The sequence below is a fragment of the Pseudomonas sp. DW-iso3 genome (genome assembly GCF_058725305.1).
Genome location: NZ_JBZXDZ010000002.1, coordinates 113,489 through 171,159 on the forward strand (window position 1 = coordinate 113,489; position 57,671 = coordinate 171,159).

Below are 57,671 nucleotides of genomic sequence, written 5' to 3' on the forward strand. Positions count from 1 at the left end.
TCGCGCAGTTCCTTGAGCCAGGTGTGCTGCAACTCCAGCTGCTTGAGCTGGGCTTGCTGGGTCTTGAGGTGTTGTTGCGCCGCGTCGAATTGCTGATCCAGTTCGGCACGGGCTTCGGCGGCCAGCGGCACCACACCGGTCGCCTGGTCCTGTAGCTGTTTATGCGCTTCCCTGGCCTCTTTGGCCTTGTCGAACGCGCGCCGACCGAGCTGGGTGTAAAGGGCTGTGTCGGTGAGTTTTTCCAGCAGTTCGCTGCGCTCATTGTCGTTGGCCTTGAGAAAGGCGCTGAACTCACTTTGAGCGAGCAACACGGCACGGGTGAACTGTTCGAAGTTCAGGCCCAGGGCCAGTTCCAGTTGGGTCTTGTATTCGGTTTTCTGGCTGGCCAGCAGTTGGTCGCTGTCCAGGTCGATCAGGCTTTGGCGGCTGTTCTGCAATTTGCCGCTGGCTTTGTCCCGTGCGCGGTTGGCTTCCCAGCGTGCGCGGTAGCGACGGCCACTGACGCCGACGAAGTCCACCTCGGCATAACCGCCACCGGTGCCACGCCGCAGCAAGGTGCGCGGGTCACCAATGGAAATGTCGCTGTCGGCATCCGGCATCTTCGCCTGGCCGGTATCGCCCAGGCGCGGCACCGCGCCAAACAGCGCCAGGCACAAGGCATCGAGCAGGGTACTTTTACCGGCGCCGGTCGGCCCGGTAATCGCGAACAAACCGGCACTGGCCAGCGGCTCGGCGGTGAAGTCGATCTCAAACGGGCCCGCCAGGGAGGCGAGGTTTTTCAGGCGGATGGCGAGGATCTTCATGGCTGTTCGCCCTCCTGTTGCACTTCCTGGAGCAGCACGGCGAAGTCCTTCAAGGTCTGTTCATCCACGTCACTGCCATAACTGTCCTGCCAGGCGCGGCTGAACAATTCCTGGGGCGTGAGCTGGTCGAGATCGATCAGGCGGTCGTCGCCTTCGTCCTCACGGCTGCCGGTACCGGCGTATTCGGCGGCGATGCGCACCAGGCGCACGGCCTTGCCTTGCAGGGCGCTTTCGATCTGCTGACGCAGATCGGGTTGTGGTTCATCCAGGCGTACGCGAACTTCGAGCCAGGGGTGGCGCTGGGTTTCGGCAAGCAGGTCGATATCCGGCAACTCGGCCAAGGCCTTGAGGATATCGGCCAGGGGCGCGGCTTCCAGGCGTTGCAGGTCGACCGAGCGGGGGATCAGCAGCGGTTCGACACTCACCAGGCATTGGCCCTGAAACGTCACGTCGAGAATCTGGTGTTTATAGCCGATTTCGGAAAACGACAGCGGAATCGGCGAGCCGCTGTAGCGAATGCGTTCTTCGCCATTGACCTTTTGCGGCTTGTGCAAATGGCCGAGGGCAACGTAGGCGACACTTCTATCGAACAGGCTGGCCGGCAGCGCCTCGGCATTGCCGATGATCAGGCTGCGCTCGGAGTCTTCCGACACCGAACCACCGGCCATGTGCGCGTGGCTGATGGCAATCAGCGCCTGGCCTTTTTTGCGCTTGGCGTTGGCGGCGGCGATCAGCCATTCATGCACCTGGCCGATGCCGCGCAGGTAGTCGTCACCCAAGTGCGCACCGGTGACTTCCGCCGGACGCAGGAACGGCAACGCCAGGCACCAGGCGGCAATCTTGCCTTTGGCATCCGGCAGCGGAATCAGCAGGCGTTCGGCGTCGAGTTGGCCGTCATCCAGCCACAGCACGCGGCCCAGCGCATGGGTACGCAGGCGCCGCATCAACGGCGCGGGCAGCTCGATACGCGAGCCGGAATCGTGGTTGCCGGCGATCATCACGATGGTCAGCTTGGGGTTCTGTTCATGGGCGCTGATGATGAAGTCATACAGCCGCTCCTGGGCCTTGAGGGGCGGGTTGACCGTGTCGAAGATATCACCGGCGATCAGCAGCACATCCGGGAGATGGGTTTTCAGTTGGCCCAGCAGCCACTCAAGGAAACAGGCGTGTTCGAAGTCGCGTTCCTGGCCATGGAGGTTTTGGCCCAGGTGCCAGTCGGAGGTGTGAAACAGACGCAAGGCGAACTCCGTGGAGAATATGAAAAGGAAGGGAGTTTACCTGCAAAAACACATTCGGTGCCCGCGGGAGGCCAAGATCCAGTGTGGGAGGAAGCAGGCTATTTGGGATACAACGGCGGCAAACTGGTGGTATCCGCCGCCGGATCCAGTTCACGTTCAGCTATAGGAATCGCTTTCACGGCACGCCACAAGTCCTCACCCAGCCAGAAATGCCCACTCTCGCTGTACAGCGCGCCATTCAAGCCATCCAATGCATCCGACAATGGCACAAATCGCGCTGCCATGTCCGCGAGCGTTTCCGGCTGCTGCCGCGCCCAGGCGTCGAGGGCCTGGCGGGTGGCTTGCGGGTCGTTGGCCTGGGTGGCGCGTTTAAGGTCATCGAGCAGGGTGCGCGGGCTCGGGCCCGTTTGCGCGGCACGTTGCACGGCCGGTTGCCGGCGTGCGCGCCACCACAGGCCAAAACCCAGCAGGGTGGTGCAGGCGAAGAGCAACGTGCTCAGTTGCCACAGCCACAGGCGTTCATCATCCGGCGCGGTGATCACCGTGGGCGTGGCGGGAGTGTCGACGGCCAGGCTCGGGTTGATCGCCACTTGCAGGGTGCGCGCGGGCAGGCTGGTACGCTCCAGATGATCTTCGTGGGTGTTCCACCACACTACGTCCACGGCGGGCAGGTCCATGCTGCCTGCGAGGGTGGGCACCAGGGCTTCGCGGTCTTCACGGCTGCCGATCAGGCCACGGTCGTTGGTCTGGTTGCCGAGCACCGGTTGGTCCGGGTAGCGGCGCAGGCCGTTGACGTCGGTGCTGGGCAGGGCCGGCAGTTGTGCGCTGGACAGGCCTTCGGCCTTGACCGTGAGGCTGCGGGTCAGGGAGTCGCCGACCTGCACATGCTCAGGCGCCGGGTTCCAGTTTTCGCTCAGGGTCAGGCTGCGTGCCGGTAGCCATGGGGCGTCGGCGGGATACAGCGCGGGCTTGGGTTTGACCACCAGCGGTAACTCCGCAGAGCTGACGTGAATCAGCTTGCCCGGCTTGGTGCCTTGCAGGGTGTTTTCCTGCGGTGGGCGCGACTCCACCAGCGTGGCGCTGAAGGTCTGCGCCGGAATCGCCAGGGTGCCGCTGTGCTGCGGATAGATCGCGTAGCGGGTCTCGATCACGCCATGGCGGATACTGTTGATGACCTTTTCGTAGGTGCGGGACTCGCCCAACTGCTCCACGCGCGCATCGGCAATCTGCAGGGGGGTGAGGCTGCTGTCATCGTACAGCGACACCGAGTGGTAGACGCGTACGGTCAACAGTGCCTGGGCCTGGACGTAGACACTGGTCTGGTCGAGGTTGGCCTCGACAAACACCGGCGCCAGCTCGGCGGCGGTGTTCTGGCTGGCGGTTTCGACCACTTGCAGGCTGATGGGCTGGGTCTTGTAATCGCCCACTTGCAGGGGCGGGATGACCACTGTGCCGTTTTCCTTGGGCAGCAGGGTGATGATCCAGCGCGTGGTGGCGTGGTTATCGCCGCCCAAGGTGGTGAGCTGGTTGATCTGGCGGGTGCCGCTGACTTCGAACTGCGCATCCAGCGGCGACAGGTCCGGCTTGCCGAACTGCGTGACATCGCTGGACTCCACCGTCAATTCCACCGTTTCCCCGGAGTTGACGCGGCTGCGGTCGACGCTGGCGGTCAGGTTCGCCGCCTGGGCGTGGCCTGCCGAGAGGGCGAGCAGGAGCAGTAGGGTGGTGCGGCGGCTCATCGAGTCTTGTCCTGATGTTGTTGCTGTTCGTACCAGAATTTGCGGCGCAGCAGTTCACCGGGATTGTCCGGGATCTCCTGCAGCCATTGCTCCAGGGCCTGACGGTGTTCACCGTCGAGGCTCGCGTTGTCGGGGCGCAGCGGCGGGGTGGTGGTCTGTTCGTCGCCCAGTTCGCTGCCGGGCACTTCGTTGCCTGGGGTTGGCGATGGACTGCCGGCCTGGGTGTCGTCAGTACCGGATTCGCCCTGGCCCTGGGACGACGGCTCGCCCCCCGTGGCGTTTTGCCCACTGGCGCCCGGTTGCGCAGTTTGGCCGGGTTGAGTGGTTTCGTCATCTTCGTTTTTTGCCGGCTGGGTCGGTTCCGGTTCGTCGCGTTCCTGCACCAGTGCTTCCACCAACGCCTTGTTTTTCAGGGCGGGCTGCAGGTCGGGCTGGGCTTCGAGGGCCTGTTCGTAGGCATCGATGGCGGCTTCCAGCTCACCGGACCTGGCCAGGGCGTTACCCCGATTGTAGTGGGAGTAGGCGTCATTGCCTTCGGCAAACAGCTTGATAGCCTCGGCGTAGTTGCCGGCTTCGTAAAGCGCCACGCCTTTCCACTGCGGGTCTTCGAAGTGTTCGGCGGCTTCGGCGGGGCGTTTTTTCTTCAGCAGGTATTGGCCTTGCTGGTCGGGACGCAGCCACAGGTCCTGCAAGCTGAATGCGTAGCTGGGCTGTGGTGCGCTCAACAGCAGCAGGGGCAGGCAGAACAACCAGCCACGCCGCCCGGCACAGGCAGCGAGTAGCAACAGGGGCAGGAGCAGCCAGTAACCCTGGTCGGCCCAGGTGTCCAGGCGCAGCAGTTGGCCATCGTTGCGCAGGGTCTGCGGCGGGTCGAGCACGCCGAGTTGGCGCAGGTCTTTGTCGTCCAGGCGTGCCGCGCGGTAGCGCCCACCCATTTCACTGGCGAAGGCCTTGAGCGTCGGGCTGTCGAGGCGCGGCACCAGGATCGCGCCTTGTTCGTCCTTGAGAAATTCACCGCTTTCCTGGGTCACCGGCGTGCCTTCACGGCTGCCGATGCCGAGGATCGACAGGGTGGGCGATTGTGCGTTTTGCAGCAGCAGGCGAATGCCCTGGCGTTCCTGTTTGGACAGCGAAGAACCAATCAGCAGTAGGCGTCCCTGGCCGAGGCCACCTTGCTTGAGCAGGCCGAGGGCTTTCTCGACGGCCAGGTCGGCGCGATGGCCGGCCTCAGGCATGATCGAGGGGCGCAGGGCGTCCAGCAGGTTGCGGCTGGTGGCCAGGTCATCCGACAGCGGCACCAGGGTGTGGGCGCTACCGGCGTAGACGACGATGGCGGTTTGTGCGTCGGTACGCGCCTGCAACACGTCATATAGCTTGCGCCGTGCCTGCTCCAGGCGGTTAGGCGGGCTGTCGGTGGCGAGCATTTCCGGGGTCAGTTCCAGCAACACCACCAACGGATCGGAAGGCTTCTGGCTCGACTGCTCAACACGCTGCCAGCTTGGGCCGAGCAACGCCAGCACGGCCAACAGCCAGGCAATGCCCAGCAGCACCCACGGCGATTTGCTCTCGCGGCCGTTTCCACCCCTGAGCAACACGGCATGGAAGGCCGCAGGCAAGATCATCTGCCAGCGCCCGGCGCGCTTTTGCCGGTGCCACAGGTGCCACAGCAACCAGCCGAGCAACGGCAGCAGCAACAACCAGCCGGGGCGGAACCAGTGCGGCCACAGGTCGATCATCGACGCCTCCGCAAACGCAGGCGTTTGAGGCGTTGGCGCCATTCCGGGTGTTGTTGCAGGAAAATCCCCTTGCTCGACAATTTGTTGAACAACCGTTGCAGGGCGTTGTTCGGCCAGCGTTCTTGAATCACCAGCAGCATGCTCAGCACCAGCGCCAGGGCCAGCGGTGCGCTGTACAGCGCCAGGGCCGGGCGTGCCTGCGTCGGTTGCTGTTCGACCGGTTCCAGTTTGTCGAGGGTCTCCTTGATCGCTTGCAATTGCTCACCGTCACGGGCGCGGAAGTATTGGCCGCTGGTGACGTCGGCGATGGCCTTGAGCGCTGGCTCGTCGAGGTCCAGGCTCGGGTTGACGCCGAGGATGCCCAGGGAGCCGGTTTGTTCCGGGTCGGCGCCGATGCCGATCGGATAGATTTTTACCCCTTCTTCAGCGGCGAGGCGCGCGGCAGTCAGCGGGTCGATCTGCCCGGCGTTGTTGGCGCCGTCAGTGACCAGGATCAGCACGCGGCTCTGCGCCGGGCGCTGGCGCAGGCGTTTCAGGGCCAGGCCGATGGCGTCGCCAATCGCGGTGTTCTTGCCGGCAATGCCGATGCGCGCTTCATCCAGCCAGGTGCGCACGGTGCGGCGGTCAAAGGTCAGTGGAGCTTGCAGGTAGGCTTGGCTGCCGAACAGGATCAGGCCAACCCGATCACCTTCGCGGCCCTCAAGAAAATCGCCAAGCAGGTGCTTGACCAGGCTCAAGCGACTCACGTCTTCGCCCTGCCAATGCATATCGGGGAAGTCCATGGAGCCGGACACGTCCACCGCCACCAGCAGGTCGCGGCCACTGGCGGCGATCGGCAGCGGTTCGCCGAGCCATTCCGGGCGTGCGGCGGCGGTCAGCAGCAGCAACCACAGCATCACGAACGGTGCTTGTTGGCGCCAACCGGGCAAGTTGATGCGGGCGCGACGACGGGCCAGGCCTTCGAGGTCGCTGAGGTAGCTGACTTTCAAGGCGGGCTCACCGCTGTCGGCGGCCGGCAGCACAAGGCGCATCAACCACGGCAAGGGCAACAGGGCGAAGATCCACGGCCAGGCGAACTCAAACATGTTTGCGAATCCAGGTGTCGACGGCTTGGGTCAGGCCGGCGATAGCCTTGTCGTCCAGTTTGCATTCGGGTTTGTAGGCGCCCTCTACCAATACCATCCAGCGTGTGAGGCCGGCGGCGGGGCAGCGGTTATCGAGGAACGCCAGCCATTTGCGGCCGTTGAGGGTGTGGCTCTGGCTATAGGGATAATCGTTGCGACACAGCCGTTTGAGCAGACCGTTGAGCTGTTGCAGCCAGGCGCCGGCGGGCGCGCCATCGTAAGGCTTGGGCATTAGCGCAAGCTCTGCCAGGGCGGCGATGCGCAGCGGGTCCAGCGGCTGTTCGGCGCGGGCGATGGGGCGGCGGGCCGGCAAAAAGCGGCGCAGTGACCACAGGCCCCAGCCGAGCAGCGGAAGCACCAGCAGCAACAGCCACCAACCCGGCGCGGGCGGCCAGAAGCCGACGGCGGGCGGGGCGATCAACGGCTGCAGTTGGTCAAGGCTGCTCATTGTTTTTTAACCGGGCGTTGCGGGTTGAGGTATTCGCGCAGTTGCTCGACCATTTCGCTCTGGGTGCTCAGGGGCATCAGTAGCACACGCAGTTTCTGGGCGAGCAGCTCCCAGCGCGCGATGCGGGCTTCGGCCTGGGCCTTGTAGGCCTGGCGCAGATCGAAATTCAGCGTATCCAGTTCCAGTTGAGCACCGCGCTCCGCGAAGCGCAGCAGCCCGGCGGCGGGCAGGGCGTGGTCGAGTGGGTCGGAGATCGGCAACAGCAGCAGGTCGCAATGCCGCGACAATAGGCTGAGTTGTTGCTCGGCGCCTTCGGTCAGCGCGCGTTCATCGCAGATCACAATCACCAGGCTACCGGGGCGCAACACTTCGCGGCCACGGCGCAAGGCCATGCCGAGGGCGTCGGCTTCGGGGCGGCTTTCGGTGCTCAGGCTCTGGTTGACGCGCACCAGGCGGTTGAGCAGTTGCAGCAGGCTTTGCTTGCTGCGGCGCGGCTTGATTTCGTAGTGCTCGTTGTCGCCGAACACCAGGCCGCCCACACGGTCGTTATGCCCCAGTGCGGCCCAGCCAATCAGACTGGCGGCCTGTGCGGCCAGCACCGACTTGAACATCTGCCCGGAGCCGAAAAACAGCCGGCAGCTTTGTTCCACCATGATGAAGATCGGTCGCTCGCGTTCTTCATGGAACAACTTGGTGTGCGGCTCTTGGGTGCGCGCCGTCACACGCCAGTCGATGGTGCGCACGTCGTCCCCGGCCTGGTACACGCGCACCTGGTCGAAGTCCACACCACGCCCGCGTAGCTTGGAGTGATGCAGGCCGATCAGCGGGCTGCGCTGGCTTGGCGTGGAAAACAGTTGCACTTCGCGCACGCGATGGCGCATCTCGATCAACTCGCTGAGCGTGACGCGGATCCCATCGCTTGCGTTCATGGGTTTCAAGCGACGGCAACGACGTCGAGAATGCGCTGCACCACACGGTCCTGGTCAATGCCGGCGGCTTCCGCTTCGAACGACAGGATGATGCGATGGCGCAACACGTCGAACAGCACCGCCTGGATATCTTCCGGGCTGACGAAGTCGCGACCGGCCAGCCAGGCATGGGCGCGGGCACAGCGGTCGAGGGCGATGGAGCCGCGTGGGCTGGCGCCGTAGGCAATCCATTCGGCCATTTCCAGGTCGAACTTGGCGGGGGTGCGGGTGGCCATCACCAGTTGCACCAGGTATTCCTCTACGGCATCAGCCATGTACAGGCCGAGGATTTCCTTGCGCGCGGCGAAGATCGCCTGCTGGCTGACGCGGCGCTCAGGCTTGGTTTCGCCGTTGAGGGCTTCGCCGCGGGCCTGTTGCAGGATACGTCGCTCGACGGCGGCGTCCGGGAAGCCGATTTTTACATGCATCAAGAAGCGGTCGAGCTGGGCCTCGGGCAACGGGTAGGTGCCTTCCTGCTCGATGGGGTTTTGCGTGGCCATCACCAGGAACAGCGGCGACAAGTCATACGTGCTGCGCCCGACGCTGACCTGGCGCTCGGCCATGGCCTCCAGCAGGGCCGACTGCACCTTGGCCGGCGCGCGGTTGATTTCGTCCGCCAGCACCAGGTTGTGGAAGATCGGCCCTTGCTGGAACACGAAGCTGCCGGTTTCCGGACGATAGATCTCGGTGCCGGTGATGTCGGCGGGCAACAGGTCGGGGGTGAACTGGATTCGATGGAACTGCGCTTCGATGCCTTCCGCCAACTCTTTGATGGCCTTGGTCTTGGCCAGGCCCGGCGCGCCTTCCACCAGCATATGGCCGTCGGCGAGCAAGGCGATCAACAGGCGATCGATGAGTTTTTCCTGGCCGAGAATCTGCGTAGAAAGAAAGGTTCGCAGCGCAAGCAGCGCTTCACGATGTTCCATCGATGACGGTTCCTGGAGAGATGAGCCCGGCGGTCGAGCAAAAACGCCGGGCTTGGGAGGCTTACTTTAATGCATCGAGGGGGCTGGCGACTAACGGCGTAACGGGTATTTTTGGCAAAACTTGTAGGATTTTTGTGTGGGAGGCATCACGCGCGGACGTAGGTGCCAGTGCCTTTGAGGATGTTTTGCAGGGTTTCTTCGACTTCGGCCAGATCCGACGCGGCTGTGGCGTGGGTGATCTCAAGGTGATCCTTGCCGCCCAGTGCATCGGCGTCACCCGCCGCCAGCTCGACCCGTAGCGTGGTGTCACTCAGCGTGATCTTCAGCCCATCCAGGGTCGATGGCTCGTAGTCCCAGGTCAGCTCCACTTCGTCTTCATCCGGGTAGCGGGTCAGCATGAACATTTCGCCGTTCTTGCCGTGACAGCAGAGCATCGCCATGTTGTCCTCTTCGTCATCGCACGGGGTGACCATCAGGGCGTCGGTTTTCAGCTGCAGCATGGGGAATCCTGGTAGGGGGTAGGGCGTAATAGGGGCAATTGTGCCATTGCGGCGAATTTTGTGCTGCATCCTGTGTCAGACCCAGTGCATGACCTGACGGGCAATATCAGTCATTTCTGGTACTCGCACGCCTTGAAATAGCCGGTTTTTTTGCCGGATGTTGCGGGTTGCCCAAGTCGCAACCCTACGCCTGCTTACCGATGACCGAATATGTCGCAGCGTCGCAAGCAGCTGGCTTCCCACACTCGTTAAGCTGCGCAACGGATGTGCCCTGTGCCGGGAGTCTGACCTGCCCGTCGTACCGTCGCCTGGCAAGGCGCATGTCCAATGGAAGTTGTATGTGACCTGACTGTCTTGTCCAGCTTCACTCACCTGTCACGCTGAATTCGCTATGGTTAACCTGCGAACAGCGCTGACGGTCTCCCCGCAAGGGGATAACACGCGACGCTTCCATCAATAACAAGCCCAAGCGGAGTACCACAGATGGCGTTCTTCACCGCAGCCAGCAAGGCCGACTTCCAGCATCAACTGCAAGCGGCACTGGCGCAGCACATCAGTGAACAGGCACTGCCACAAGTGGCGCTGTTTGCTGAACAATTCTTCGGCATCATTTCCCTGGACGAACTGACCCAGCGTCGCCTTTCCGACCTGGCCGGTTGCACCCTCTCTGCGTGGCGCCTGCTTGAGCGCTTTGACCATACCCAACCGCAAGTGCGGGTCTACAACCCCGATTACGAACGTCATGGCTGGCAGTCGACCCATACCGCGGTTGAAGTGCTGCACCATGACCTGCCATTCCTGGTGGACTCGGTCCGTACCGAGCTGAACCGCCGCGGCTACAGCATCCACACCTTGCAGACCACCGTGCTCAGCGTACGCCGTGGCGCCAAGGGCGAGTTGCTGGAAATCCTGCCTAAAGGCACCCAGGGCGAAGGCATCCAGCAAGAATCGCTGATGTACCTGGAAATCGACCGCTGCGCCAACGCCGCCGAACTGAACGTGCTGAGCAAAGAGCTTGAGCAGGTGCTGGGCGAAGTGCGCGTGGCCGTGGCCGATTTCGAGCCGATGAAAGCCAAGGTCCAGGACCTGCTGGCCGGTATCGACGCCAGCCAGTTCAGCATCGACGGCGAAGAAAAAGCCGAGATCAAGAACTTCCTGGAATGGCTGGTGGGCAACCACTTTACCTTCCTGGGATATGAAGAATTCGTGGTACGTGACGAGGCGGATGGCGGTCATATCGAATATGACGCCGATTCCTTCCTCGGCCTGACCAAGCTGCTGCGCGCCGGCCTCACCGCCGACGACCTGCGCATCGAAGACTACGCCGTGGCCTACCTGCGTGAGCCGACCGTGCTGTCGTTCGCCAAGGCCGCGCACCCGAGCCGTGTACACCGTCCGGCGTACCCGGACTACGTGTCGATCCGTGAGATCAGCGCCGACGGCAAAGTGATCAAGGAACACCGCTTCATGGGCCTGTACACCTCCTCGGTGTATGGCGAAAGCGTGCGGGTTATTCCGTACATCCGTCGCAAGGTCGCGGAAATCGAACGCCGCTCCGGCTTCCAGCCCAAGGCTCACCTGGGCAAGGAGCTGGCTCAAGTCGTTGAAGTGCTGCCACGCGACGACCTGTTCCAGACCCCGGTCGACGAATTGTTCAGCACTGTGATGTCCATCGTGCAGATCCAGGAACGCAACAAGATCCGCGTGTTCCTGCGCAAGGACCCGTACGGTCGTTTCTGCTACTGCCTGGCCTACGTGCCGCGCGACATCTATTCCACCGAAGTGCGCCAGAAGATCCAGCAAGTGCTGATGGATCGCCTGAAGGCCTCGGACTGCGAATTCTGGACCTTCTTCTCCGAATCCGTGCTGGCCCGTGTGCAGCTGATTCTGCGGGTTGACCCGAAGAACCGTCTGGACATCGACCCGCTGCAACTGGAAAAAGAAGTGGTGCAGGCCTGCCGCAGCTGGCAGGACGACTACTCCAGCCTTGTCGTCGAAAGCTTCGGCGAAGCCCACGGCACCAACGTGCTGGCTGACTTCCCGAAAGGCTTCCCGGCCGGCTACCGCGAGCGCTTCGCCGCGCATTCCGCCGTGGTCGACATGCAGCACCTGCTGAGCCTGACCGAAGCCAACCCGCTGGTGATGAGCTTCTACCAGCCGCTGGGCCAGGTTTCCGGCCAGCGCGAGCTGCATTGCAAGCTCTACCACGCCGACACCCCGCTGGCGCTGTCCGACGTGTTGCCGATCCTGGAAAACCTCGGCCTGCGCGTGCTGGGCGAGTTCCCGTACCGTCTACGCCATGCCAATGGCCGTGAGTTCTGGATCCATGACTTCGCGTTCATCGCCGCCGAAGGCGTGAACCTGGACATCCAGCAACTGAACGACACCCTGCAGGATGCGTTCGTGCACATCGTGCATGGCGACGCCGAGAACGATGCGTTCAACCGCCTGGTACTGACCGCGGGCCTGCCTTGGCGCGATGTGGCGCTGCTGCGTGCCTATGCCCGTTACCTGAAGCAGATCCGCCTGGGCTTCGACCTGGGTTACATCGCCAGCACCCTGAACAACCACACCGACATCGCCCGCGAGTTGACCCGGTTGTTCAAGACCCGCTTCTACCTGGCGCGCAAGCTGACCGCCGACGACCTGGAAGACAAGCAGCAACGCCTGGAACAAGCGATTCTCAGCGCGCTGGACGATGTTCAGGTGCTCAACGAAGACCGCATCCTGCGTCGCTACCTGGACCTGATCAAGGCCACGCTGCGCACCAACTTCTACCAGACTGACGCCAACGGCCAGAACAAGTCGTACTTCAGCTTCAAGTTCGACCCACGCGCCATTCCTGAACTGCCGAAGCCCGTGCCGAAGTTTGAAATCTTCGTGTACTCGCCACGCGTGGAAGGCGTGCATCTGCGTTTCGGCAACGTCGCTCGCGGCGGCCTGCGCTGGTCCGACCGTGAAGAAGACTTCCGGACCGAAGTGCTCGGCCTGGTAAAAGCCCAGCAAGTGAAGAACTCGGTCATCGTGCCAGTGGGTGCGAAGGGCGGCTTCCTGCCGCGTCGCCTGCCATTGGGCGGCAGCCGCGACGAGATCGCGGCCGAGGGCATCGCCTGCTACCGCATCTTCATTTCGGGCCTGTTGGACATCACCGACAACCTGAAGGATGGCGCCCTGGTGCCGCCGGCCAACGTCGTGCGCCATGACGACGATGACCCGTACCTGGTCGTCGCAGCGGACAAGGGCACCGCGACCTTCTCCGACATCGCCAACGGTATCGCCATCGACTACGGCTTCTGGCTGGGTGACGCGTTCGCGTCCGGTGGTTCCGCCGGTTACGACCACAAGAAAATGGGCATCACCGCCAAAGGCGCGTGGGTTGGCGTGCAGCGTCACTTCCGTGAGCGCGGCATCAATGTGCAGGAAGACAGCATCACCGTGGTCGGCGTCGGTGACATGGCCGGTGACGTATTCGGTAACGGCCTGTTGATGTCCGACAAGCTGCAACTGGTCGCGGCGTTCAACCACCTGCATATCTTCATCGATCCAAACCCGAACCCGGCCACCAGCTTCGTCGAGCGTCAGCGCATGTTCGAGCTGCCGCGTTCGGCCTGGACCGACTACGACACCAGCATCATGTCCGAAGGCGGCGGTATCTTCTCGCGCAGCGCGAAGAGCATTGCCATCTCGCCACAGATGAAAGAACGCTTCGACATTTCCGCCGACAAGCTGACCCCGACCGAACTGCTGAACGCCTTGCTCAAGGCGCCGGTGGACCTGTTGTGGAACGGCGGTATCGGGACCTACGTCAAGGCCAGCACCGAAAGCCATGCCGATGTAGGCGACAAGGCCAACGACGCGCTGCGCGTCAACGGCAACGAGTTGCGCTGCAAGGTCGTGGGCGAGGGCGGTAACCTCGGCATGACCCAACTGGGTCGTGTGGAATTCGGCCTCAATGGCGGCGGTTCCAACACCGACTTCATTGACAACGCCGGTGGCGTGGACTGCTCCGACCACGAAGTGAACATCAAGATCCTGCTCAACGAAGTGGTGCAGGCAGGTGACATGACCGACAAGCAACGCAACCAGTTGCTGGCGAGCATGACGGACGAAGTCGGCAACCTGGTGTTGGGCAACAACTACAAGCAGACCCAGGCCCTGTCCCTGGCTGCGCGCCGTGCCTATGAGCGTGCCGCCGAGTACAAACGCCTGATGAGCGACTTGGAAGGCCGTGGCAAGCTGGACCGTGCCATCGAGTACCTGCCGACCGAGGAGCAGCTCACCGAGCGCGCCGCGACTGGCAAGGGCCTGACCCGTCCGGAACTGTCGGTGCTGATCTCGTACAGCAAGATCGACCTCAAGGAAGCGCTGCTCAAGTCCCTGGTGCCGGATGACGAGTACCTGACCCGTGACATGGAAACCGCGTTCCCTCCGAGCCTGGTCGCCAAGTTCTCCGAGGCCATGCGTCGCCACCGTCTGAAGCGTGAGATCGTCAGCACCCAGATCGCCAACGACCTGGTCAACCACATGGGCATCACCTTCGTTCAGCGGCTCAAAGAGTCCACCGGCATGAGCCCGGCGAACGTGGCCGGCGCCTATGTGATCGTGCGTGACATCTTCCACCTCCCGCACTGGTTCCGCCAGATCGAAGCCCTGGACCACCAGGTTTCCGCTGATGTGCAACTGGAGCTGATGGATGAGCTGATGCGCCTGGGCCGCCGCGCTACGCGCTGGTTCCTGCGCAGTCGTCGCAACGAGCAGGACGCTGGCCGCGACACCGCGCATTTCGGTCCGCACCTGGCGGCGTTGGGCCTCAAGCTCGACGAACTGCTGGAAGGCCCGACCCGTGAAGGCTGGCAGAACCGCTACGGCAAATACACCGAAGCCGGTGTGCCGGAGTTGTTGGCGCGTATGGTTGCCGGTACGACGCACCTGTACACCTTGCTGCCAATCATCGAAGCGGCTGACGTGACCGGGCATGATGCCGCCGAAGTGGCCAAGGCCTACTTCGCCGTCGGCAGCGCCCTGGACCTGCCATGGTACCTGCAGCAGATCAGTGATCTGCCGGTGGCCAACAACTGGCAAGCCCAGGCCCGCGAGGCCTTCCGCGACGACGTGGACTGGCAGCAGCGCGCGATCACTATCTCCGTCCTGCAAATGGCCGATGCGCCGCAAGACATGGAAGCCCGCGTGGCCCTGTGGCTTGAGCAGCACAAGGACATGGCCGATCGTTGGGTGGCGATGATGGTTGAGATTCGTGCCGCTGTGGGTACGGACTACGCCATGTACGCGGTGGCCAACCGTGAGTTGCTGGACCTGGCGTTGAGCGGCCAGTCGGCGTTGCAAGCGGTTTGATTTAACTGCAAGACAGAAAGCCCCGTATCTTGAGATACGGGGCTTTTTTTTGACTTAAAAACTGGCATGACCCAGGCAAGGCTGGATGACTCTTTTCAAGCCGTTGTTATTGGCTGGTAATAAGAAGGTCGCGGTCAGCGGCTTGTCGCCTTCGTTGGCAGGCGCTATTGAGAGTTTTAGTGTTTGACCGCGTGAGGCATCGCTGGCCCAGTAGGCTAATTCGTCAGGCGCAACGGCAGTACTGAGCGCAAATACCGTTCCGATCTGGAACGCCCCGCCGTAGGTCCAGACACCGTTTACCGGGTGATCGATGGCGGTGCGTGTTGCCGTGGTGATGCGCAATGGCCCATTTGCGCTGGCGTCTGGACCTTCGAATGGCGCCGCGTCAAAGCCCAGCGAGGCCGGCGTGATCTGCAGTGCAACGCTGGCCGTCGGGCTTTGCGGGGAGCAACTGATCTCAAGGCTGGCCTTGACGTGATAGTCGCCGTAAGCGCTGCCGCCGAAAGTGCGGGCGGTTAGCATCGGGCTATCGGCGTAGGGTTGTTCAAGCAGCCAGACGGGGGCTGCCGGGGTGATGATGTAAGTCCCGGCCGTTAACGCGTCGCCCGCCCATACATAGGCATTGAACTGCGGAATGAAGAGGGCGGTGACCAGTGCGAAAGTGAGGGCTTGCATAACGCTATTCATCCGAGTTCAAGGCTGTAGGGATGAATACAATTGTGCAGTGCCATGACCCTCCGGGCTGTCGGCGATTTCGGAGATCACCGCTGTATTCGTAGTCAGTCAGGGTGGGCTTTATGGCACAGCCTGGCTCAGCAATTTGGCTTCCAGGTGATCCAGGTGTTGGGTCATCAGCGTCACCGCGGTGGTTGAGTCGCGCCGCTCCACCGCATCCACAATCGCCGCATGCTCCTGCCACGCGCAATACGTGCAGGCTTTGGCTTCAAATTGCGCAATGATCAACGAGGTCAGTGGCACCAGGCTGTTGAGAAACTGTGCCAGCGGTGCATTGCCCGCCACGCCCGCCAGTTGCAGATGGAATTCCCCGGATAACCGAATCGCCGGTCCACGCTGATCACGCTCAATGTACTCGCGTTCCCGTGCGATCAGCTCGCGCAACTGGCGGATCTGTAGGGGTGTTGCTTGCGCACAGGCCAATTGCACCACGGTGATTTCTGTCAGTCGCCGCGCTTCCAGAATCTGCCGCGCCTGCTGCGTGTCCGGCGCTGCCACCTGGGCGCGCTGGTTGGGGCGCAGGAGGATCACTTGCTGATGGGAAAGCTTTGCCAGGACGCGGCGAATCACACTGCGGCTCACGCCAAAGATCTCGCCCAGGCCTTCTTCGGTAAAGCGGCTGGCCGGGGCGATACGCTGTTCCAGGATGGCGTCGAACAATCGCGGATAGATGTCGTCCACCGAAGGCTTTTTACCGGCGACCAGACGCAGGGTTGGGAGGATAGGGTCGTAGTGCAAGGCGCGAGCGGTCATGGCCTGTCTCCAAAAAGTCAGCTGCCCAGATGGTCGTCCGGGATGTTCAAGCGAATGCCCATGCGCAGGCCTTCCTGAAGGATGTGGCGACGCATTTCGGCGCTGGCCAGGGCGCTGTTCTTGTTGCGGATGGCGCGCACAACGGCTTCATTTTCCTGCAGGCGTTCGGCCAGGTGCTCTGGCGAGTTGCGCAGCACCTGGGCGCTTTGCTTGAGTGCGTTGCTGGTCTGTTGCACCACGTTCTGGAAGATCGGGTTGGAAGTGAGGGCAAACAGCTCTTCGTGAAAACCGATGTAGGCGTTCATTCCGGCCTCTGCGTCGCCGGCGTCGAGGGCCTCGCGCATGTCCATCAAGGTCAGGCGCAGTTGGCCCACCTCTTTGCTGCTGATGGACTGGGCCACCAGGCCGACAATGAAGGGCTCGAGGGTGTAGCGCAGTTGCAGGATGTCTTCCAGGCTGGCGTCGGCCACCGCGTCGCTGGCGTGCGGTTCGCTGATATTGGTCTCCAATACCACCACGCCCTTGCCGGGCATGGAGCGCACCAGGCCGAGCGTTTCCAGCACGATCACCGCCTCACGCAGGCTGGGGCGGCTGATACCCATTTGTTCGGCCAGTTCGCGTTGGCCGGGCAGCATTTCGCCGCGACGCCACTGCCCGCGGGCCAGCGCGGCGCGGAGTTTTTCTACGACTGAATTGACGACGGTTGAGGTGCTGATCACGCCGTTACCTCCTTGATGTTGCGAACAGGGTTGTCAAATTGACGACGGTTAAAATGTGGGAGCGGGCTTGCTCGCGAAAGCAGTGTGTCAGTCACCCCATTTGCAGGCTGAACTACCGCATTCGCGAGCAAGCCCGCTCCCACATCTTGGCCTGTGTCGCTCATGAAATGGATCAAAACTCCTGATGCGCCGGCACGACCGGCTTCTTGGCCTGGAAGGCATAGCCTTGCTGGCCGTCCAGCACCTTGTTGGCGCGCTGGATATCGATGTCTTTTTCCCAGCGGGCGATGGCGACGGTGGCGACGCAGTTGCCGATCAAGTTAGTCAACGCGCGACCGATGCCCATGAACCAATCCACCGCCAGCACCAGCACCAGGCCCACCACCGGGATCGCAGGGATCGCCGTGAGGGTCGCCGCCAGGATCACCAGCGCCGAGCCGGGAATCCCGTGGGCGCCTTTGGAGGTGATCAACGACACCAGCAGAATGGTCAGCAGATCCGTCATCGATAGCGGTGTGCCGGTGGCATTGGCGATAAACACGATGGCCAGCGTCAGGTAGATGGAAAAGCCGTCGAGGTTGAACGAGTACCCCGTCGGAATCACCAGGCCCACGGTAGAACTGCCGATGCCCAGGTGTTCGAGTTTACGCATGATCTGTGGCAGCACGGCGTCGGAGGAGGCGGTGCCCATCACAATCAGCAGTTCTTCACGCAGGTACTTGAGCAGCGGCAACATGCGCAGCCCCGACAGGCGCATCACCAGACCGAGGATCAGCCCGACGAAGGCAAAGCACGTCAAGTAGAACAGGCCCACCAAACTGCCCAGGTGTTGCAGGGAGTCCAGCCCGTAGGTGCTGGTGGTGAAGGCGATTGCGCCGAACACACCGATTGGCGCCAGGCGCACAATCATGCCCATGATGCGAAAGATGATGTGGCTCAGTTCGTTGATCAGTCGCGAGATGCCCGAGGCTGCTTCGCCGACCAGGTTCAACGCACTGCCGAACAGCACCGAGAACAGCAGCACTTGCAGCACGTTGTTGTCGGCAAAGGCGCCGATCACCGAGTTGGGGATCAGGTCCATGAGGAACTGGCTGGTGCCACGGATGTGCTGACCCTTGTCTGCCAGTTCATTCAAGCCGGCCGACGACAGTTGTTCCAGATGGATATTGGCGCCGGTGCCGATACCGGTGCTGAAGGCCATCACCAGGCCGATCACCAGAGCGACGGTGGTGAGGATTTCAAAGTAGATCACGGACTTGAGGCCGATGCGCCCGACTTTCTTCAGGTCGCCGGCGCCGGAAATGCCGCTGACCACCACGCAGAACACGATCAGGCCGATCAGCATCTTGATCAGCTTGATAAAACCGTCACCCAGGGGTTTGAGTTGCGAGGAGAATTCGGGAAGGGTCAGGCCGCAGATTATGCCGAGCATCAGGCCAATCACGACTTGCAGGAAAATCGAACGCGAGCACCATCTGAGCATGGGAGGGATCTCTATTCGGTGCCCTGGTGGTTCCAGGGCTTAATTGTTGTGGTCTTACCGGTAAGTCCAGTGCGGGGCCAGTCTACGCCCGGTATTTTTGAAATCACAAGCAATTATTTGGCGGTTGACAGGTCCCGGTCTGACCAGTTGGACGGTAAGGTCGAGGCTTGAGCGGTTGGCGCGGTGGAAATTTTTTCGCTTATCATCCACCGCTCGGCACGTGAGGTGATGGATGGACACACCAGGACTGACCACTGACGACACCGGGCAGACCCACTGCACCTGGCGCATGGCCGCGCCGGAATACCCGCGTTATCACGACCAGGAGTGGGGCGTGCCGGTGGCGGATGATATTCAGCTGTACGAGAAGATCTGCCTGGAGGGCTTTCAGGCTGGCATGGCGTGGATCACCATCCTGCGTAAGCGTGAGCAGTTCCGCGTGGCGTTCGAGGGTTTTGATTTTCGCCGTGTGGCGCACTATGGAGAGGCGGATATTGCGCGGCTTATGCAGGACCCGGGCATTGTGCGCAATCGGGCCAAAATCGTTTCCACCATCAACAACGCACGCAGGGCCTGTGAGCTGGTGGATGAGACCGGTTCCCTGGCGCGCTGGTTGTGGGCGTTTGAGCCCGGTGAAGATGAGCGCCCGACCGTGGTGGACATGGCTTATTGGACGGGCAACCCCACTTCACCGGCTTCGGTGCGTTTGTCGAAGGCCTTGAAGAAGCGCGGTTGGACGTATGTGGGCCCGACCACGATGTATGCGTTGATGCAGGCGATGGGCATGGTCAATGATCACTTGGAAGGCTGTGTGTGCCGGCCACGGATCGAAGACCTGCGCCGGCAGTTCCAGCGACCTTGAGGCTTACTGCTGGAGCGGCGTCAGCACTTCAGCGTTGTCATCCAGCACCATCACCACCAGCAATCTGGCCGGTTTTGTCTGGCTGGCATTGCTCGACTCAAAGTGTCGCGAACCCGCAGGTTCGTAGAACGATTCGCCGACCTGGTAGGTTCTCGCTTTCTCATCATTCACCCGCGAAGTGATCGCGCCTTCCAGCACATAAGCCACGGCAGTGCCGGTGTGGCTGTGGGGCATGGTGGCCTGGCCTGGGGCGTAATCGACGGTGAGCATAATGGTTTTCTTGCCGGGCACATTGGTCAAGGCATGGGTTTGAAGCACCTTGATCGACTCCTGGTTGTAAACCGGTTCGTGGGCAAAGGCGCCGAGCGAGGCGAGCATCAGCGAGGCAGCGAGCAATCGTTTCATGGTGAGGTTTCCGAGTCATTCGAGACCTCTTCACCCTACGCCGCCGTGCCTGGGGGACCAATGACCAATCCGGAGGAAAATCCACTAGCCAATCTGCAGCAGGATATCGCGTACCTTATCCAGCGCCGGGTCGATGTCCAGGGTCTCGATGGCGCCGAAACCGATGATCAGGCCAGGACGTATGGGCGCATCGTGGAAGAACACGTCCAGGGGGTACACGCCCACTTCTACCCGGCGTGCCAGTTCCATCAGCAACGGGATGTTCACCGGCACCTTGCACAACGCCGCCATGTGGAACCCGGCCACAGTAGGCACCGCCTCGAACCAGGGCGACAAGTCGCCCGCCAGGCGTTGCAGGATGCGTTCACGGCGCCCGGCGTAAACCGTGTGGCAGCGGCGGATATGCTTGAGCAAGTAGCCTTCACTGATGAATTTGGCCAAGGCCCATTGCGGCAGCGTCGAGCTGTGCTGATCGGTCAATTGCTTGGCCTTGAGGACCGCGCCGTAAATGGCCGGCGGCAGCACCGCGTAACCCAGGCGCAACTCCGGCAGCAAGGTTTTCGAGAAGGTGCCGACGTAGGCCACCACGCCACGGGTGTCCAGGCTTTGCAGGGAGTCGGTGGGCCGCCCCTCGTAGCGAAATTCGCTGTCGTAGTCGTCTTCGATAATGATCGCACCCAGCTCGAACGCTCGCGCCAGCAAGGCTTCACGGCGCGCTGGGCTCATCGGCATGCCGAGGGGAAATTGGTGGGAGGGCGTCACGTAGATCAGCCGTGTGCCGTCGGGAATTCGGTCGACGCGAATGCCCTGTTCATCCACCGGCACGCTGACGACGCTGGCGCCCATCGCCATGAACATCTGGCGTGCGGGGCTGTAGCCGGGGTCTTCCATGGCAACGAGGCTGCCCGGTTCCAGCACCACGCGGGCGATCAGGTCCAGCGCCTGCTGTGCACCGTTCGTGACCACGATGTCGCTGTCACGGCAGTTGACCCCGCGGGAGAACGCGATGTGTCCGGCGATGGCGCTGCGCAGCGCCGGCAAGCCTTCGGGCTGGCTGTAGAAACCGCTGTTCTGGGCGATGCGCCGTAAGGCGTCCTGGGTACAGCGACGCCACTCATCCTGGGGGAACTGGTTGCGGCTGGTGGCACCGCCGATAAATTCGTAACGCAGCGTGCTGTCACGGGTGGGGTGACGCATCGGGGAGGGCAGTGACTGCCACTTCGCGAGGTTGGCGGCGCAGGCCAGGTCGGTGGCGCCTTGCTGGCGTTCAGTCTGTGGCGCTCGGGCATTGACGAAGGTGCCACGGCCGGTCTTGCCGATCAGTAATCCTTCGTAGGTCAGGGTGGCGTAGGTGTCCGACACGGTCTTGCGCGACACCCCCAGCTGTTGGGCGAGCAAGCGGCTGGGCGGCAACTGCGCACCGGCGGCCAGGCGCCCGGAGCCGATGGCTTCACGCAACTGTTGATACAACTGTTCGGCCAGATCCTTGCGACCGTTAATGACAACGTGCAATTCCATGTCTTACCCCGTGCATTCACTCGGGCCAAGAGTACGCGCGCATGCCGCAGGTGCAAAATGGTCTCTGCATAAACCGGCTGATTGGCTATAGGGCTTATGTCGTGTGGGCTCTAAGCTGGATTGTGATTGCACCCACTGACAGAGAACCATCGCCATGGAACCCCGCCTGGATTACTACACCGCTTCGCCACAAGCGCTCAAAGGCATGCTCATGCTGGAGGCGACGACCTTCGGCTTGTCCATCGAAAAGCACTTGCTGGAGCTGATCAAGATCCGGGTCTCGCAGCTCAACCACTGTGGTTTCTGTACGGATATGCACTCGATGGCGGCACGTCAGCGCGGCGAGACCGAGCGGCGCTTGTTCGCGGTGTGCGTATGGCGTGATTCGCCGTTCTTCACGGCACGGGAAAAGGCCGCGTTGGCTTGGAGTGAAACAGTCGCGACGTTGCCGACCTCGACGGTATCGGATGAACTGTTCGCCGCCGTGCGGTTGGAGTTCAGCGAGCAGGAACTGGTGGACCTGACCATGGCGGTGTCCAGCATCAGTGGCTGGAACCGCCTGGCAGTGAGTTTTCGGCAGCCGCCGCCAAATGCCTGATCAGGATAGGAAGCCACCGTCCACATTCAGTGACACGCCGGTGGTGTAGCTCGATGCATCGCTGGCCAGGAACAGCACCGCGCCGGCCATCTCGCTCGGGTCGGCCACGCGCTTGAGCGGGATCTGCGCCAGGGCCATTTTCAGGATCGCATCGTTCTTCACCAGCGCCGAGGCGAACTTGGTGTCAGTCAGGCCCGGCAGCAGGGCGTTGCAGCGAATGCCGAATGCCGCGCATTCCTTGGCGAACACCTTCGTCATGTTGATCACGGCGGCCTTGGTCACCGAGTAGATGCCCTGGAACACGCCCGGGGAGATTCCGTTGATCGACGCGACGTTGATGATGCTGCCGCCACCGTTCTCGCGCATCAGCTTGCCGGCTTCCACGGACATGAAGAAGTAGCCACGGATATTCACGTCAACGGTCTTCTGGAATGCACCGAGATCAGTGTCCAGCACGTTGCAGAACTGCGGGTTGGTCGCTGCGTTGTTGACCAGGATATCCAGGCGGCCGAACTGCTCGCGAATGCCGGCGAATACCTGGGTAATCTGCTCCATTTCACCGATATGGCAGGCCACCGCAGTGGCCTTGCCGCCGTCGGCGATGATCGCATCAGCCACGTGCTGGCAGCCTTCCAGCTTGCGACTGGACACGATCACGTGGGCGCCTTGCTGGGCCAGCAACTTGGCGATGGCCTCGCCGATGCCACGGCTGGCACCGGAAACAAAAGCGATTTTGCCGTCGAGGTCGAACAGGTGGGTCTTGGACATAGCGGTTCCTTAAAGGGACGATTTGCTGATGACGTTCAGGCTCATCTGCTCCAGCAGCTTGTTCATGTGAATGAACTGCGCAAAGCGTTTGTCCTGGGTCTGGCCATGGAAGAAGCGGTAGTAGATCTGCTGCACGATGCCGGCCAGGCGGAACAGGCCGTAGGTGTAATAGAAATCGAAGTTGTCGATCTGGATGCCCGCGCGCTCGGCGTAATAGTCGACGAATTGACGGCGGGTGAGCATGCCGGGCGCGTTGCTCGGCTGGCGACGCATAAGTTGCACCGGCGCTGGGTCGGCCGCTTCGATCCAGTAGGCGAGGGTGTTGCCCAGGTCCATCAGCGGGTCGCCGAGGGTGGTCAGCTCCCAGTCCAGCACGCCGATGATCTGCATCGGGTTGTGCGGGTCAAGAATCACGTTATCGAAGCGGTAGTCGTTGTGCACGATGCTTGAGGTCGGGTGGTCGGCCGGCATCTTGTCATTGAGCCAGGTGCGTACGGTTTCCCAGCTTGGCGCGTCGGGGGTCAGGGCCTTTTCGTAGCGGTCGCTCCAGCCACGGATCTGGCGCGCCACATAGCCTTCGGGTTTGCCCAGGTCGCCCAGCCCGCAGGCGCTGTAGTCGACCTGATGCAGCTCGACGAACTTGTCGATAAAACTCTTGCAGAGTGCCTCGGTCTTGGTTGCGTCCAGGCCCAGTTCGGCTGGGAGGTCGGAGCGCAGGATGATGCCGTTGACGCGCTCCATCACGTAGAACTCGGCGCCGATCACCGACTCGTCGGTGCAATGCACGTAGGCTTTGGGGCAATACGGGAAGCCGTCTTTGAGCTGGTTGAGAATGCGGTATTCACGGCCCATGTCATGGGCGGACTTGGCTTTGTGGCCAAAGGGTGGGCGTCGCAGCACGAATTCCTGACCGGGGTATTCCAGCAGGTAGGTCAGGTTCGACGCACCGCCCGGAAACTGGCTGATCGTGGGCGTGCCGCTCAGGCCCGGGATATGGGCCTTGAGGTAGGGATCGATCAGGCTGGCATCAAGTTCTTCGCCTGGGCGAATCTGGGTCGATTGGTCGTTCAGCGCCATGCTTATCCCTTCTGCTTATTCTAAAGGCCTCGGACTATTTCCTAATCTAATGCGCACCACCGCCCAGCGACAAGGTCGGGGCGGCTTAATAGGTTAGCGTGTTGGACGATGATCAGCGTGCCTGATCGGTCATTTAGTGGGCGGGGGCAGGGCGACCGGCGTGAGCACCGGGCGGCCGGCGAAGTATTCCACCAGGTTGTCGGCCACGCGCTGCACAGTGTCGTGGGCGGCCTCTGGCGACAAGCCGGCCACATGCGAAGTGAGCACGGTATTGCTGAGCTTCTTGAGAGCATCGGGCACTTGGGGTTCGTCGTCGAACACATCCAGTGCTGCGCCACCGATGCGGCGTTGTTCAAGGGCGGCGACCAGGTCGGCGGTCACCACTACGCTGCCACGGCCGATGTTGACCAGGTAGCCGTTCGGGCCAAGCGCATCCAAGGCGTGGCGATCGATCAGGTGGCGCGTGCTGGCGCCACCGGGCGTGGCCAGGATCAGGAAATCCGAGGTGCGCGCCAGTTCCACCGCCGTGGCGCAGTAGGTGTAGTCGACGTCGTCACGTGGCTGGCGGTTGTGATAACTCACTTCCATGCCGAAGCCCTGGGACGCACGCTTGGCGATTTCCAGGCCCACCGCACCCAGGCCGAGGATGCCCAGTTGCTTGCCGCCCAGGGACGGGCGCATCACCTTGGGCCATTCACCGCGGCGTACGGCGGCGTCGGTCTGCGGGATGCCGCGCACCAGCGAGAGCAGTAATGCCATGGCGTGATCGGCCACCGATGGCGCGTTCACCCCTGCGCCATTGGTCACGACGATCCCGCGATTGCTGGCGGCTTGCAGGTCTACGTGTTCGTAGCCGGCACCTATCACGCAGATGATTTCCAGCTGGGGCAGGGCGGCGATTTCCTCGGCGTACAAACCCAGCGGGCCACGGGTCAGCACGGCCTTGATCTGGCTGCCGTGGGCCTTGATGGCCTCGGCGCGTTCGGCGGGTGTCGGTGCCAGAATCACATGAAAGTCGTTGCCCTCGATGATGGGCAGGTATTCATTGATGGTTTCAACCAGGACCAGAACAGTGGCGGTCATCGGAAGGCTCTTCCTGAAGGGTTTGAGGGGCTGAGTATGCCGTATTTGAGCGCTCAGAAGCTGATCTCGAAGGCGCTTGCACGCGTCACAAACGCGCCGGCCAGGGTGGCATTGTGGTGTTCGATAATCGCCTCGGCCTTCAGCGCCGGCGTGTCCATGCAGGTATGGCCGTCTTCTGGCAGTACCACCGAAAACCCCAGTTCCACAGCGACCCGGCAGGTGGTGTCGATGCAGAACTGGGTTTTCATGCCTGCAATCACCAGCTCATTGACCCGCGCAGCTCTCAATTGCTGTTCCAGGTCCGTGCCCAGGAAGCAACTGGGGCGGGTCTTGTTGAACAGGTGATCGCGGGATTCGTCTACCTCCAGTTCATGCCACAGCTGCCAGAGCGGGCTGCCGGCTTCAATCGGTGAGCCGGCCGGGCCGGTGTGGCGAGCCACGAAGATCGGGGCGCCGGCATCGCGCGCGCGTGCTATCAATTGGTTGAGGGTGGCGAGTACGCGTTCGCGCTCGAAGGGTTTTTCCGGACCGTCGTATAAACCGGTTTGCATGTCGATGATCAGCAGGGCGTCAGCCATGGTGTTGCTCCTTGTGATTGCCACATGGGCGGAGCAATAAAAAGGCCCCGTCCATTGCTGGCGGGGCCTTGGGTTGAATCTGTGAAGTGTCTAGCTCAAGCACTCACAGCCACCGCGCGACCCGCCGGAAGCGGTCGTGGTGGTGGTACGGGTGAGGGCGAGCTGGATAAGGTTCATGGGCCGATCATGCTGGGACGGGTGAAGGGCTGTCAACGGGTAACAGGGCCTTTCGTGCAGCAATCAGGAATTCATCCGACAGGTCATTGCCACGTGTCGCACGTGCCAGTGTCACTGCTCCGATCATCATTGCGTACTTTGCGAGCAGGCCCAGGCGGTCTTCATCGTGCAACTGCGCGAATATATCCAGCGACTTTTCGACGCCTTCGATAAACGTATGTTGCAAGGCCGTGTCGGCCGGCTCATGGCACATGTCCGGGGCGAATGCCGACACTGGGCAGCCGTCTCCGGGGTTATCGCGATGGGTGGCGGTCAAATAAGGCCCCATCACGGCCTCACGGGCCGCCTGCTGATCTACGCTGCGATCGATTTTTGCCTGCCAGCCCAAGTTCGCTTGCTCGAATGCCTGCTGGCAAGCTTCGGTGGCGAGGGCTTCCTTGGAGGCGAAGTGCCCGTAGAAACCGCCGTGGGTCAGGCCGGCTGCAGCCATGACGTCCGACAGGCTGATACCGTGCAAGCCGCGTTCGCGAAACAGGTGCGTGGCGGCCTCGACGATGATTTCGCGGTTGAGTTCGGCTTGTTTGCGTGAAACGCGAGGCATGGCAGGGCTCACAGGAAGAAGGGCGGGTGCTGTATGAAAACTACAGGAATGGGTGCCATTCTTAAATAGATTTATGCGGGCATGTATTATTCCCGAGAGGCCGCTCCGTTGCGCCCCTTTTGCGCATTGGGGCGCAACCGCTGTCAGGCGATCACTGTTGGGCGCTGCGTCGCGCCTTGTCTTGCTCTGCCTGTGCAATAGGCATGAAATTGTAGGTAGGAAAAAATTCCGTGGTGTACACCCCCCACGCGCTGTTTTCGATTGCCAGGTTGACCTCTGCCAGGCGCGAGGCCGGGAGACGGAGCACGACGACCTGTCCAATGCCCATGGTGATGTTCCAACTCAGTACTTCCACCCCGGGCGGTGGAAATACCGCGTGGAACGCTTGCCTGGCCAGTTGCGTTTTTAACTCGCCCAAGGGGCGGGATTGATCATGTTTAAGAAACACGGTCAACATGACGGCGTTATCGGCAGTGATGGGCGTAGTCTTTTCATTCAGCGCAACAGCGGTTTGTGCAGTTGCTGAAACTGGCAATAGCGCGGCGGCCAGTAGTGCAGGTAATAACAATAAATGGAGAGGGTTACTTTTATTCATGATTGGGCACCTTGCTCATTGTTGTTTGTATTGGCGATGTTTGATTAATTCGACATGGCGGTCTTGATTGGGCCTTTATAGGGGGCGTGCACGACATAGATGCGTACGGGCGGTTGCGTGGGGATCATGTTGTGCGGTACTTCGCGAGAGTAAGTGAATTCACGGTTATCAAGTTTCTCCAGGCGCCTGACGATTGTTCTATTCGGGCCGAGATCAGGGAACAGGATATGGGTCTTGCGGTCTCCCGTGACCATGAAATACCCGCCGCCGCCATCGGCATGCTTTGAACGGCCGGTGTCGGTGTAGAAGAATTCATAGCGATTGCGCAGTGGATCCCACATTGATATGCCAACGACGCCGGGGTAGTTGGCCTTGACGTCTTTGTCCGGTTCCCCCTCAACATAGACTTTGGTGGTCAACCATTGCGCAGAAGAGGCCAGCGCTTGAATGTCCGCTTCAGGTTCCAGCTGTTCTGCACTATTGGCGTGCGCGCTGAACATGCATGAGAGTAACAGACTGATGAGCACACATTTAAATCTTCGCATTGTCGAATTCCTGTTGTTTTCAATAAGCGACGTTGTTTTTTGTGGGGTCTGCTGCGGGTGATATTAGTTTCAACGTGGGTGGTTGCTCAATGACTATGTAGGGTTGTGTAACAATTAACGCCGCACTTTGCTTATTATTTTAGTTGGATAGCTATTTGCGTCTGATTGGGTTGTAGGCCGATTCTCTAAATAGGCCAAGTTCAGTTTAAACGCGACGACTTGGGTGCAGCCGTGAAGAGCACTTTCCGCTCGCGCCAAATGATGTTGGCATGCCCGCAACCTTCGCTTATGGCGGCCCTCGAGCGCCTGCACCGGTACACCGTTCCTCAGCTAAGTCTTTGCTTATTCAAGAGAATCCCGGACAATCACGGCCCTTCTATGGTCGGGGCGCTGCCTGTCAGGTTTTTCTGACTCGTCCCGGCTATGTAAATGCGGAGATCCGACCGGATGAATGATCAGGCCAATAGCGTCGACGAACGCTATGCAACGACACCTGCAACCCTCACGAGCTGGAGCCGCCAGGACACCACCTGGATGCTTGGCCTGTTCGGCACCGCTATTGGCGCCGGTACCTTGTTCCTGCCGATCAACGCCGGCCTGGGCGGCTTCTGGCCCCTGGTAATCCTTGCGTTGCTGGCGTTCCCGATGACCTTCTTCGCCCACCGTGGCCTGACCCGTTTCGTGCTGTCTGGCCGTGAAGGCTCGGACATCACTGACGTTGTCGAAGAACATTTCGGCATCAAGGCCGGCGCGCTGATCACGTTGCTGTACTTCTTCGCGATCTTCCCAATCCTGCTGATCTACAGCGTCGCGTTGACCAACACGGTCGCCAGCTTCATGGAGCATCAACTGCACATCATGCCGCCGCCACGGGCGATCCTGTCGTTCGTGCTGATCCTCGGCCTGCTGGCCGTGGTGCGTTGCGGCGAGCAAGTGATCGTCAAGGCCATGAGCTTGATGGTGTACCCGTTTATCGTCGCCTTGCTGTTCCTGGCGGTTTACCTGATCCCGCACTGGAATGGCGGCATCCTCAGCACCGCCACTCAGGTCCCGACGCCGTCCGCCCTGCTTAACACCTTGTGGCTGGCGATCCCGGTGATGGTGTTCTCATTCAACCACTCGCCGATCATCTCGGCCTTCGCGGTGGACCAGAAGCGCCAGTACGGCATCCATGCCGATGAGCGCAGCTCGCAGATCCTGTCCCGCGCGCATCTGTTGATGGTGGTGATGGTGCTGTTCTTCGTGTTCAGCTGCGTGCTGACCCTGTCGCCGGCGCAACTGGCCGAGGCGAAGGCACAGAACCTGTCGATCCTGTCGTACCTGGCCAACCACTTCAATAACCCGACCATCGAGTTCGCAGCCCCCTTGATCGCGTTTGTGGCGATTACCAAGTCGTTCCTGGGGCATTACATCGGTGCCAGTGAAGGCCTCAAGGGCCTGGTGTTGAAGACGGGTCGTCGTCCGGGTGCGAAGCGCCTGGATCGCATGACCGCCGCCTTCATGCTGGTGGTGTGCTGGATTGTGGCGACATTGAACCCAAGCATTCTCGGCATGATTGAGGCGCTGGGCGGTCCGATCATTGCTTCGATCCTGTTCCTGATGCCGATGTATGCCATCCGCAAGGTGCCGGCCATGGCCAAGTACCGTGGGCAGGCGTCCAATGTGTTTGTCACGGCGGTTGGTCTGGTGGCGATCACTGCAGTGGTTTATTCGCTTTTTGCTTGAGCCTGATGCGGTCTATCCGACTGCGCAGGGTTAAAATGTGGGAGCGGGCTTGCTCGCGAATGCGATGTATCAGTCACATCATCCGGGACTGATACACCGCATTCGCGAGCAAGCCCGCTCCCACAGTTGGTTTAGGGTGTTGCCGATGCTGTTTTGCAGGCATAAAAAAACGCCGCGTACCTTGCGATACGCGGCGTTTTTTATGTCAACACACCCTTAGGCTTGAATCACCGGGATGTTGGCGCTTGCTGCGATCTTGCGGAACTCAGCGATCTGATCGAAGTTCAGGTAGCGGTAGACGTCACTGGCCATGGTGTCCAGTTTCGCTGCGTAGCCCATGTACTCTTCGACGGTCGGCAGGCGACCCAGGGTAGAAGCTACTGCCGCCAGCTCGGCCGAAGCCAGGTAGACGTTAGCGCCGTCACCCAGACGGTTCGGGAAGTTACGGGTCGACGTCGACACAACGGTCGAGTTCGGTTCTACACGTGCCTGGTTACCCATGCACAGCGAGCAGCCCGGCATTTCCATGCGCGCGCCAGCCTTGCCGTAGATGCCGTAGTAGCCTTCTTCGGTCAGTTGGTGAGCGTCCATCTTGGTCGGAGGCGACAGCCACAGACGGGTAGGCAGCTGGCCCTTGACTTGCTCCAGCAGCTTACCGGCCGCGCGGAAGTGACCGATGTTGGTCATGCACGAACCGATGAACACTTCGTCGATCTTCTCGCCGGCAACGCTCGACAGCAGACGGGCATCGTCCGGATCGTTCGGTGCGCAGAGGATCGGCTCGTTGATCTCGGCCAAGTCGATTTCGATGATTTCAGCGTATTCCGCGTCGGCATCGGCTTCCATCAGCTCAGGGTTCTTGACCCAGGCTTCCATCGCTTGGGCGCGACGTTCCAGGGTACGTGGGTCACCGTAGCCTTCACCGATCATCCAGCGCAGCAGGGTGATGTTGGAGTTCAGGTACTCGGTGATCGACTCTTTCGACAGCTTGATGGTGCAACCGGCAGCCGAACGTTCAGCCGAGGCGTCGGACAGCTCGAAAGCCTGCTCCAGTGTCAGGTCGTTCAGGCCTTCGATTTCCAGGATGCGGCCGGAGAAGGCGTTCTTCTTGCCTTTCTTCTCTACGGTCAGCAGACCCGACTGGATCGCGTAGTAAGGAATGGCATGAACCAGGTCACGCAGGGTGATGCCAGGTTTCATTTTGCCTTTGAAACGCACCAGGATCGATTCCGGCATGTCCAGTGGCATGACGCCAGTGGCTGCGGCGAACGCGACCAGACCGGAACCGGCCGGGAACGAGATGCCCATCGGGAAACGGGTGTGGGAGTCACCCCCGGTGCCGACGGTATCCGGCAGCAGCATGCGGTTCAGCCAGCTGTGGATGATGCCGTCGCCTGGACGCAGGGATACACCGCCACGGGTCATGATGAAGTCAGGCAGGGTGTGGTGGGTGGTCACGTCGATCGGCTTTGGATAGGCCGCGGTGTGGCAGAACGACTGCATCACCAGATCGGTCGAGAAGCCCAGGCACGCCAGGTCTTTCAGTTCGTCACGGGTCATCGGACCGGTGGTGTCCTGGGAACCCACGGTGGTCATCTTCGGTTCGCAGTAGGTGCCAGGACGAACGCCTTTGCCTTCTGGCAGACCGCAGGCCTTGCCGACCATTTTCTGTGCCAGGGTGAAGCCTTTGCCGGTGTCGACAGGCGCTTCCGGCAGCTTGAACAGATCGGTTGGGCCCAGGCCCAGCTCGGCACGGGCCTTGTCGGTCAGGCCGCGACCGATGATCAGCGGGATACGGCCGCCGGCGCGGACTTCGTCCAACAGCACCGGGGTCTTCATTTCGAAGGTGGTGATGACTTCATCGGTACCGTGCTTGCAGACTTTGCCAGCATGCGGGTACAGGTCGATCACGTCGCCCATGTTCATGTTGGTAACGTCGAACTCGATTGGCAGTGCGCCAGCATCTTCCATGGTGTTGTAGAAGATTGGAGCGATCTTGCTGCCGAAGCAGAAGCCGCCGGCGCGCTTGTTCGGCACGTAAGGCACGTCGTCGCCGAAGAACCACAGTACGGAGTTGGTCGCGGATTTACGCGAGGAACCGGTACCGACCACGTCACCGACGTAGGCGATCGGGAAGCCTTGGCCGCGCATCTCTTCGATCTGCTTCATCGGGCCGGTCTTGCCTTGCTCATCCGGCACGATGCCTTCACGGGCCATTTTCAGCATGGCCAGGGCGTGCAGCGGGATGTCAGGACGGGACCAGGCATCAGGAGCCGGGGACAGGTCGTCGGTGTTGGTTTCGCCGGTGACCTTGAAGACGCGCAGGCTGATCTTGTCGGCCAGGGTAGGGCGGTTGCGGAACCACTCGCCGTCGGCCCAGGACTGGATCACGGCTTTGGCGTGTTCGTTGCCGTTCCTGGCTTTTTCAGCCACGTCGTGGAACGCATCGAACATCAGCAGGGTGTGCTTGAGTTGGGCGGCGGCGACCGGAGCCAGTGCGGCGTCGTCCAGCAGCTCAACCAGGGTCACGATGTTGTAGCCGCCTTGCATAGTGCCAAGCAGTTCAACGGCGCGTTTCTTGTCGATCAGGGGGGAAGTGGCTTCGCCCTTGGCCAGGGCAGACAGGAAACCGGCCTTGACGTAGGCAGCTTCGTCAACGCCTGGTGGAATGCGGTTGGTGATCAGGTCAACGAGGAATTCTTCTTCGCCAGCCGGAGGATTTTTCAGCAGCTCGACCAGGCCTGCGGTTTGTTCGGCGTTAAGCGGCTGGGGAACAATACCCAGGGCTGCACGCTCTTCGATATGTTTGCGGTAGGCTTCAAGCACAGTTATTACCCTCATCAGTGGTCCCACGGGACGCTCATCCAGAAATGAACGGCACGCATGCGCTCAGGGGCTTTTTGGGCCGCAAAGCCAGCGCTGCCGGCATTCCTCACAGAAGCTGCTTTCAAAGTTTTACGCCTGCAGAACGGAGCTGATGAGGGTTGGCGAGGGCTCTGACCTACCGAGTCATGGACCATCGCCAACACCGTTCTGAAGGAACGACTGTGCTCGTGACGCTTTGAAAACAGCTTCCAGCGGATTATTGGCGCCTTACAAGGCCGGATGATTCTACGGCAAAAAATTTCTAAAGGTAAGTTGCCTCACCAAGTTTGAAGGGTGATCACGCTTAGACAAAGGGCTAACATGGCGCATTGTTTCGCTGATTTGCGTGTCGTTGCCCATGTCCAACCAAACCATCAAGACCCCCTGCGTCGGCCTGTGCTCCACGGTCTACGGCGATCTCGTGTGCCGTGGCTGCAAGCGCTTCCACCACGAAGTGATCCAGTGGAATGGCTATAACGAAGAGGAAAAACGCGAGGTCTGGCTACGCTTGGAGCAACTGTTGGTGCAGGTGATGGCCGGCAAGCTGGAGGTGTTCGACCCCAAGACCCTGCGCGGCCAGCTGGAGCAGCGCAAGATTCGCTTCGTGCCGCACCAGTCCGAGTATTGCTGGGCATACCAGTTGATCGCCCGTGGTGCGCGGGTGATTTCCAACTTGGAGGCTTACGGCATGGTGCTGTTGCCGGAATTTCGCGACTGGCCCTTGCCGGACCTGCGTGATGCCATTGATCGGGAGTTTTTTATCCTGTCAGAGGCGCACTACCAGCGCTATATCGCGCCAAACTTTCTCAAAGATGTATTTTCCAACGGATAACGCGCAACCCAATGTGGGAGCGGGCTTGTTCGCGAATGCGGTGTGTCAGTGAATGAATAATTTACTGAACCACCGCATTCGCGAGCAAGCCCGCTCCCACAAAGTTGATCGCAGTCGTTCGGAAGACCCCGTCAGGCCTTGGTAGCCAGTTCTCCCAGCTGATCCATCAGCGTGTCGGGCTTGAGTACCAGCACATCGCTTTCCACGGCATCCAGTATCACCTCCGCCGTATTGCCGATCAGCGCCCCGGTAATCCCGGTGCGCGCCACCGTACCGATAATTGTCACGGCTGCCTGCCACTTATGGGCAGCGAACGGGATCAGCACATCCGCCGGGCCTTCCTCAATGTGCAAGTGTGAGTCGTCCACATCAAACTCTGCCTGGAACGCCTTGCATTGCTCGCGATAACGCGCCTCGATGGTTTCCTTGAGCTGAAACGTCGGGTCCGCCGCCGACAACATCGGCGACGGATGGGCGCTGATCACATGCAATTGCGCCTTGGCCAAGCTGGCGATATCAAAACCATGGTCAATGATCGCGTTGTGCAGGGAGCGGTGCTCGCCATCGGTATTGCCGACATCGATGGCCGCCAAAATCACCCCGCCGGTCCATGGCTTGGCGGTCTTGACCAGCAGCACCGCTGTCGGGCAATAGCGCAGCAACTTCCAGTCGGCAGGCGTCAGCAGCGCCTTTTTCAATGGACTGTCGGGGAAGTGTTGCTTGATTACCAGCCCGCAACCCTCCGCCTGCTGCACGTCGATAATGGTTTCATGCAGGCTGGCATTCCAGGCCTGCTCGGTGCTGACGCTGTAGCCGTCTTCGTGCAAACCCGACTTGAGCAGGGCCAGCAGCGCCGAGTGCTCGTGCTTCTTGTCGCAGACCAGCAAATGCAGGTGCGCGCCGGTGACCCCAGCGATCAGCTTGGCACGCTTGAGGGCCAGGCTTTCCGAATGCTCGGGCTCGATGACCACCAGGATGCTGCGGATGGCTTGCATGGTCGGGATCTCCAAAAAGGGTGGGCCTGGAACAACTATAGTTGCTGCACGGCAGACGTCATGTTGATGCACATCAAGGCCGGTGGCTGGTGGTCTGCGGCGGGGTCGGTATAATCGCCGGCCTTTTGTGATCCTTTTGCCCGTGAGCCCGATGAACCTGCCAGATATCCACGAATTCCTCGGTTGCCGCACCCCTGACGCCTGGGTCCAGGCCGCGCTGGCCGATCAGGACACCCTGCTGATCGACCACAAGAACTGCGAATTCAAAGCCGCCAGCACCGCCCTGAGCCTGATCGCCAAGTACTACAGCCATGTGGACCTGATCAACATGATGTCGCGCCTGGCCCGTGAAGAGCTGGTGCACCACGAACAAGTCATGCGCCTGATGAAAAAGCGCAAAGTCGAGTTGCGCCAATTGAATGCTGGTCGGTATGCCTCGGGTTTGCGCAAAGTGGTGCGCACCCATGAACCTGTCAAGCTGGTGGACACCCTGGTGGTGGGCGCTTTTATCGAAGCGCGCAGTTGTGAGCGTTTCGAAGCCTTGGTGCCGCATTTGGACGAAGAACTCGGCAAGTTTTACTTCGGCCTGCTGAAAAGCGAGGCGCGGCACTTCCAGGGTTACCTCAAGCTGGCCTACCAATACGGCGACGCCAAGGACGTCGCCCAGGTGATCGAGCGGGTGAGGGCGGCCGAGCAGGAACTGATCGAGTCACCCGACATCGAGTTCCGCTTTCACAGTGGCGTGCCAGCCTGAGGCCACGGCCGCGCCGATCAGCGCGGTGATTCCGGCGAGCAGCAGGATCACCGGCTGTGTACCCAGCGGTGCTGCCAACACTGCTATCGCCAAGCCTGCCAAAGGTTGCGGCAGGTTGTTGAGCAAGGTGATCACGCCCACGGTCTTGCCGAAGTCCTGCACGGGAATCACCCGCTGACGGGTGCTGCGCAGGTAGACGTTGAACATCTTGTCGAAACCGGTGACCAGCAGGAAGCCCACGGCGTATAGCCAGATGCCGGGGCTGATCGCCATGATCACTGCACCTACCGCAATCATCGAATACGACAACCCGCCCAGCACCCTCAGCGGGAGCCCGGCCCGCGCCAGGTAAAACAGAATCCCGATGGTCACCAAGGCGCCGGCTGCCTGCAGCAGGGCATAGGTGTCCTTGTCTTGCGCAAATTGGCCGGTCACCATCGCCGCAGATGTGGCCAGCGTGACACCAATGATCAAGTTGACGCCCACGGCCAGCGTAATGATCCGCTTCAGTTCCGGCAGGCTGCGGATATGCCCGAAGGCAATCTTCAGTGGCTGCAGCCAGATATCCCGATGCTGCACGAACGTTTCCAGCTGTGTCGTGCTGGAGCGTTGCCACGCCCGCATCGCCAGGTCGGCCAATAAAAACAGCCCGGCCACCCCGAGTACGACCCAGTGCCAGGCCCACACTTCCAGCATCAGCGCGGCCACCAAAGGCCCGAGCACCAGCCCGCTCTGGTCAGCAATCTGCGAATAGGAAAGCGTCTTGGCATAGCTGTAGTGGGGGAAGACATGAGGCATCAACACTTCCCGCGCCATGATGCCCTGGGTCGTCAACACGCCGCAGAGCGCCGAGAGCAGCACGATCCAGAGGATGCCGTCGAAGACCCCGTACAAAACCACGGCCACCCCGCAAGCCAGCGCCCGGCAAACCTGGCTGATATGCAGGATGCGCACCGGCGCGAACTTGTCGCACAATGCGCCACACACCGGGAACGCGAGATAACGCGGCAGCGACTCGACAAAGAATGCAAGTCCAGCCCAAGCCACGCTCTGGGTAGTCTGGAACACGATCAAGGGCACGATAAACAGCAGAATCTGGTCGGCCAGCCGCGACAAGAACAGCGAAACAAAGAACGCCAGGTAATCCTTGCGCATACAACTCCCTGTGGTTGGCGTTAAAGATTGCAGGTTATTTGTTAAAAACTCTTAAAAACATGAACCTTCGTGGCCAATCCTGGCCAGCGGCTTCAGTTGTCCAGCTTGCCACCTATAATGCCCGCTCTTCAATCCGTGTCTGCAGACTGAGAACTTATGGAAAACCTGGGGCTGGGCAAGGTCTTGCTCGTTGAGGACGACGAAAAACTGGCAGGGCTGATCGCGCACTTTCTCGCGCAGCATGGCTTTGAGGTACGCGTGGAGCATCGGGGCGATGAGGCCTTGGCGGCGTTTCTCGCGTTCAAGCCGAAGATCGTCGTACTTGACCTGATGTTGCCGGGCCAGAGTGGCCTGCATGTGTGTCGCGCAATTCGCGCGGTGTCCGACACGCCGATCGTGATCCTCACGGCCAAGGAAGACGACCTGGACCATATCCTTGGCCTGGAGTCCGGTGCCGACGATTATGTGATCAAGCCGATCAAGCCCCCTGTGTTGCTGGCGCGCCTGCGTGCCCTGCAACGACGTCAGGCGCCGGAGCCGACGGTGCGCGGGGCGCTGGCCTTCGGGCGGCTGGCCATCGATCGCAGTTGCCGCGTGGTCAGCCTTGGCGATGACAAGATCGACCTCACCACCATGGAGTTTGAATTGCTGTGGCTGCTGGCCAGTAACTCGGGGACGATCCTGTCCCGCGATGACATCCTCAACCGCATGCGCGGCATTGCGTTCGACGGGCTCAACCGCAGTGTCGATGTCTACATCAGCAAACTGCGCAGCAAACTCAACGACAACCCGCGCGAACCAGTGTGCATCAAGACCATCTGGGGCAAGGGCTACCTGTTCAACCCGTTTGCGTGGGAGGCCTAGATGCTGCGGCTCTATATCCGCCTGTACATCATCCTTGCGCTAGGCCTGGCGGGCGCTATCTGGCTGGTCAACTACACGTTCGACGAGCTTCTTCCCGAGGCCAACGAAACCTATAACCGCGAGGCCATGCGCGGCCCGGCCTATGCTTTGGTCGAGCAGTTGCGACCCTTGCTCGGTGATGCCCGCCAAGCGCGTCTGGGCGAGTTGCAACCCCATTACGGTCTGCACCTGAAACTGGTCCAGCGCGATGACCTGGCGCTGAACCCGCGTGAGCAACAGTTGCTGGCGGCTGGGCAGTTGGTGGTGCGTGGCGATTTCATGGAGTTCATCGCCAATCTCGACGGCGGCCCGCAATTGCTCAATATCAAGCTGCCCGACGAGCCTAAATGGCTGTACTTGTGGGCCTACAGCCTGTTGGGGCTGAGCCTGGCGATCGTGCTGTATTTCTGGGTTCGGCCGCACTGGCGCGATCTGGAGCATATCCGTCTGGCGGCGCAACGTTTCGGTGACAACGAGCTCAGCTCGCGCATCCTGCTGCCGCGCCGTTCCACCGTGCGTGAGCTGGCGGGGCACTTCAACCAGATGGCCGAGCGTATCGAAAGCCTGATCGCCAACCAGCGCGAACTCACCAACGCCGTGTCCCACGAACTGCGCACGCCCATTGCACGCCTCTCGTTCGAACTCGACCAACTCAAGCAGCAGGCCGACCCGCGCCAGCGTGGCGAATTGATTGCTGACATGTATGCAGACCTGGGCGAACTGGAAGAAATGGTCTCCGAACTGCTTACCTATGCCAGCCTGGAACGTGGCGCCACCCAGGTCACACGCGAAAGCATCGAGGCCCTCAGCTGGCTCGACAGCGTGATCGGCAGTGTGGCCCTGGAGGCCGAGGCGGCAGGTATTCAATTGTCGTTGCGCACGTGCGAGGTGGACTTTATCCAGATCGAGCCACGCTTTATGGCACGTGCGGTGATCAACCTGTTGCGCAACGCCATCCGCTACGCCGAGCGTCGGGTGGAAGTCTCGCTGGTCAAGTTCGGCAGCGGCTACGAAGTGCGGGTGTGTGACGACGGGCCCGGCGTCCCGGAGGACGGCCGGGCGAAGATTTTCCAACCCTTCATGCGCCTGGACGCGAGTCGCGATCGCCGTACCGGCGGCTTCGGCCTGGGCCTGGCGCTGGTGCAGCGGGTGTCGCAGTGGCATGGCGGCCAGGTGCAGGTGTTGGACTCGGAATGGGGCGGCGCCTCATTCCGAATGACGTGGGCGTACGTTGAGTCATAGGGTTATCGAGTGAATTGGCGCGGCCTATAAGTGATTCTCAGGTCGTCATGTATAGGAGGCAGGCCGGGCGGAGCGATATTGATCCTGATGGTTTGACCATGGTTTTTTTGGATGTGCGGAATGGCTTTTCCATTAAATAAACCTTCCGTCAATAGATCGGTGGCTTGCTCAATAACTGCCGACGTCCCATTGGGATAGTTTCGCAACACCTCATTTCGTACTCCGTTTCGTATGGCGGTTACGGATGTCGAGCCATGCGTCAATGAGACGGTCCCTTCAAACGCCTTGACCGGTTTGTTTATTTCTTGTTGAAAGAGGCGCCCAAATGCTTTGCTTCTGCCTTCAGCGGAGTAGCACACCAGAAGGCGTACGTTATCGGCAGAAGTAAGGTCCACACCCTTTGCTCTCAGCAGCTTCGCTAACCCAGGCGCATCATAAAGCGTGTTGTCCATGATTATCTTCGTACCGTCACCTGTGATCCGCTCAACCCAATTTCGTTTGATACCGTGTGCGACGACATTGAGGCGGTTCGTGCCTTTATAGGTATCGGTGAAGGTATGAACTTCATTGCCAATCAGTTTCAGATCCCTCATCGGCCCGCCCATTTGAATGACATTGTCGCGGCTCAATCCTATGTCCAGTGCGCGCTGCTGAGGTGTCATGGCAGGTGTGCTTGTGCCAGGCGCTGCAGACACCTGTGGCTTGAAGTCCTCCAAGGGCTTTCCATACGTTTTGTTGGTCTTTGGATCTACCGCATACCATTTGCGGGTTGTTCTATCGAACCTTGCTGGTGTGGAGAATTCGGTAAGGCCTCTTTTGTAAGTGCCTTGCGCGATGTCAGGTTTTCGGGCGAGGTCGGAAAAGTCATATTGCCCGGTTTTTCCTGGCGAGAACTTATGGAAATTAGCGTTGAGCCCACCGGAAGGCTGAGCCGGTGTTTGTGTAAACAGCCGTCGTCCGAAAGGTTTACCGCTTTGTTTCAACGCGCTATTCACCGGCTTGGCCGCTGCGCCAGCAACCTTGCCCAGACCCGCGGTGGTCAAGTACATGACACCATCGAATACGATGTCGGACGCCACCGCAAGCCAATCGCCGTTGAGCACGTTTCTGATGGGGTTCACGACAACCATCGAGGCGAACAGCACCTCTCTGTTCCTTTCGAACTCTTCATCTTCTTCGTCAAATCGCGTTGTGTGGCCGCTGGCATTCACCAGTTGTTCAAGCTCGACATCACCGAGGGTGTGCTTGGAGAGCAACTCCCCCAGAAACTGATTGCGTGCACTGTTATACGATGCCGGGACACTGGCGTCTGCCGGCGGCGTGATGGCTTGTAACTTATGGCTGTCGGTCTGCGAGACGCTAAATGGCGTGATGGCTGTATTGGAGAATTTTTCTCCTGCCAGATGAGGTGTGGGCGCCTTGATCCATAGCCCTTGAGGGCCTGGAACGAATGCGCTGCCAAGGTCATCGCGGGCTTTCAGATAGTTGTGTTGCGGGCAAAATTCATAGAATTTTACTTTGTTCTCATGCGTTGACTTGATGATCAACGCGCGCTTGCTCGGATCTTGACTCGGCGTTGATTGGTCAAGATTGACGGCGCCGGACTTGGTGATGACTCGATGTTTGATGACGGTGCCTTCAATGAAAATCTCGAGTTTTCCATATTCCAGCTGCTTTCTATCGCTGATCGGTTGTTGCGCAATGAGATGTTTGCTGAGGGTGACCAGCCCGCTTTCCCTGCGTTGCTGATAATTGGCCACAGCAAGGCGGTGTACGGACTTGATATCCGGGAGGTGGTGAAGTAATCCGGTGGTTGTTCCTGGAAGCGCCTGTTCTCTCAATGAATACCATGTGTTGTCCTCCTGCGGGGCTGGCGCTCGGCCTGAGAGATAAAGGTCCAATAGGGAATAAGGGCCCGTGTTGGTATGTAATATATCGTTGTTGAGGGCGTTATTCGCCCGCGCCTGGGGCGTTGTGAGCACGGCCAGTTCAAAGGGCACATTCTTATAGCGCTTCCCCAGTTCTTCCAGTGCCTGGTCTTTGAGCAGTGGAACCTTCGCGGTGATGTCCCCGGGGGTTGTTTGCAGCTCGCTCATGACCTCGGAGAACGTTTTCTGCGCTGTGTCCAACTGTTCGTCTGAATAACGCCCTGTAGGCGATGGCGAGAGGACGCCATGCACTAACGCCCAATCGATGACCATGTCTAATTTGGCCGCATTCAATAGCGCTTGGTCTTCTGTAGCAACCGGATCGATTGCCGCGAATTTTACGACTTCAGCAAAGCTCATGAGGGAACTGCTGCCAGGGCTCTTTGCTTCTATGTAGGCCACTGTGGCTTTCAGGGTGGCCCACGCCGGTGAACCGTAAGTCACGTCAGCGGGGATGTCCTTGACCAGCAGTTCCGGCGCGGCACTTGATAGCAGCATAAACGCCGCCACGGGGGCCATCCTGGTCGTGCAACGGCCACTCTCGGCCAAATGGGGGATCAACGCTTGCTTGATGTGACTCAGCGGCTGCCCATAGAAACATGGGGCCGCGAGGTCGAAACCGGCACATTCATTTCTCTTCGCCACATCATGGGCCGTGGGTGCATCCAGCCCCAACAGGATCGCCGCGAGGGTCATGTCAGAGCCGTCGGTATCGCCAGCGACGCCCATTTTCCGCTGTAGGGCAGCTTCCAGCGTCCGGGCTTTTGGCGAGCGAAGGAGGTCATCTACGATTTCTCGTGGGGCGTTCAGCTCGGCGTCTGTCCAATGGCGATTTTTCGTCAGGTAGGTAAAAGCCCCTCCTTCATTGTTCACGGCGTGCGAAGCACCCAAGTCCGGTAGCTTGAGGTTGTTAAAGCGTATGTGGCTGTAGAGCTGCTTTTTTTCATCCAGCGTCAGTGCCGCCGCCCAGCTCAAGGCGCCGGTGAGATTGCCATGGGGGATGGAAGGCAAGGGCCCGCGTTGAATGGACTTGATCAAGTTGTTGATGTCGTCTTTGGTCTGCGGAACGATCCACCCCTTGTCGGTGATGAATCGTCTGAGGCTGACGCTGGCCTCCGGTGCCAACTGCTCATCCTGAACGTACCAGGAAGTGGGGTCCACGTTTAACTTGAACGCGTCACTGTCGAGCATTTGCGCAATCAAGGTTTTTTCGTGTTGCGCAGCCTGTTCCGAGGTGTGTGGCGAATCAATGAAAGAGGGAGGGCTGTCGGTCGCGTTGGCAGAGGCGGGGGGTGGCGTGATTGCCGTGGACAACAGTTGGCACAGGCGCGTGTTGTTACGAACATCGCCCCATTCCCTCTGCTGCTGTTCCAGCGCGGTCTCTGAGCGCAGTTCAAATTGTGCGGGTGAGAGCACCGCACCAGGCAGGGGAAAGGTGTTAGCGTGTTTGACGTCATTCGCGCGTTCTGTGAGCGCTTCACGGCTATGGGGCACCTGCTCGCCATAGAAGGCCGCAATGTCTTTGAGGTCAGCGGGGCGCGTGGCATGCGTAACGGGGTCGGACCGACCAGGCGAAGGGACAGAGACGCAGATGTTGCCCGCCGCTAACGTTTTGGACGTCTGCATGATCAATGGCCACGAGGCAGGCAACGATTGGCCGTCGCTGAACTGTGCCCCCAGCGCGAGGATGCTGGCGCGCGCACCCGCTTCACCGGATGCCGAGGGCTTGGCGTAGGCCTGTATCCAACCGGGCGTGGTGTCGCTCGGGGGGAAAATGCGAAGGGGGCGGGATAGGTCAACGCGATTGGCGTGGGCCCACTGCTTGAAATCGTCACCCGCCACTAGGCTGTCGAGGTGGTTTCGCCATTGCCCGAACGTAGAGTCGACAGGCACAGGGTAAACGGCCTCACTTCCGGTCACCGGTAAGGGCAAGTCTTGGGCTGCGCGGGTTAGCGCGGCGGCATAGGTTCCCGCCAATTCTGCGTCGGCTATATACCGCGGGGTACTTTTTATGAGTTCCAACCAGTCAGGTGCTTGTGGGGCCGACTGAGGTGAAGGGAGTTGCTGTGCATCCGGTGGTGGGGACTGGTACGTGGCGGCCGAAACAGTAGCGGATTGAGTCGATGAGACCATCAGTAAACTCCAGAAGAACGACGATAGCGACTGCGTGTTTTCCCACATGCAGCAGTGACTATTCGTCGCAAGTGCCAGGCCTCCGGTTCCCCTCTGCTCAGTGAGGGGATATTTCACTCCTCAGGGGTTGAGCGTTGATGCCGACTTCCCCCTCAAAAGCTGTATTCCAGCACACCCATCACCGACGTCTGCAACCGACGCTCCACGATCGGGCTCTTGCCGGCTTCATCCGCCAGGTACTGCACATCCAGCAAGGTCGAGAACTGGGTGTCCTCGCTGATCGGCAGGCTCCACACCAGGTTCATGCCATTACTGATATTGCCCGCGCCCGCCTTGTAGGTTTTGAAGCGGCTGCGTGCGGCTTGGCCGGTGGTCACGCCGTACCAGGTCTGCAAGTAGTCACGGTCCCCGAAATGGCTGTTGAGGCTGGCGTCGAGGGAGCCGAAACGGCCTTCATACAGGTTGGTGCCCAGGCTCAGTTCCACGTGGGTGAACGCCTTGCCGCTGTCCTTGTGGTCATCTTCCTTGAGCGCATGTTCCAGGGTGGCGCCAACAATCACGCCGCCCAGGTTGTAGCTGGCACTCACACCCAGTTGCGGGCGTGACTTGATCTCGCCCATGCCTTTGAGACGCTTGGCGCCGAGGTGCATGGACGTGTTTTTGTCCTTGCGCGAAGCACTGGCACCGACGTAGGCCTTGAAGCTCAAGGCATTGCCTTCGTAACCCCAGCCCAGGCCTTTGTCGGTGTCGAGAAAAAGCCCCCAAGGGCTGACGATGGCACCACCGAACACGGGAGCAGTCATGCGTTCATCGCTGCCGCTGTAGCGGGGCAGGTTGGCCACCCCGGCGTTGAGGCTGTAGGTCCAGTCCTCGGCCAGTGCGCTGTTGGCTCCGGCGAGTAAACACAGGGAAGTCATGGACAGGCAGAGGTTTTTGGGGCTCATCAGGGTTTTCATGTCAGTCAGAAACTCAAGGGTGGATGGGTACGTTTGAAGGCGTAGCCCGAAGCGCTCAGGCCATTGATCTGGCGGCTCACGGTGTCGCCCAGGCCATAGCCGGTCCCGGCCAGTACGGCGTGGGCGTTGTCGACGGGCAGCAGGATGTAGTCGGTCAGCGGTTCGTCATGCAGTTGGCCGCGAATCACCAGGAAGCCTTCTTCGAGGCGCACGCTGATGCCGCTTAATGGCGCGTCGGGCTCAAAGCTGTTGAGCACCTGATAGGTGCCGACCGTGTCGGCCCAGGCCATGGGCAGCGGCGGCGGGTCGATGCGCTCACCGATGGGGATGCGTTGGCCGTGGCTGCGCGCGGTGAGCATCTGCCGGCCTTGCACGGTGATCACGTCGAGTTGTACGTGGCCCAGTTCACCGAGGTCCTTGAGCCAGAAGCCGAAGAGTTTCTTCTGCGCGCGCAGCCAGCCCTGATCGTCACGCAGCAGTTCGAAGTTGAAACCGGCCAGTTCGCCGCGCAGCCGCTGCTCATCATCCTTGATCCTGAAGACGCCCCAGGCGGTTGCGTAAAACCCGGCCAGGCGCTGACGGTCGATGGCTGTCGGCACTTGGCGCAGCTTGAGCCCATGGCGGGGTGCCTGGCAGTCGTCGCCGCACACAGGCGTGCCGGTTTGCGCTTCAAGCATCAGGCGCAGGGAGTCAGTGGCCAATCTGGCGACCAGGTCTTCGGCATTGCTGTCGTTGGCCATGATGATCACTGCCAATTGATGGGCCGGCAGCAGGCTCAGCTGTGCGGCGAAATCATCGCCACCGCCGCTGTGCTGGTAGGTACGCACCCCAGGACCGACCGGCGCGTCACCACAGGGCGCCAAAAACCACGCCAGGCCGATCTGGCAGTCGAAGTCCAGGGCATTGCCGGTGTTTTGCTGGGTGAACATTTCATCGATGGAGCGGCTTGCCATTACCCGCTTGCCCCCGTAGAGGCCCTTGGCAAATAGCATCTGCACGTAATGGCTGAGGTCCTTGGGGCTGGCCCACAAGCCGCCGGCGGCGATGTCGCGCAGTTGCGCATCGGTGCTGGCGACGCCTTCCTGATAGCCCAGGGCGCGAAAGCCTACTTGGGCAGCGGTCCCGACAAAGCTCGCGCGATCCATCTCCAGCGGCTTGAGCAGGCTGTGTTGCATTTGGGCTTCAAACTCCTTGCCGCTGCTGCGCTCGATCGCCGCGCCCACCAGCGCATAACCCAGGTTGGAATAGGCCACTTGCGTGCCGGGCGGTGTGCTCAGCCAGACACCGGACAGGCGCATCGGCATCTGCCCCATGGCGTAGCTGTTGCGCAGGTCTCGCAGGTGTTCACTGGGCAAGCCGGACTGATGGCTCAGCAGGCGACGCAAAGTGATGTCGCGGTCGGCGGCCTGCTGGTCGGCGTGGAAGCGCGAGCGCACATAGAACTCGCGCAGGGTCTGCTGCAGGGGGGCATCCAGCGTCAGTCGCTGTTCTTCAACCAGTTGCAGGGCCGCGCTGGCCGTGAGCAATTTGGAGATCGCGCCGGCCCGGAATGCCGTGTTTGGCGTGACAGGCAAGCCCTTGGCTTTGTCGGCCATGCCGAACCCGCGCGCCCAGATCAATTCCTGGCCGTTGACCAGTGCTATCGACAGGCCCGGGATGTTGTCCTGGGCCATGTCCCGTGGGATCCGGGTTTGCAGGTAACGGATGATCGCGCTGTAGTCACCCTTCGCAATTGACGGAGGGGCAGGTGACTGCCCGTGGCAGCCAATACTGCCCAACAGGCAACCGAGCAACGGAAGACCGCGCAATGTGCGAAGCATGACGAGCACCCGACAGGTGATTTGGATGCTCGCATGCTAGGGGCGCAGCGCTCGCCGGTCTTTTGCAGCTTTGTCGAGAAACTGTCAAAGACTGTTAACGGGTCACGCCGTTACGCTCATGCCATTGGGCGATGGACTCTTCGGGGTACTCATCGAACTGCAGATCGCCTTGGCGCAACGCGACTTCCACCCACGGCGCCTTCGAGCCCAGCATCAGGTGCGTATGTTCCGGCGGCACCGGCAATGGCGTGTCGATGGCCGAGGCAAACGGGTGGATCAATGCCGGCCACTCGGGGCTGAACAACCACAAGGCGCTGCCGCATTGCGAACAGAAATGCCGCTCAGCGCTGCTCGCATGGGCCCGGCGGGCACCCTCGGGCTTGAGCCTGGCGTGGTAGATCGAAATCAGTTTGCGCCCGCGCACCTTCAAACTCTGGGCATCGCCGGCCAGGTTGATCGCATAGCCGCCACCGCCCTGGGTCTTGCGACAGATCGAGCAGTAGCAACGCTGGTAAGGGTAGGGGTGGGCACTGGTGAGGCTGAACGTCACGGCGCCGCAATGGCAGGATCCTTCAAGCTGCATGGGCTGACTCCTGATATGAGTATGTAACAACGCTTTGCTAATACCTTAGCCTCAGGCAAGATTCCCCGCTTTGGTTTCAGGGAAGACACCCATGATTGCTCAGTTGCAGAGCGCTGCCGCGCAAATCCGCCACGCCGTGCGTGCCGCTACCGAAGGCTTGGTCGGGCGCGAGCAACTGGCCGAATTGATCGTGCTGGCAGCTGTGGCCCAGGAGCACATCCTGGTGATCGGGCCGCCCGGCACTGCAAAAAGCGCGGTGGTGCGGCGTGTCGCGCAGTCTATGGGTGGGCGTTACTTCGAATACTTGCTCGGACGCTTCACCGAGCCGTCCGAACTGTTCGGCGCGGTAGACCTGAAAAAGCTGCGCGAAGGCACGGTGGAAACCGACGTCAGCGGCATGCTGCCGGAAGCCGATATCGTGTTTCTCGACGAAGTCTTCCTGGGCTCTACCGCGATCCTCAACACCTTGCTGGGCGTACTCAACGAGCGCCGCTTCCGTCGTGGCCATACCCAGGTGCAATGCCCGCTGCGCGTGTGCGTCGGCGCCGCCAACGGCCTGCCGGATGATGAGGCGTTGGCGGCCTTCGGCGACCGTTTCCTGTTGCATCTGTTTGTCGAGTCGGTGCCGGACAATCAATTGGAAGCCATGCTGGCCGGCGGCTGGCAGTCGGAGCAGCGCCCGGTGCAACAGTTGCTCGGCCTTGCGCAACTGGACACGCTCGGCCAGGCCCTGAAACATGTCGACCTGACCGCTGTGCGCCCAGCCCTGGCCCAAGCCATTCGCCGCTTGCGCGAAGCCGGCATCCAGTTGTCAGACCGGCGCATCGTCAAGTCTCAGCGCTTGATCGCGGCCGCTGCATTGCTCAGTGGTCGCCTGGAAGCCAGCGACGCCGACTTGTGGCCGCTGCTGTACGTGTTGCCGACCCAGGTTACCCAGCAACACGGCCGCGAAGTGTTGCGCGACCTGTTTGCTGCCTCCAGCAACAGCCATTTGTTCAGCGCGGTGGAAGAGGCCACGTTGCAGCCGATGTCACGTGTGAATCGGCTGCTGGAAACCGCCGAAGACTACCTCTCCCGTGCCGAGCCGCCGGCCAGTAGCGTGCTCGAAGGCCTGTTGCGCGAGATCGATGCCAATTTCAATAGCCAGACCCTGCCCGAACCTCTGCAGCAGGCGCGGGGACAACTCACTCGATTGCTGACCCCCAGCGAATGAGTGCGCTGACCCAGCCTTGGGCCTGGCGTTCACGGCCAGTGCCCGTCGAGGCTCAGGCCGCCGTGGCCTGGGGCGATGCTGCCCGGCGCCTGCACGCACGCCTGGCGCTGCTCGCGGCCGACCATGCGGCGCGGCTGCAAGCCACTGCCAATGGTGATGTACTGGTGGTGACGGGCGTAATGGCTGACCTGCCTTGGGTCGACGGTGTTGCTTACGCTGCGCCCAGCACCAACGCACCGCATCTCTGGCTGCCGACCAGTTGGGAACCGCAGGTGCCACAGGACCTGCTGGGACAGGCCTTGTCCGCTCGCTTCAAACGCGCGCCCTTGCTGGTGTGGCACGACCCGCAGGCAGTGATCCCGCTGGACCGCCTGCTGGCCGTGTCGCCTGCGCATCTGCAACGTATCGCCGCCTATTGGGGAGGCACCCATGCAACTGCCTGAGGCGCTGCAACCCTGGCGGCAGTGGCTGGAGTGGTTTGCCCCGCAACACCTGCCCCTGTTCGCCGACCTGCTCGGTCGACTCAACCCTCTGCTCGGACCGCTGCGCGGCCTGCACCAGGGCGGAGTGCCGGAGCCCGATGGCCTGGGCGACCTGCATCGGCGCGGCCCCTATGAGCGACTGCTGTCCAGTGAATGGCTGCTGGCCGATGAAGTGCCTGACGAATTCCTGCGCCGGGCGGTCGGCGGTGAGCATATGTTCCTCGCCCCGCACTACCGTGCCCGTGAAGCGAACCGTCTGATTGTGGTGCTGTTCGATGCGGGCCCCTTGCAACTGGGGGCAGCGCGCTTGGTGCACCTGGCGCTGTTGATGCTGCTGGCGCGGCGTGCCGCAGAGGCGGGGGCGAAATTGCGCTGGGGCATCTTGCAAGCCACGCCCGAGTTGCATGAGCTGGATTCATCGGCGCAGCTCAAGCGCCTGCTCGACGCCCGCACCTACGAGGTCGTGAGCGACGACCATTGGCTGGCCTGGCGTGACGCGCTGGCCGACCACGCCGTTGGAGAATGCTGGGTGGTCGGCCAGCGCTTGCCGCCCACTGACCCCAAGGTCTGCACCCACCGCGTGCAGATTACGCGCAACCTGGATGGGCGCAGCCTGACGTTCGCCTTGAAATCGCGGCGCGTGTCGCTGCCGCTGCCGGAGGAGCAGCAGGCCGTGCGCTTGCTCAAGGGCCAGTTCGATAATGCCGTGCACACGCCGGCACCGAGCGCTGCCGGCCGGGTGGCGCGGGTTGCATTGACCCTGCCACCGGTCATCTCCGGTTCCGGCAACTATGTCGCCCTGCGTTTGCTCGATGAGCACGGCATGGTGGTGATCAAGCTGCCGCACAAGAACCAGAAAAAAAACCTCGAAGTGCGACGTCGCCTGTGGGGCAAACATCAGCACGTGCTCGCGGCCACCTTTAACTACCGCAGCCTCGGTGCGGTGCTCGGTGATGGCAATATCCTGACCTTCTGGAACATCCCCAGTCTCGTTTCGGTCAACAAGCCGACACGCGAAGAAATGCACCTGCCACCGGGCACCGCGACCTTTCTGCCCGCGGTGTGGCTGCGCGGCGATCAGACGGAGCGCCTGTATTTACTCGATACAAACGGTCAGCTCGCTCACTGGCAGCGGCCTGGCCACGCGCCGAGGGGAGAATGTTTCTCGGTGACGGACAATGTCATGGGGCTGGCGCAGTTGGACGCCTTATCGTTGATCTACGCCCGCATCGAGGGTGGGCAGCTGGTGGCTTACCCCGCGACGTCTTCCGGTGCCCGCAGTCAAGGTTATGCAGTCGGTGCGGCTGCCGGTGTGAGCCAGATACTGTTCGCCAGCACCCCGCATTGGAAGTACGCCTTTGGTGGTTGCGCATTACTCACTCACCAGGATGGCCGCCAGAGTTGGCGCCTGGTGACCCACGACAGTTTTCCCGCGAAAAAGGTACAGATCGACTTGGCGCCCGGCTGGAGCGCCATCGGCCTGGATCACCAGGTGGCGGCGCAGGAACGCTATTCGCTGGTATTGCTGGGGCCGAACCAGCACACCGTTGGCCTGTACACCGAGGGCCAACAACAGATGCTGTTCACCACGACGGCACCGATTGCCCGTGCGAGTTTCTGCCCCATGAGCGGCCTGGTGGCGGTGCTGACCACCGCCCGGGAATTACTGGTGTTCAACGTTGCCGAGCGCGCCATGCGTTTGCAAGTGATGTGTGACCTGAAACATGAGCCTGCCCATGCTTGAGCAAGAATCCCTGTTGATCCGCCGGCCGTTGTTGACCGGGCATCAACCCATCGACGGCATGTGGTTGCCCGCCGAGCGTTTTGCGCTGCAGGAGCGAGCTCGCTTGATGCTGGATCACTGGCGCACGGGCGCGACGGCCTACCGTTTTGTCGACGGCGATTTAGTGCAGTTCAGCACGCCGGTCGCGCTGGATTGCCAGACCCTTGCCGGCTGGCCGCTGGTGCGTCAGGGCCGTGGTCTGTGTTCGGCGCAGTTGAGCAACGAGGAGCAGCGCGCTTTACCGGCCGCCGACCTGTGGCTGGTGCGCGGCAGCCAGGTGCACGCTTTGCAGTTGCGCGATGCCCAGGCCCTGGAACCTGGGCAGTGGCTTGATATCAGCGCCTACACCTTGCTCGATACCTTCGATTGTCATGCGCCCGTCGTGCCGGCCCTGCCTGAACCGGTGATCACCGATGTACGCGAGATCCTGGGCGGATTGGCGCCGGTCAGCCCCGAGCAGGAGAGCGTGATCCGGGCCTTGCTGGAGCGGCAATCACCCGCACCGAAAGCGCCGCTCCCCAAGGCTGCACGCCAATGGGGCAACGAGGAGCCCGTACCCTATCCGGCGTTGAAACTGGGCGTCACCCTGGCACTGGTTGCAGGGTTGATCTGGATGGCCACCCAAGGCCAATCCGTGCCGCTGGCACCGGTGTCTGCCACGACCACCGAAGACATCAGCGGCGTGATCCTGGGCATGCTGCTGAGCGCCATTGTTTTCACCGCCTTGCTGGTAGCGCTGAACAAATGCCTGCGCCGAGGTGCGCGGCCTATCGGCGCTGTGCCGCAAGCCGCGGACGACCCAAGCATTCCCCAGCGTGCCAAACCGGCTCGTCATAAGCCGGCGGCCTGGCGCCGCTGGCTGACCCGCCTGACCGAGCATTCAAAACTGTCCCGGGTGTACGGCAGGCGCCAGGCGGCTTACATGCAGCGCATGCTGGAGATGTTCGAGGACGGCGATTTCGCCGAAGCTTTGCGCCATGCCATCCCCTTGGGTGACCAGCAATCGAATGGTGAACAGCACTTCGGTACGCCGCAGCGCCGCGAGGACCTGACTCTTAGCCAACAGCACGGGCCCAGCCGTACCTACCGCTTCGAGGAAGGGCTGACCGAGCACCTGCGCCAGATCTACCGCCGCTCCTATGAGCGCCTGGCCCGCGAAAATCGTATCGAAGAAGCGGTATTCGTACTCGCTGAACTGCTCAAGGAACGCCAGGAAGCACTCGATTATCTGGAAAAACACGCGCGCTACCAGCAGGCCGCCGACCTCGCTCTCGCCTGGGACATGCCGTCTGCGGTCATCGTGCGCCTGCTGTGCCTGGCCGAGAACTGGCAGCGCGCCTTGCTGGTGGCGCGTCGAGATGATGCGTTTGCCGATGCGGTGGTGTTGCTTCACGCCAAGCAGCCGCAGATCGCCGACCGTTTACGCCTGGAGTGGGCCGAGTCGCTGATCGCCAAGGGCCTGTGGTTGCAAGCCGTTGAGGTGGTGTGGAGCTTGCCGCAAGAGCGCCCGCGCGCCGCTCAATGGCTGCTCGATGCCGAAGCGGCCGGTGGGCGTCTGGCGATTGGTGCCTTGGTAAAACGTGCCATATTGCTGCCCCAAACCCTGGACGCTTACGGACCCTGGATCGAACAACTGCGTGACGATCCCAGCCGTTGCGCCGAGCGGGCTGCCCTGGCGCACGCGTTGTTAGCGCACAAGTCCGACACCGTGGCCCTGGCCTGGCTCGCCGGTGCCACCGTGCACGCGGTGCTCGCCGACCAGCTCAGTGGGCGCGGGGGGCTCAACTTCAACCAACTGCAGTCGCTGGTCAAAATGAGCCGGGACAAATGTTTGCAGGCGGACTTGCCCGGCCAGTCACTCAAACGTCCCGCCGTGCGCTCGCTGGAGCACGCGGGCGAGGCATTGCAGTGGTCAGCCCCGGTCCTGGGCAGCCGCTCGGTATACGATGCGGTGTCGCTGGATGACGAGCGTTATCTGGTGGCACTGGGCGAGGCCGGTGCAGTGGTGACGGATGCCAGCGGCACGCCGCTGTTCCATTTCGCCGTGCCGGCCCAGCGGATTGTCTTGGCGCACAGCCGGCAAATGGCGCTGGTGCTGACCCGGCGCGACACGGTGTGGCGCATCAGCAAGTTGGACTTGGTCAATCGTGCCGCGACCGACTTGGGCGTGCAGGTGCTTGACGTGTTCGCCGATCAGTTTGATGGCAGCACCTGGACCCTCGGCCAAGGCCGGCAACTGCGTGTGGTGGACGTGGATCGCGGCTTTGAAACCCTGTGGCACGTCAGCGACTTGCCAGGCTCGGTTCGCGCCCTCAAAGGTGATGAACGCAATGAGTTCCTGTGGCTCCATAACCCCCTGGAAGGTTTTGAGCGCTGGCATTATCGCCTGCCTGAGCGGCGGTTGGCGGGGCGTGAGCCGGCGTCGCCGCAGTCAGAGGAAAGCAACGCGTTGTTCTGTGCACTCGATCAAAGCGTTGAGTACCTGGTCCGGTACAGCGACGACGAAGAGCCAGTGCTGATCCTGGATGTCGACGGCAACCGCAAGGGGTATCGCCTGACGGGCTGTGATGAAGGGTGCTTCGATAGCGACCCGGTGCGCATCGTCGTCGACGCGGATTGGTTGGTATTTGGCTATATCGCCAGTGACCGCGACACCCGCTGGCACTTTATCCATCGTGGCAGTGACAACGTGTGTGCTGTGCTGCATTGGCCGCGCTACGAGGTGAATATCCGTCGCACCGGCGATGGCTGGCTGTTATTCGATGACCAGGGACGTTTGAGCCACATCACAGTGGAAGACGCCTGCCAGCGCAACCTCAGCCTGCATTGACCGAGTCCGGCATCAACGTGGCGATCAACGCACGAATGGTGCCGGGCAACGCCTCCAGCTCCCGCACCAGGATGCTGCGCTCGCGAATCGCCCAGGGCTCATCCAATTGCACTGCGATCAATTGCATGGTGCGGCTGTGACGCACGGCGGCCGACTCTGGAATGATGCCGATGCCCACACCGGCTTCGACCATTCGACAGATCGCCTCGAAACTCGACACTTGGATACGCAGCGACAAATGCTTGCCCAGCCGCTCGACATGCTCGCGCAAGAAGCTCAGCAAGGTGCTGCCTTCGTGCAGGCCGATGTGCTGGTAAGCGAGGGTCTGTTCCAGCGTCACTGACGCTTGCCCCGCCAATGGGTGCCCGACCGGCACCATCAACACCAGTTTATCCGTGCTGAAATGCAGCACCTGCAACCCCGAGGCTTCCACCGGCCCGGCGATGATGCCCATGTCGCTGGTGCCATCGAGTACGCCGCGCACGATGTCTCGGGACAGGCGTTCCTGGAGGTCGACGGTCACGCCGGGGCGTTCTGATAGGAAGCCCGCCAGTACTTCGGGCAAGAATTCGGTGACCGCGGTGGTGTTGGCGAAGATGCGGATATGCCCGGCTGAATCCACGCCGTACTGGGTGAATTCGCTTTTGAGGTAATCCACCTGACGCATGATCAGCCGCGCATGGTGCAGCAGGCGTTCACCGGCCGGGGTGATCTCCACGCCACGGCTGTCGCGGTACAACAGGCGGGTGTCGAGCTGGCCTTCGAGGGCTTTGATCCTTGCGCTGGCGGCGGCCGGCGAGAGGAACGCGCGCTTGGCGCCTTGGGTCAGGCTGGGGGATTCGGCGATATGGATGAACAGGCGCAGGTCGGCCAGATCGAAGTGCATGCGTGACTCCTGGGACAGGACGGCGGCGTTCAGCATAACCGAACGCCGGTTTATTGAAATGCAAATTCTCAGAACGGCTGCAGGCTTGCATGATCCGGGGCAGACACTCACCGCCCGAGGACCTGCACCCGATGAGCGCCACCGATTGGATCGGCCGAAGCGAAACCGCCCACGACCACCTCAGCCATAACCTGCTCAAGCGCATCGCCGCCACCTTCGGCGAGGCCGTTCCCGAGGATGGGACGGACATTCCGCCGCTGTGGCAGTGGTGCTTCTTCCAGTACCCGCTACCGGAAACTGCCCTGGGCACTGACGGCCACCCGGCCCGTGGCGGCTTTCTGCCGCCGGCCGATAACCGTCATCGCATGTGGGCCGGTGGGCGCATCGAGTTCCTGCATGCGCTGCGTGCAGGCGAGGCGGCGACGCGCGTGTCGACCATCGTCCAGGTGGAAGAAAAGACCGGTCGCACCGGCTCGCTGCTGTTTGTCACTGTGCGCCACGACTATTCCCAGGACGGCCGCCTGGCGATCCGCGAGGAACAGGACATCGTCTATCGCGAGCCCACGCCGCCCAAATCCGGCAGTGGTGACGCGCTGGAGCCGGGCGGATGGTCTGAAACCGTCGCCCCCACGCCAACCCTGCTGTTTCGCTACAGCGCCGTGACCTTCAACGGTCACCGCATTCACTACGACTACCCCTACGTCACCGGCACCGAAGGCTACTCAGGCCTGGTGGTGCATGGTCCGTTGATTGCCACCCTGAGCCTGCGCGCGTTCTGCCGCGCCAACCCTGGTGCAACCTTGCGTCGTTTTGCCTATCGCGGCGTGCGCCCTTTGATAGCGCCGCAGCCGTTTGAAGTGGGCGGCCGCGTGATCGAAGCCGGTGTGGCACAGCTGTGGGCCGGCAACGTCGAGGGCCTGGCGCAGCAAGCAAGCGTGCATTTCGAATAATCCAAGAACAACAGGCGGAGCGCCGGTAATGAACCCCAATGACAATGAAGAACTCAATGCGATCCGCGAAGGCGTGCGCGCCTTGTGCGCGGAATTCGATGCTGCGTACTGGCGCAGGATTGACGAGGAAAAGGGCTTCCCCGAAGCCTTCGTCAAGGCGCTGACCGACGCCGGCTGGCTGTCGGCGATGATTCCTGAAGCATACGGCGGCTCCGGCCTGGGCCTGGCTGAAGCGTCCGTGATCCTTGAAGAGGTGAACCGCTGCGGCGGCAACTCCGGCACTGTGCACGGCCAGATGTACAACATGTTCACCCTGTTGCGACACGGCAGTGAAGCGCAGAAACGTTTCTACCTGCCCAAGCTCGCCAGCGGCGAATTGCGCCTGCAATCCATGGGGGTGACCGAGCCCTCCACCGGCACCGACACCACCAAGATCAAGACCACGGCGATCAAACGTGGCGACAAATACGTGATCAACGGCCAGAAGGTGTGGATCTCGCGGGTGCAGCATTCCGACCTGATGATCCTGCTGGCGCGCACCACGCCACTGGCCGAGGTGAAGAAAAAATCCGAAGGCATGTCGATCTTCCTGGTGGACCTGCGCGAAGCCATCGGCAACGGCCTGACCGTGCAGCCCATCGCCAATATGGTCAACCATGAAACCAACGAGCTGTTTTTCGACAACCTGGAATTGCCCCTGGACAGCCTGATCGGCGAAGAGGGCAAGGGCTTCAAATACATCCTCGACGGCCTCAACGCCGAGCGCACCTTGATCGCCGCTGAATGCATCGGTGATGGCCGCTGGTTTATCGAAAAGGCCAGCGCCTATGCCCGCGACCGCGTGGTGTTTGGCCGGCCCATCGGGCAAAACCAGGGCGTGCAGTTTCCGATTGCCGAAGCGCATATCGAGATCGAAGCCGCGGACCTGATGCGCTGGCGTGCCTGCGAGGAATACGACAGCGGCAAGCAGGCTGGCGCGAGCGCGAACATGGCCAAGTACCTGGCGGCCAAGGCGTCGTGGGAAGCAGCCAACGCCTGCCTGCAGACCCACGGCGGTTTCGGCTTTGCCTGCGAATACGACGTGGAGCGCAAGTTCCGCGAGACGCGCCTGTACCAGGTGGCACCGATCTCCACCAACCTGATCCTGTCCTACGTGGCCGAGCATCTGCTCGAACTGCCACGCAGTTTCTGAGGGGCCTGACCATGAGCCATACCCAAGCCTTGTGTCGGTTCCTGGCCGAACTGAACGCCGCGCAACTGCCTGAAGAGGTGTTGGCGCGCACCGAAGACCTGTACCTGGACTGGCTGGCCTCGGCGCTGGCGAGCAAGGGTGCGCACCCGATTCCGTTGTTCGAACGTTATGCGCAGAAGATGGGCCCCGGCAGCGGCCCGGCGCAGGTGATCGTCAATGGCGGCAGCAGCAGCGCGTATTTCGCTGCGCTGGTCAACGCAGCTTCATCCCATCTGGTGGAGCAGGACGACCTGCACAACAGTTCCGTCCTGCACCCGGCGACTGTGGTGTTCCCGGCGGCACTGGCGGCCGCCCAGGACCTTGGCAAATCCGGCAGCGACTTGCTGCTGGCGTCGGTGGCCGGTTATGAAGCCGGTATCCGCATCGGCGAATTCATGGGCCGGTCCCATTACCGCATCTTCCACACCACTGCCACCGTCGGCACGCTGGCCGCCGCCGTTGCCGTGGGCAAATTGCTGGATTTCAATGAAGAACAATTCATCAACCTGTTGGGCAACGCGGGCACCCAGGCTGCCGGGTTATGGGAGTTCCTGCGTGATGCCGCCGATTCCAAGCAGCTGCACACCGCGAAAGCGGCGGCGGACGGCTTGCTCGCCGCGTACCTGACGGCGGACGGGTTGACCGGTGCACGCAATATTCTTGAGGGCGACCAGGGGCTGGCGGCGGGCATGTCCACTGATGCCGAGCCTGCCAGACTGTCCGCCGACCTCGGCAGCCGCTGGGCGTTGCTGGAAACCTCGTTCAAGTTTCATGCGTCGTGCCGCCATACCCATCCTGCCGCCGATGCGCTGCTGGACCTGATGCAGCGCGAAGGTCTGCACGCCGAACAGATCGCCCGCGTGGAAACCCGCGTGCACCAAGGCGCCATCGATGTGTTGGGCCGCGTGACCGTGCCTGCTTCTGTGCACCAGGCCAAGTTCTCCATGGGCACCGTGCTGGGCCTGATCGCCGTGCATGGCAAGGCCGGGCTTACGGAGTTCCATGAGCTGGCGTTGACTGACCCAGCCGTCGCGGCGTTGCGCGACAAAGTCAGCATGACCCTCGACCCCGAAGTCGACGGCGCCTATCCCCAGCGCTGGCTCGGCCGTGTCACCGTCACCACGCTGGAGGGTCGCACGTTGCACGGCGCTATCGACGAACCCAAGGGCGATCCGGGCAACACCCTGAGCCGTGCGGAACTGGCGGATAAATTCCAGCGCCTCACCCAGTTCAGCAACGCCCGCACACCGGCCCAGGCCAATGCCCTGATCGACAAAGTCTGGGACCTGCGCAACGCCGTATCCATGGCCGATTGGCTTTGAGGAACCGTCATGACTAACCCAAGACCGCTGGACGGCATCACCGTTGTCAGCCTGGAACACGCGATTGCCGCGCCATTCTGCACCCGTCAATTGGCTGACCTGGGCGCGCGCGTGATCAAGGTCGAGCGCCCCGGCGCCGGCGACTTTGCCCGTGGCTACGATGAACGTGTGCGTGGCCTGGCCTCGCATTTCGTGTGGACCAACCGTTCCAAGGAAAGCCTGACCCTGGACCTCAAGCAGGAGGAGGCCGGTACGATTCTCGACACACTGCTGGCCGACGCCGATGTACTGGTGCAGAACCTGGCACCGGGCGCAGCCGCGCGCATGGGCCTGTCGTTCGAGGCGCTGCACGAGCGCTTCCCGCGCCTGATCGTCTGCGATATTTCCGGCTACGGCGAAGGCGGCCCGTACGAAAAGAAGAAGGCCTACGACCTGCTGATCCAGAGCGAGGGCGGCTTTCTTTCCGTCACCGGCGGCCCCGGCGAAGACCAGATGGCCAAGGCCGGTTGTTCCATCGCCGACATCTCGGCAGGCATGTATGCCTACAGCGGCATCCTCTCGGCGCTGCTGCTGCGCGGCAAGACGGGGAAGGGTAGCCGCATCGACGTCAGCATGCTGGAAAGCCTGGTGGAATGGATGGGCTACCCGATGTACTACGCGTTCGACGGCGCACCCCAACCCCCGCGTGCCGGGGCGGCGCACTCGACGATCTATCCCTACGGACCGTTTCCCACCGGTGACGGCGGGACCGTGATGCTCGGCCTGCAAAATGAGCGCGAATGGGCGGCGTTCTGCGACAAGGTGCTGCTCACCCCGGCATTGGCGACCGACGAGCGTTTCTCCGCCAACTTCAAGCGCTCGGCGAACCGCGAAGTGCTGCGTCAGATCATTGTCGATAGCTTCGCGCAGTTGGATGCCGAGGCGGTGATCCAGCGCCTGGAAAGCGCGCAGATCGCCAGCGCCCGCGTCAACGATATGCAAGGCGTGTGGGATCACCCGCAACTCAAGGCGCGTGACAGTTGGCGAGCAGTCGACAGCCCGGCCGGTCCGTTGCCGGCGCTGCTACCGCCGGCCCGCAATGCCGCCTTCACTCCGCGCATGGACGGTGTTCCAGGCTTGGGCCAGCACAGCCAGGGCATTCTCGACGGGCTCGGTTACTCGACAGATGCCATCGACGGCCTGCGCGCGCGCGGCGTTATCTAACCATAAGGAATTCAACAGATGCCCAAGCCACTGGTACGTTCGGCGTTGTTTGTGCCCGGTAGCCGACCGGAGCGATTCTCCAAAGCCTTGGCCAGCGGTGCCGACGCAGTGATCGTGGATTTTGAGGATGCGGTGGAAGAGCCGCTCAAGCGTCAGGCGCGGGATAACCTGGGGGCGTTTCTGACGGCCAACCCCGCCGCTCAGGTGTGGGTGCGTATCAACGCGCCGGAACATGCCGAGCATTTTGAGGATGTGGCTTTCTGCAAGGCTCATCCGACTGTGGCGGGCGTCCTGTTGCCAAAGGTCGAGAGCGCATCCCAGGTCGCCGTCGTGGCGGCAACCGGCAAAGTCATTTGGCCGATTATCGAGAGTGCGCGTGGTTTGTTGGCAGTGGCCGAGATCGCCCATGCACCGCAGGTGGAACGCCTGTCATTCGGCGGGCTGGATCTGGCGCTGGACCTGAACCTGAGCAGTAATTCGCCTGCCGCCCAGTTCGCCCTGGACCAGGCGCGGCTGGCGCTGATTGTGCATTCCCGCGCTGCGGGCCTG

At 61.5% G+C, this 57,671-nt stretch carries 47 protein-coding genes (2 of these 47 running past the window's edge); 17 read left to right on the forward strand and 30 right to left on the reverse strand.

What is annotated here, in order from left to right:
* From AC4PS7_RS06245 to AC4PS7_RS06285, 9 genes are all read right to left on the reverse strand, one after another.
* Positions 1–803: the start of an AAA family ATPase gene (locus AC4PS7_RS06245; RefSeq protein WP_137206036.1), read on the reverse strand. Its footprint begins 2,836 nt before the window's first position; the window shows 803 of its 3,639 coding nt (coding positions 1–803); it begins with the start codon at positions 801–803; its stop codon lies beyond the left edge, outside the window.
* Entirely contained in the window at positions 800–2,041 is a 1,242-nt protein-coding gene (locus AC4PS7_RS06250) for an exonuclease SbcCD subunit D C-terminal domain-containing protein (RefSeq protein WP_038453299.1), read from the reverse strand. The genes AC4PS7_RS06245 and AC4PS7_RS06250 overlap by 4 nt, the downstream gene beginning before the upstream one ends.
* Positions 2,042–2,139: 98 nt before the next feature.
* Positions 2,140–3,780, reverse strand: a complete 1,641-nt coding sequence (locus AC4PS7_RS06255) for a BatD family protein (RefSeq protein WP_021491560.1) — start codon at positions 3,778–3,780, stop codon at positions 2,140–2,142.
* Complete coding sequence (locus tag AC4PS7_RS06260; protein ID WP_045792024.1) at positions 3,777–5,516, reverse strand: tetratricopeptide repeat protein; 1,740 nt, start codon at positions 5,514–5,516, stop codon at positions 3,777–3,779. Before AC4PS7_RS06260 ends, AC4PS7_RS06255 begins: the two co-directional genes overlap by 4 nt.
* A complete protein-coding gene (locus AC4PS7_RS06265) occupies positions 5,513–6,601 on the reverse strand; it encodes a vWA domain-containing protein (RefSeq protein ID WP_045792025.1) in 1,089 nt (362 codons plus the stop codon). The genes AC4PS7_RS06260 and AC4PS7_RS06265 overlap by 4 nt, the downstream gene beginning before the upstream one ends.
* Positions 6,594–7,088: a DUF4381 domain-containing protein gene (locus AC4PS7_RS06270; RefSeq protein ID WP_010210039.1), complete on the reverse strand. Its 495-nt coding sequence runs from the start codon at positions 7,086–7,088 to the stop codon at positions 6,594–6,596. Before AC4PS7_RS06270 ends, AC4PS7_RS06265 begins: the two co-directional genes overlap by 8 nt.
* Positions 7,085–8,017 carry a DUF58 domain-containing protein gene (locus AC4PS7_RS06275; protein ID WP_025857778.1) on the reverse strand — a complete coding sequence of 311 codons (933 nt, stop codon included), beginning with the start codon at positions 8,015–8,017 and terminating at the stop codon, positions 7,085–7,087. The genes AC4PS7_RS06270 and AC4PS7_RS06275 overlap by 4 nt, the downstream gene beginning before the upstream one ends.
* A gap of 5 nt (positions 8,018–8,022) precedes the next feature.
* Positions 8,023–8,982 (reverse strand): AAA family ATPase, encoded by a 960-nt coding sequence (locus tag AC4PS7_RS06280; protein ID WP_010210043.1) that lies wholly within the window; start codon positions 8,980–8,982, stop codon positions 8,023–8,025.
* A gap of 146 nt (positions 8,983–9,128) precedes the next feature.
* Complete coding sequence (locus AC4PS7_RS06285) at positions 9,129–9,482, reverse strand: hypothetical protein (protein ID WP_010210044.1); 354 nt, start codon at positions 9,480–9,482, stop codon at positions 9,129–9,131.
* A gap of 483 nt (positions 9,483–9,965) precedes the next feature.
* On the opposite strand from AC4PS7_RS06285, the gene AC4PS7_RS06290 reads away from it, so the two are divergent.
* A complete protein-coding gene (locus AC4PS7_RS06290; protein ID WP_010210045.1) occupies positions 9,966–14,834 on the forward strand; it encodes an NAD-glutamate dehydrogenase in 4,869 nt (1,622 codons plus the stop codon).
* Positions 14,835–14,888: 54 nt separating this feature from the next.
* On the opposite strand, the gene AC4PS7_RS06295 is transcribed toward AC4PS7_RS06290, so the two are convergent.
* The 4 genes from AC4PS7_RS06295 to AC4PS7_RS06310 form a co-directional block, all read right to left on the reverse strand.
* Positions 14,889–15,509 (reverse strand): hypothetical protein, encoded by a 621-nt coding sequence (locus AC4PS7_RS06295; protein ID WP_010210046.1) that lies wholly within the window; start codon positions 15,507–15,509, stop codon positions 14,889–14,891.
* Between the two features lie 120 nt (positions 15,510–15,629).
* Positions 15,630–16,322, reverse strand: coding sequence for a GntR family transcriptional regulator (locus tag AC4PS7_RS06300; protein WP_021491556.1), 693 nt, complete (start codon positions 16,320–16,322; stop codon positions 15,630–15,632).
* 17 nt (positions 16,323–16,339) lie between these two features.
* Positions 16,340–17,041 (reverse strand): FadR/GntR family transcriptional regulator, encoded by a 702-nt coding sequence (locus tag AC4PS7_RS06305; RefSeq protein WP_010210048.1) that lies wholly within the window; start codon positions 17,039–17,041, stop codon positions 16,340–16,342.
* Positions 17,042–17,213: 172 nt separating this feature from the next.
* Complete coding sequence (locus tag AC4PS7_RS06310) at positions 17,214–18,539, reverse strand: C4-dicarboxylate transporter DctA (protein ID WP_175439684.1); 1,326 nt, start codon at positions 18,537–18,539, stop codon at positions 17,214–17,216.
* 217 nt (positions 18,540–18,756) lie between these two features.
* Here AC4PS7_RS06310 and AC4PS7_RS06315 point away from each other — a divergent pair, with 217 nt between their 5' ends.
* Positions 18,757–19,386 (forward strand): DNA-3-methyladenine glycosylase I, encoded by a 630-nt coding sequence (locus AC4PS7_RS06315; RefSeq protein WP_010210050.1) that lies wholly within the window; start codon positions 18,757–18,759, stop codon positions 19,384–19,386.
* A 3-nt stretch (positions 19,387–19,389) separates the two neighbouring features.
* Here the strand turns inward: AC4PS7_RS06315 and AC4PS7_RS06320 are convergent, their stop codons facing one another.
* Positions 19,390–19,791 carry a cupin domain-containing protein gene (locus tag AC4PS7_RS06320; protein ID WP_010210052.1) on the reverse strand — a complete coding sequence of 134 codons (402 nt, stop codon included), beginning with the start codon at positions 19,789–19,791 and terminating at the stop codon, positions 19,390–19,392.
* Positions 19,792–19,875: 84 nt separating this feature from the next.
* A complete protein-coding gene (gene pdxR / locus AC4PS7_RS06325; protein ID WP_010210053.1) occupies positions 19,876–21,309 on the reverse strand; it encodes a MocR-like pyridoxine biosynthesis transcription factor PdxR in 1,434 nt (477 codons plus the stop codon).
* A gap of 154 nt (positions 21,310–21,463) precedes the next feature.
* Here pdxR and AC4PS7_RS06330 point away from each other — a divergent pair, with 154 nt between their 5' ends.
* Positions 21,464–21,907 (forward strand): carboxymuconolactone decarboxylase family protein, encoded by a 444-nt coding sequence (locus AC4PS7_RS06330; protein WP_010210054.1) that lies wholly within the window; start codon positions 21,464–21,466, stop codon positions 21,905–21,907.
* Here AC4PS7_RS06330 and AC4PS7_RS06335 read toward each other — a convergent pair whose 3' ends face one another.
* The 7 genes from AC4PS7_RS06335 to AC4PS7_RS06365 form a co-directional block, all read right to left on the reverse strand.
* Complete coding sequence (locus AC4PS7_RS06335) at positions 21,908–22,675, reverse strand: SDR family oxidoreductase (RefSeq protein ID WP_010210056.1); 768 nt, start codon at positions 22,673–22,675, stop codon at positions 21,908–21,910.
* Between the two features lie 9 nt (positions 22,676–22,684).
* Entirely contained in the window at positions 22,685–23,752 is a 1,068-nt protein-coding gene (locus AC4PS7_RS06340; protein ID WP_010210058.1) for a phosphotransferase family protein, read from the reverse strand.
* 129 nt (positions 23,753–23,881) lie between these two features.
* Complete coding sequence (locus AC4PS7_RS06345) at positions 23,882–24,835, reverse strand: 2-hydroxyacid dehydrogenase (protein WP_021491553.1); 954 nt, start codon at positions 24,833–24,835, stop codon at positions 23,882–23,884.
* A 53-nt stretch (positions 24,836–24,888) separates the two neighbouring features.
* Complete coding sequence (locus tag AC4PS7_RS06350) at positions 24,889–25,413, reverse strand: cysteine hydrolase family protein (protein ID WP_106119144.1); 525 nt, start codon at positions 25,411–25,413, stop codon at positions 24,889–24,891.
* A 184-nt stretch (positions 25,414–25,597) separates the two neighbouring features.
* A complete protein-coding gene (locus tag AC4PS7_RS06355) occupies positions 25,598–26,191 on the reverse strand; it encodes a TetR/AcrR family transcriptional regulator (protein ID WP_492179229.1) in 594 nt (197 codons plus the stop codon).
* 151 nt (positions 26,192–26,342) lie between these two features.
* Positions 26,343–26,786, reverse strand: a complete 444-nt coding sequence (locus AC4PS7_RS06360) for a hypothetical protein (RefSeq protein ID WP_047541697.1) — start codon at positions 26,784–26,786, stop codon at positions 26,343–26,345.
* 44 nt (positions 26,787–26,830) lie between these two features.
* Positions 26,831–27,286 carry a DUF4822 domain-containing protein gene (locus tag AC4PS7_RS06365; RefSeq protein ID WP_492179349.1) on the reverse strand — a complete coding sequence of 152 codons (456 nt, stop codon included), beginning with the start codon at positions 27,284–27,286 and terminating at the stop codon, positions 26,831–26,833.
* A gap of 492 nt (positions 27,287–27,778) precedes the next feature.
* Here AC4PS7_RS06365 and AC4PS7_RS06370 point away from each other — a divergent pair, with 492 nt between their 5' ends.
* Complete coding sequence (locus AC4PS7_RS06370; protein WP_492179230.1) at positions 27,779–29,056, forward strand: HAAAP family serine/threonine permease; 1,278 nt, start codon at positions 27,779–27,781, stop codon at positions 29,054–29,056.
* A gap of 216 nt (positions 29,057–29,272) precedes the next feature.
* On the opposite strand, the gene acnB is transcribed toward AC4PS7_RS06370, so the two are convergent.
* Positions 29,273–31,882, reverse strand: coding sequence for a bifunctional aconitate hydratase 2/2-methylisocitrate dehydratase (acnB, locus tag AC4PS7_RS06375; protein ID WP_010210070.1), 2,610 nt, complete (start codon positions 31,880–31,882; stop codon positions 29,273–29,275).
* 397 nt (positions 31,883–32,279) lie between these two features.
* On the opposite strand from acnB, the gene AC4PS7_RS06380 reads away from it, so the two are divergent.
* Positions 32,280–32,753 carry a DUF1289 domain-containing protein gene (locus tag AC4PS7_RS06380; protein WP_492179231.1) on the forward strand — a complete coding sequence of 158 codons (474 nt, stop codon included), beginning with the start codon at positions 32,280–32,282 and terminating at the stop codon, positions 32,751–32,753.
* Between the two features lie 131 nt (positions 32,754–32,884).
* Here the strand turns inward: AC4PS7_RS06380 and AC4PS7_RS06385 are convergent, their stop codons facing one another.
* A complete protein-coding gene (locus tag AC4PS7_RS06385) occupies positions 32,885–33,748 on the reverse strand; it encodes a universal stress protein (protein WP_010210073.1) in 864 nt (287 codons plus the stop codon).
* Between the two features lie 151 nt (positions 33,749–33,899).
* Between AC4PS7_RS06385 and AC4PS7_RS06390 the strand changes: the two genes are divergently transcribed.
* Positions 33,900–34,502, forward strand: a complete 603-nt coding sequence (locus AC4PS7_RS06390) for a MiaE family protein (RefSeq protein ID WP_010210074.1) — start codon at positions 33,900–33,902, stop codon at positions 34,500–34,502.
* Here AC4PS7_RS06390 and AC4PS7_RS06395 read toward each other — a convergent pair.
* Positions 34,458–35,657, reverse strand: coding sequence for an MFS transporter (locus AC4PS7_RS06395; protein ID WP_045792030.1), 1,200 nt, complete (start codon positions 35,655–35,657; stop codon positions 34,458–34,460). The two genes, AC4PS7_RS06390 and AC4PS7_RS06395, sit on opposite strands and share 45 nt — an antisense overlap.
* A gap of 156 nt (positions 35,658–35,813) precedes the next feature.
* Between AC4PS7_RS06395 and AC4PS7_RS06400 the strand changes: the two genes are divergently transcribed.
* Positions 35,814–36,521 carry a winged helix-turn-helix domain-containing protein gene (locus AC4PS7_RS06400; protein WP_010210077.1) on the forward strand — a complete coding sequence of 236 codons (708 nt, stop codon included), beginning with the start codon at positions 35,814–35,816 and terminating at the stop codon, positions 36,519–36,521.
* Entirely contained in the window at positions 36,522–37,802 is a 1,281-nt protein-coding gene (locus tag AC4PS7_RS06405) for an ATP-binding protein (protein WP_010210078.1), read from the forward strand. It abuts the gene before it with no gap.
* Between the two features lie 2 nt (positions 37,803–37,804).
* Here AC4PS7_RS06405 and AC4PS7_RS06410 read toward each other — a convergent pair whose 3' ends face one another.
* The 4 genes from AC4PS7_RS06410 to AC4PS7_RS06425 form a co-directional block, all read right to left on the reverse strand.
* On the reverse strand, positions 37,805–41,572 hold the full coding sequence (locus tag AC4PS7_RS06410; protein WP_492179232.1) for a hypothetical protein: 3,768 nt from the start codon (positions 41,570–41,572) through the stop codon (positions 37,805–37,807).
* 443 nt (positions 41,573–42,015) lie between these two features.
* Complete coding sequence (locus AC4PS7_RS06415) at positions 42,016–42,807, reverse strand: MipA/OmpV family protein (RefSeq protein WP_082054469.1); 792 nt, start codon at positions 42,805–42,807, stop codon at positions 42,016–42,018.
* 17 nt (positions 42,808–42,824) lie between these two features.
* Positions 42,825–44,639, reverse strand: a complete 1,815-nt coding sequence (locus tag AC4PS7_RS06420) for a serine hydrolase domain-containing protein (RefSeq protein ID WP_492179233.1) — start codon at positions 44,637–44,639, stop codon at positions 42,825–42,827.
* A 94-nt stretch (positions 44,640–44,733) separates the two neighbouring features.
* A complete protein-coding gene (locus tag AC4PS7_RS06425; RefSeq protein WP_198580904.1) occupies positions 44,734–45,222 on the reverse strand; it encodes a GFA family protein in 489 nt (162 codons plus the stop codon).
* Between the two features lie 91 nt (positions 45,223–45,313).
* Between AC4PS7_RS06425 and AC4PS7_RS06430 the strand changes: the two genes are divergently transcribed.
* From AC4PS7_RS06430 to AC4PS7_RS06445, 4 genes are read left to right on the forward strand one after another with little or no spacing between them, the layout of a single operon-like run.
* Complete coding sequence (locus AC4PS7_RS06430; protein WP_198580903.1) at positions 45,314–46,435, forward strand: AAA family ATPase; 1,122 nt, start codon at positions 45,314–45,316, stop codon at positions 46,433–46,435.
* Positions 46,432–46,878, forward strand: coding sequence for a bpX5 domain-containing protein (locus tag AC4PS7_RS06435; RefSeq protein WP_106119152.1), 447 nt, complete (start codon positions 46,432–46,434; stop codon positions 46,876–46,878). The genes AC4PS7_RS06430 and AC4PS7_RS06435 overlap by 4 nt, the downstream gene beginning before the upstream one ends.
* Positions 46,865–48,661, forward strand: coding sequence for a hypothetical protein (locus AC4PS7_RS06440; RefSeq protein WP_492179234.1), 1,797 nt, complete (start codon positions 46,865–46,867; stop codon positions 48,659–48,661). The genes AC4PS7_RS06435 and AC4PS7_RS06440 overlap by 14 nt, the downstream gene beginning before the upstream one ends.
* Positions 48,654–51,530 (forward strand): bpX6 domain-containing protein, encoded by a 2,877-nt coding sequence (locus AC4PS7_RS06445; protein ID WP_492179235.1) that lies wholly within the window; start codon positions 48,654–48,656, stop codon positions 51,528–51,530. Before AC4PS7_RS06440 ends, AC4PS7_RS06445 begins: the two co-directional genes overlap by 8 nt.
* Here the strand turns inward: AC4PS7_RS06445 and AC4PS7_RS06450 are convergent.
* On the reverse strand, positions 51,517–52,416 hold the full coding sequence (locus AC4PS7_RS06450) for a LysR family transcriptional regulator (RefSeq protein WP_047541718.1): 900 nt from the start codon (positions 52,414–52,416) through the stop codon (positions 51,517–51,519). The two genes, AC4PS7_RS06445 and AC4PS7_RS06450, sit on opposite strands and share 14 nt — an antisense overlap.
* A gap of 131 nt (positions 52,417–52,547) precedes the next feature.
* Between AC4PS7_RS06450 and AC4PS7_RS06455 the strand changes: the two genes are divergently transcribed.
* The 5 genes in view from AC4PS7_RS06455 to AC4PS7_RS06475 are tightly spaced (at most 28 nt apart) and all read left to right on the forward strand, a layout consistent with a single transcriptional unit that may run on beyond the window.
* Entirely contained in the window at positions 52,548–53,366 is an 819-nt protein-coding gene (locus AC4PS7_RS06455) for an HTD2 family dehydratase (protein ID WP_305468965.1), read from the forward strand.
* 28 nt (positions 53,367–53,394) lie between these two features.
* Complete coding sequence (locus tag AC4PS7_RS06460) at positions 53,395–54,558, forward strand: acyl-CoA dehydrogenase family protein (RefSeq protein WP_021491545.1); 1,164 nt, start codon at positions 53,395–53,397, stop codon at positions 54,556–54,558.
* An 11-nt stretch (positions 54,559–54,569) separates the two neighbouring features.
* A complete protein-coding gene (locus tag AC4PS7_RS06465) occupies positions 54,570–55,919 on the forward strand; it encodes an MmgE/PrpD family protein (protein ID WP_492179236.1) in 1,350 nt (449 codons plus the stop codon).
* 9 nt (positions 55,920–55,928) lie between these two features.
* Positions 55,929–57,122, forward strand: a complete 1,194-nt coding sequence (locus tag AC4PS7_RS06470) for a CaiB/BaiF CoA transferase family protein (protein ID WP_010210090.1) — start codon at positions 55,929–55,931, stop codon at positions 57,120–57,122.
* An 18-nt stretch (positions 57,123–57,140) separates the two neighbouring features.
* On the forward strand, positions 57,141–57,671 hold the 5' portion of the coding sequence (locus AC4PS7_RS06475) for an HpcH/HpaI aldolase/citrate lyase family protein (RefSeq protein WP_198580901.1). It continues 285 nt past the right edge of the window; only the first 531 of its 816 coding nucleotides appear in the window; its start codon is at positions 57,141–57,143; its stop codon lies beyond the right edge, outside the window.

Excerpts from the sequence above, each read along its gene's own strand:
- AC4PS7_RS06440 (WP_492179234.1), top strand. The coding sequence starts at position 46,865 with ATGCAACTGCCTGAGGCGCTGCAACCCTGGCGGCAGTGGCTGGAGTGG.
- AC4PS7_RS06265 (WP_045792025.1), bottom strand. The coding sequence starts at position 6,601 with ATGTTTGAGTTCGCCTGGCCGTGGATCTTCGCCCTGTTGCCCTTGCCG.
- AC4PS7_RS06300 (WP_021491556.1), bottom strand. The coding sequence starts at position 16,322 with ATGACCGCTCGCGCCTTGCACTACGACCCTATCCTCCCAACCCTGCGT.
- AC4PS7_RS06320 (WP_010210052.1), bottom strand. The coding sequence starts at position 19,791 with ATGAAACGATTGCTCGCTGCCTCGCTGATGCTCGCCTCGCTCGGCGCC.
- AC4PS7_RS06390 (WP_010210074.1), top strand. The coding sequence starts at position 33,900 with ATGAACCTGCCAGATATCCACGAATTCCTCGGTTGCCGCACCCCTGAC.
- AC4PS7_RS06380 (WP_492179231.1), top strand. The coding sequence starts at position 32,280 with ATGTCCAACCAAACCATCAAGACCCCCTGCGTCGGCCTGTGCTCCACG.
- AC4PS7_RS06275 (WP_025857778.1), bottom strand. The coding sequence starts at position 8,017 with ATGAACGCAAGCGATGGGATCCGCGTCACGCTCAGCGAGTTGATCGAG.
- AC4PS7_RS06455 (WP_305468965.1), top strand. The coding sequence starts at position 52,548 with ATGAGCGCCACCGATTGGATCGGCCGAAGCGAAACCGCCCACGACCAC.
- AC4PS7_RS06395 (WP_045792030.1), bottom strand. The coding sequence starts at position 35,657 with ATGCGCAAGGATTACCTGGCGTTCTTTGTTTCGCTGTTCTTGTCGCGG.
- AC4PS7_RS06335 (WP_010210056.1), bottom strand. The coding sequence starts at position 22,675 with ATGTCCAAGACCCACCTGTTCGACCTCGACGGCAAAATCGCTTTTGTT.
- AC4PS7_RS06425 (WP_198580904.1), bottom strand. The coding sequence starts at position 45,222 with ATGCAGCTTGAAGGATCCTGCCATTGCGGCGCCGTGACGTTCAGCCTC.
- AC4PS7_RS06460 (WP_021491545.1), top strand. The coding sequence starts at position 53,395 with ATGAACCCCAATGACAATGAAGAACTCAATGCGATCCGCGAAGGCGTG.
- AC4PS7_RS06405 (WP_010210078.1), top strand. The coding sequence starts at position 36,522 with ATGCTGCGGCTCTATATCCGCCTGTACATCATCCTTGCGCTAGGCCTG.
- AC4PS7_RS06355 (WP_492179229.1), bottom strand. The coding sequence starts at position 26,191 with ATGCCTCGCGTTTCACGCAAACAAGCCGAACTCAACCGCGAAATCATC.
- AC4PS7_RS06470 (WP_010210090.1), top strand. The coding sequence starts at position 55,929 with ATGACTAACCCAAGACCGCTGGACGGCATCACCGTTGTCAGCCTGGAA.
- AC4PS7_RS06330 (WP_010210054.1), top strand. The coding sequence starts at position 21,464 with ATGGAACCCCGCCTGGATTACTACACCGCTTCGCCACAAGCGCTCAAA.
- AC4PS7_RS06360 (WP_047541697.1), bottom strand. The coding sequence starts at position 26,786 with ATGAATAAAAGTAACCCTCTCCATTTATTGTTATTACCTGCACTACTG.
- AC4PS7_RS06285 (WP_010210044.1), bottom strand. The coding sequence starts at position 9,482 with ATGCTGCAGCTGAAAACCGACGCCCTGATGGTCACCCCGTGCGATGAC.
- AC4PS7_RS06315 (WP_010210050.1), top strand. The coding sequence starts at position 18,757 with ATGGACACACCAGGACTGACCACTGACGACACCGGGCAGACCCACTGC.
- AC4PS7_RS06415 (WP_082054469.1), bottom strand. The coding sequence starts at position 42,807 with ATGAGCCCCAAAAACCTCTGCCTGTCCATGACTTCCCTGTGTTTACTC.
- AC4PS7_RS06465 (WP_492179236.1), top strand. The coding sequence starts at position 54,570 with ATGAGCCATACCCAAGCCTTGTGTCGGTTCCTGGCCGAACTGAACGCC.
- pdxR (WP_010210053.1), bottom strand. The coding sequence starts at position 21,309 with ATGGAATTGCACGTTGTCATTAACGGTCGCAAGGATCTGGCCGAACAG.
- AC4PS7_RS06450 (WP_047541718.1), bottom strand. The coding sequence starts at position 52,416 with ATGCACTTCGATCTGGCCGACCTGCGCCTGTTCATCCATATCGCCGAA.
- AC4PS7_RS06295 (WP_010210046.1), bottom strand. The coding sequence starts at position 15,509 with ATGCAAGCCCTCACTTTCGCACTGGTCACCGCCCTCTTCATTCCGCAG.
- AC4PS7_RS06270 (WP_010210039.1), bottom strand. The coding sequence starts at position 7,088 with ATGAGCAGCCTTGACCAACTGCAGCCGTTGATCGCCCCGCCCGCCGTC.
- AC4PS7_RS06260 (WP_045792024.1), bottom strand. The coding sequence starts at position 5,516 with ATGATCGACCTGTGGCCGCACTGGTTCCGCCCCGGCTGGTTGTTGCTG.
- AC4PS7_RS06370 (WP_492179230.1), top strand. The coding sequence starts at position 27,779 with ATGAATGATCAGGCCAATAGCGTCGACGAACGCTATGCAACGACACCT.
- AC4PS7_RS06345 (WP_021491553.1), bottom strand. The coding sequence starts at position 24,835 with ATGACCGCCACTGTTCTGGTCCTGGTTGAAACCATCAATGAATACCTG.
- AC4PS7_RS06290 (WP_010210045.1), top strand. The coding sequence starts at position 9,966 with ATGGCGTTCTTCACCGCAGCCAGCAAGGCCGACTTCCAGCATCAACTG.
- AC4PS7_RS06255 (WP_021491560.1), bottom strand. The coding sequence starts at position 3,780 with ATGAGCCGCCGCACCACCCTACTGCTCCTGCTCGCCCTCTCGGCAGGC.
- AC4PS7_RS06430 (WP_198580903.1), top strand. The coding sequence starts at position 45,314 with ATGATTGCTCAGTTGCAGAGCGCTGCCGCGCAAATCCGCCACGCCGTG.
- AC4PS7_RS06280 (WP_010210043.1), bottom strand. The coding sequence starts at position 8,982 with ATGGAACATCGTGAAGCGCTGCTTGCGCTGCGAACCTTTCTTTCTACG.
- AC4PS7_RS06420 (WP_492179233.1), bottom strand. The coding sequence starts at position 44,639 with ATGCTTCGCACATTGCGCGGTCTTCCGTTGCTCGGTTGCCTGTTGGGC.
- AC4PS7_RS06400 (WP_010210077.1), top strand. The coding sequence starts at position 35,814 with ATGGAAAACCTGGGGCTGGGCAAGGTCTTGCTCGTTGAGGACGACGAA.
- AC4PS7_RS06365 (WP_492179349.1), bottom strand. The coding sequence starts at position 27,286 with ATGTTCAGCGCGCACGCCAATAGTGCAGAACAGCTGGAACCTGAAGCG.
- AC4PS7_RS06445 (WP_492179235.1), top strand. The coding sequence starts at position 48,654 with ATGCTTGAGCAAGAATCCCTGTTGATCCGCCGGCCGTTGTTGACCGGG.
- AC4PS7_RS06435 (WP_106119152.1), top strand. The coding sequence starts at position 46,432 with ATGAGTGCGCTGACCCAGCCTTGGGCCTGGCGTTCACGGCCAGTGCCC.
- AC4PS7_RS06385 (WP_010210073.1), bottom strand. The coding sequence starts at position 33,748 with ATGCAAGCCATCCGCAGCATCCTGGTGGTCATCGAGCCCGAGCATTCG.
- AC4PS7_RS06340 (WP_010210058.1), bottom strand. The coding sequence starts at position 23,752 with ATGGCGCTGAACGACCAATCGACCCAGATTCGCCCAGGCGAAGAACTT.
- AC4PS7_RS06350 (WP_106119144.1), bottom strand. The coding sequence starts at position 25,413 with ATGGCTGACGCCCTGCTGATCATCGACATGCAAACCGGTTTATACGAC.